Source organism: Nonomuraea sp. NPDC049419, assembly GCF_040676995.1.
Taxonomy (GTDB): Bacteria; Actinomycetota; Actinomycetes; order Streptosporangiales; family Streptosporangiaceae; genus Nonomuraea; species Nonomuraea salmonea.
In genome coordinates this window covers 113994-170044 of sequence record NZ_JBFAQB010000003.1, presented here as the reverse complement: position 1 = coordinate 170044, position 56051 = coordinate 113994, and the positions used below count along the sequence as shown (strand labels likewise).

Sequence of the window (56051 nt, the reverse complement as noted above, 5' to 3'; positions counted from 1 at the left end):
GCATCCACAACGGCGCCAAGATGTTCGCCGTCGATCCGCGCCGCACCGGCACCGCCCAGTGGGCCGACCTCTGGCTCGGGCTCAACGTCGGCACCGACATCCCCCTCGCGCACGCGGTCGCCCGCGAGATCATCCACGCGGGGCTGCACAACGAGGCGTTCATCGAGCGGGCCACCGTGGGCTTCGAGGAGTTCAAGGAGTCCGTCGAGCCCTGGACGCTGTCGGCGGCCGAGCAGGTGACCGGCGTGCCGGCCGCGGCGATCCGCGAGCTGGCCCACGCCTACGCCCGCGCCGACCGCGCCCAGCTCTGCTGGACGCTCGGCATCACCGAGCACCACAACGCGACCGACAACGTCCGGGCGCTGATCAACCTGGCCCTGCTCACCGGCCACGTCGGCCGCTACGGCTCCGGCCTGTCGCCGCTGCGCGGCCAGAACAACGTGCAGGGCGGCGGTGACATGGGCGCCATCCCCAACCGCCTGCCCGGCTTCCAGGACATCCTCGACCCCGGCATCAGGCAGCGCTTCGAGAGCGTCTGGGGCCGCGCCATCCAGCCGCGCTACGGCTACAACCTCACCGAGATGCTGGAGGCGATGGGCGAGGGCAAGCTCACCACCTGCTACATGATCGGCGAGAACCCGGTGCAGTCCGAGGCCGACTCGCTCTCCTGCATCAAGCGCCTGTCCATGCTCGATCACCTGGTCGTCCAGGACATCTTCCTCACCAAGACCGCGCAGATGGCCGACGTGGTGCTGCCGGCCAGCGCCGCCTGGTGCGAGGCCGACGGCACGTTCACCAACAGCGAGCGCCGGGTCCAGCGGGTGCGCAAGGCCCTGGAGCCGCCGGGCGAGGCCCGCGACGACATCTGGATCGTCTGCGAGATCGCCCGCAGGCTCGGCCACGACTGGCACTACGACGGCGCCGAGGAGGTCTGGAACGAGCTGCGCTCACTGTCGCCCCAGCACGCCGGCATGTCCTACCAGCGGCTGGCCGAGTTGCAGGGCATCCAGTGGCCCTGCCCGTCGGAGGACTCCCTGGAGCCGCCCTACCTGCACGGCCGGCTGTGGGAGAGCGACCCGGTCAAGCGGGGCACGCCGGCGCCCTTCGCCGTGCTGCGCCACTCGCCGCCGGTGGACCTGGTGGACGAGGAGTACCCGCTGCGGCTGACGACCGGGCGGCGGCTCGACTCCTACAACACGGGCGTGCAGTCCTCCGGGTTCGCCTCGCCGCTGCGCCGCGGCGAGACGATCGAGCTGTGCCCCGAGGACGCCGAGAGGCTCGGCGTCGTGGCCGGCGAGGAGGTGCGGATCACCTCGCGGCGGGCCTCCGTGGTCGCGCCCGTCCACATCGACCCGGGGCTGAGACCCGGGCTGGTGTTCATGACCTTCCATTTCCCCGACGAGGTCGACACCAACTCCCTGACGATCGAGGCCACGGACCCGATCTCGGGGACGGCGGAGTTCAAAGCGGCCGCGGTCAGGGTCGAGAAGCTCGTCAAGGCCGGGTGACCACATGGATCTGAGATTCCGCGACGCCAAACCCACCGACGAGGAGCGCGCGGCGGTCGACGACCTGCTCGGCCCGCCCGCCTCCGCGTGGACCGGCGGCAGCCGTACCGACGCCGACCTGCGCATGGCCGTCCGCGCCGAGGAGGCGCGCGACCAGCTGCTGCCCGCGCTGCACGCGGTCAACGACCGCGTCGGGTGGATCAGCGAGGGCGCGCTCGACTACATCTGCCGCCGGCTCAACGTGCCGCCGTCCGAGGCGTACGGGGTGGCCACGTTCTACTCGCTGCTCTCCGTCGAGGAGCGGCCCAAGCGGGTGCTGCACGTCTGCACCGACCTGGCCTGCCAGGCCAAGGGCTCCAAGGACGTGTGCGACCGCGTACGCGAGCGCTTCGGCCCGCCCGGCAAGGACTGGCAGGAGAGCCCCTGCCTCGGCCTGTGCGAGCGGGCCCCCGCCGCGCTCGCCCTGGAGGCCGGCGTGCCGCACCGGGCCGAGGTGTACGCCCCCGCCACCCCCGACACGATCACCACCATCACCGGCACCGCACCGGGCACCAACGGCCACGCGCCCGCCGTGCACGTCGCCGGCGAGACCCCCGTCAAGGAGGCCGTGCCGCAGTCCGGCGACCCCGGCCTGGTGCTGCTGCGCCGCATCGGGCAGGTCGATCCGGCCAGCCTCGACGACTACCGGGCGGCCGGCGGCTACACCGCGCTGCGCCGCGCCTTCGAGCTCGGGCCGGCCGGGGTGATCCGCGAAGTGCTGGAGTCGGGCCTGGTCGGCAGGGGCGGCGCCGCCTTCCCCACCGGCCGCAAGTGGGAGGCCACCGCCCGCCAGCCCGACCACCCCCACTACCTCGTGTGCAACGCCGACGAGAGCGAGCCGGGCACGTTCAAGGACCGGGTCGTGATGGAGGGCGACCCGTACGCGCTCATCGAGGCGATGACCGTCGCCGCGTACGCCACCGGCTGCAGCAAGGGCTACCTCTACATCAGGGGCGAGTACCCGAGGGCGACCGCGCGGCTCCAGCACGCCATCGCCACCGCCCGCTCCCGCGGGCTGCTCGGCGACGACATCCTCGGCAAGGGGCTGTCGTTCGACATCGAGCTGCGCAGGGGCGCGGGGGCGTACATCTGCGGCGAGGAGACCGCGATCTTCAACTCCATCGAGGGGCGGCGCGGCGAGCCGCGCAGCAAACCGCCCTTCCCCGTCGAGAAGGGGCTGTTCGGCAAGCCGACCGTGGTCAACAACGTCGAGACGCTGGTCAACGTGCTGCCGGTCCTGGAGCGCGGCGCGCAGGCGTACGCGGCGGCCGAGCCCAAGCTGTTCTGCGTCTCCGGCGCGGTCGAGCGGCCCGGCGTGTACGAGCTGACCTTCGGCGCCACCCTGCGCGAGCTGCTCGACCTGGCCGGCACCACCGGCACCACCAGGGCCGTGCTGCTCGGCGGCGCCGCCGGGGCGTTCGTCACCGACCTCGACATCCCGCTCACCTTCGAGGGCACCAGGAACGCCGGCGCCACCCTCGGCTCCGGCGTGGTGCTCGTCATCGACGACTCCGTCGACCTCAAGGCGCTGCTGCTGCGCATCGCGGAGTTCTTCCGCGACGAGTCCTGCGGGCAGTGCGTGCCGTGCCGGGTCGGCACCGTACGGCAGGAGGAGGCCCTGCACCGCCTCACCCGCCGCGTCGATCCGAACGAGCCGCGCCGGGACGACGACCCCGACCTGGTGCTGCTGCGCGAGGTCGGGCAGACCATGCGCGACGCCTCCATCTGCGGCCTCGGGCAGACCGCCTGGAACGCCGTCGAATCGGCCATCGACCGTCTGGGAGTGTTCAAATGATCCCGCTCCAGCCGCCCCGCCGGCTCATCGACGTCGAGATCGACGGCGAGACCGTACGGGTGCCGGAGGGCTCCACGATCCTCGACGCCTGCCAGGCGGCGGGCAAGGACGTCCCCACCCTCTGCTACGGCGACACGCTCACCCCGAAGAACGCCTGCCGGGTCTGCGTCGTGGAGGTGGAGGGCGCCAGGACGCTGGCGCCCGCCTGCTCCAGGAAGGCCGAGCCGAACATGAAGGTCGGCACCGACACCGAGCGGGCCCGCCAGAGCCGCAAAGTCGTGCTCGAACTGCTCGGCTCGTCGGTCGACCTGTCCACCACGCCGCGCGCCGCCGAATGGACCGAGGAGTACGGCGCCGACCCCGCCAGGTTCGGCGACGAGGCCGCCACGGTCGAGCAGCCCGCCAAGGTGGACAACGACCTCTACGTCCGCGACTACAGCAAATGCATCCTCTGCTACAAGTGCGTGGACGCCTGCGGCGACCAGTGGCAGAACTCCTTCGCCATCTCCGTCGCCGGGCGCGGCTTCGACGCCGAGATCTCCACCGAGTTCGACGCCCCGCTCACCGACTCGGCCTGCGTCTACTGCGGCAACTGCGTCGAGGTCTGCCCCACCGGGGCGCTGTCGTTCAAGACCGAGTACGACATGCGCGCCGACGGCACCTGGGACGAGTCCCGCCAGGCCGAGACCACCACCGTCTGCAGCTACTGCGGCGTCGGCTGCAACCTCACCCTGCATGTCCAGGACAACAAGATCGTCAAGGTGACCTCGCCGCACGACAATCCCGTCACGAAGGGCAACCTCTGCGTCAAGGGACGCTTCGGGTACGGGTATGTCTAGAGTCACCGTCAAGAAGCGCATCCTGCGGGTGAAGGACGCCGCCCGCGTACGCAAGGTCGACGCGCTGGCCGCCGAGGAGCCGCTGGAGATCCGGCTCAACGGCACCCCGCTGACCGTCACCATGCGCACGCCGGGCGACGACTTCGACCTGGCGGCCGGGTTCCTCGTCAGCGAGGGGGCCGTCGGGTCGCCGGGCGACATCTCCACCATCCGCTACTGCGCCGGGGCCACCGTCGAAGGGCAGAACACCTACAACGTCCTCGACGTGCGGCTCGCGCCCGGCGTGCCCGAGCCTGAGCCGCGCAACTTCTACACCACCTCCTCGTGCGGCGTCTGCGGGAAGGCGTCGCTGGAGGCCGTACGCACAGTGGCTCGCTGGAACGCGGGAGATGACCCGGTCGAGCTGGCGCAGTCGACTGTCGCTGCCCTGCCGGACCGGCTGCGCGCCGCCCAGCGGGTCTTCGACAGGACCGGGGGCCTGCACGCGGCCGGCCTGTTCACGGCCGACGGTGAGCCGCTGTGCGTACGCGAGGACGTCGGCCGGCACAACGCCGTCGACAAGCTGCTCGGCTGGGCGCTGCGCGAAGGGCGGCTGCCGCTGCGCGGCACCGTCCTCATGGTGTCGGGGCGGGCGTCGTTCGAGCTGGTGCAGAAGGCCGTCATGGGCGGGATACCGGTGCTCGCCGCGGTCTCGGCGCCGTCCTCGCTCGCCGTCGAGCTGGCCGCCGACGAGGGACTGACGCTCATCGGGTTCCTGCGCGGGAACTCGATGAACGTCTACACGGGTGAACGCCGGCTGAGCGCCCGTGCAAGCGTCACCTCGGGCGCCGGCAACGGCTCTGCCGACGCACGATCACCGAGGTGATGACGGGATGCCGACGGCACGCGCCGGGCCCCCAGCGCGTGCCGTCCGGCATCCCCCTGTCTAATTGCCGCACTCCGTGCGGCCGGCTCGGTCGCCCCTGACGCCGCCGCCTTCCCCAAGGGACCGCACGCCGTGCGGTGGGGAAGTCGCGGGATAGCGCCAGCCCGGTCGTCTCCCCCTGAAGCGTCCCGACTCGGGGGATTTTGACAACCATTTTCATTTTGGCGCATACTGACTCACATGATGTCAGGATTTTCCCGGTCGTGGACTGTCGGCCTGCTGGCCACAGCCGCGCTGCTCACCACCACTGCATGCGGTTCCGGCACGGCGGACACCTCCGCCGGGGCCGAGGCCGGCAAGCCCGAAGTGATCGCCGCCTTCTACCCGCTGCAGTGGCTGAGCGAGCAGGTCGGAGGATCCGACACCCAGGTGAGCGTGCTGACCGCCCCCGGCGTCGAGCCGCACGACCTGGAGCTGGGCATCCAGCAGGTCACCCAGCTGAAGAACGCCGCACTCACCGTCTACATCAAGGGCATCCAGCCCGCCGTGGACGACGCCGTCGATCCTGAGAAGAGTTTCGACGCCGCCACGGCGGTCCAGACGATCCCCGCCGGTGAGCACGCGGAAGAGGAGGAAGGCGAGGAGGCCCACGAGCACGAGGTCGCGTACGACCCGCACATCTGGCTCGACCCCGCCCGCCTGGCCACCGTCGCCACCAAGCTCGGCGAGCGGCTCGCCACCGCCGACCCCGCGCACGCCCAGGGCTACAAGGACCGCGCCGCCAAGACGGCCGCCACGCTGGGCGCCCTCGACCAGGAGTTCGCCAAGGGCCTCGGCACGTGCAGGACCAAGACGATGGTGACGGCGCACGAGGCGTTCGGCTACCTGGCCGACCGCTACCAGCTGAAGCAGGTCGGCATCACGCTCGACCCCGAGACCGAGCCCTCCCCCACCCGCCTGTCGGAGGTCGGCAAGCTGGCCAAGGCAGAGGGCGTCACCACCATCTTCACCGAGTCCCTGGTCAGCCCTAAGGTGGCCGAGGTGCTGGCGAGCCAGGTCGGCGCCAAGACCGCGGTGCTCGACCCGCTGGAGAGCAAGCCCTCGGGCGACTACGTCTCAGCCATGCGCGATAACCTCAAAACCCTACAAACAGCACTGGGGTGTATGTCATGACTGAAACGGCCTTCGCGATGACCGGCGGCCGGGTCACCTTCGATGGCAAGCCCGTCCTTCGAGGGATCGACCTGACCGTCCGTCCCGGGGAGGTCGTGGCCCTGCTCGGCGCCAACGGCTCGGGCAAGTCGACGCTGGTCCGCGCGCTGCTCGGCCTCACGCCGCTGACCGGCGGCACGACCTTGATGTACGGCGCCCCGCCGGCCAGGTTCCGCGACTGGTGGCGCATCGGCTACGTGCCGCAGCGCCTCCAGGTGGGCGGCGGCGTGCCCGCGACCGTCCGCGAGGTGGTCGCCTCCGGCCGCGTTGCCAGGCAGCGCCGGCTGCGCAGGACCAGCGCGGCCGACAGGGCGGCCGTGGCGAGCGCCCTTGAGGCCGTGCGCCTGGCCGACCGGGCCGGCGACCCCGTCCAGTCGCTGTCGGGGGGCCAGCAGCAGCGGGTGCTCATCGCCCGCGCGCTGGCCGGGGAGCCCGACACGTACGTGATGGACGAGCCCACCGCCGGCGTGGACGCCGACACCCAGCAGCTGCTCGCCGACACCCTGGGCGGGCTGGTCCGCGAGGGCAAGACGGTCGTCCTGGTGGCCCACGAGCTGGGCCCGCTGGAGCCGATCATCACGCGCGGCGTGGTGATCCGCGAGGGCCGCGTCGCCCACGACGGGCCGCCGCCCCGGCCCGAGGGCGAGTGCGCGCGGCCGGGACACGAGCACCAGCACCCGCACGCCGCCGAACCCGTCGGCGGCCCGCTGACCGGGTGGCAAGGGGAACCAAGGTGATCTTCGAACTTCTGCAGGAACAGCTCTTCCAGCTCGCGCTCATCGCGGCGCTGCTGGTCGGGCTCTGCGCGCCCGCCGTCGGCACGTTCATCGTGCAGCGCAGGCTGGCGCTGCTCGGCGACGGCGTCGGCCACATCGCGCTGACCGGCGTCGCGCTGGGATTCCTGACCGGCAGCGCGCCCGTGCTCACCGCCGTTCTCGTGTCCATCGCCGGCGCCGTGGCCATCGAGCTGGTCAGGGCGCGCGGGCGCACCAGCGGCGACGTGGCGCTGGCGCTGATGTTCTACGGCGGCATCGCGGGCGGCGTCATGCTCATGGCCATCGCGCCCGGCGGCAGCAACGCCAAGCTCAACTCCTACCTGTTCGGCGCCATCGCCAGCGTCACCGTCGAGGACATCTGGGTCGTCGCCGCGCTCGCCGTGACCGTGCTCGCGGTCGTCCTGATCTTCGGCAGGGAGCTGTTCGTGCTCTGCCAGGACGAGGAGATGGCCAAGGCCAGCGGCCTGCCCGTACGGTTCCTGAGCCTGCTCATCGCCGTCACCGCCGCGCTCACCGTGGTCATCGCCATGCGCGTGGTCGGCCTGCTGCTCGTCAGCGCCCTCATGGTGATCCCCGTGGCCACCAGCCAGCAGCTCACCCGCGGGTTCCGTACCACGATGGGGCTGGCCATGCTGTTCGGGGTGCTCGCCTCCGTGGGCGGCCTGCTCGCCTCCACCTACTCCGCCAAGGTGCCGCCGGGGGCCGCGATCGTGCTTCTTGCGCTCGCCGGCTTCGTCCTGGCGCTCGGGGTCGGTAAATTCGTACGTCGAGGGCGTACCCAGGAGTCGACATTGAGCGAGCGGCCAAAGCTGCGCATCGAGGAGGTCGCATGACGACGAGACGCGATGCCGTGCACGACACCCTGCGCAGGAGCGAAGGGTTCCGCAGCGCGCAGGACGTCTATGCCGAGATGCGCCTGCACGGCGCCAAGATCGGGCTTACCACCGTCTACCGCGCGCTCCAGGCGCTGGCCGACGGCGGCCAGGTCGACGTGCTGCGGACCGACGACGGCGAGTCCGTCTACCGCGCCTGCGCCACCGACACCCACCACCACCATCTGGTGTGCCGCCGCTGCGGGCGCACGGTCGAGGTGGCGGGGCCCGCCGTCGAGCGGTGGGCGGAGATGGTGGGCAGCGAGCACGGCTTCACCGAGATCACGCACACGGTCGAGGTGTTCGGCACCTGCGCTGGCTGCTCGACGGCGGTCAGGTCGAGCTGACCGGCCCCGCGCCTGGCTCCTCGGCCGCCCGCGCCGGCACCGCGTCCGGTTCCCTTACCTCGTCCGCACCCGGCTGCCCGGCCGCTTGGCCCGGTTCCCCAGCCTGCTCGGGTGACGGGGTGCGGCGGGAGCCGTACAAGACACCCAGCACGATCACCGCGCACCCGGCGAGCTGCAGCATCGACGGCCGCTCGCCCAGCGCGAGCGCGCCGATCGCCACCGTCGTCATGGGCTGGATGAGCAGCAGCAGCGCGGTCAGCGCGGCGGGCTGGCGCGGCAGCGAGTACGTGATCAGCGACCACCCCAGCACCTGCGGCCCCAGCGCGAGCAGCAGCAGCCACCAGTGACCCGGCCAGGTGGGCACCAGGTCGGCGCCGCCGAACATGGGGCTCAGCAGCGCCATGACGACGGTGGCCACCACGGTGGCGTGCGCCAGCGGCCCGGCCGCCCGATCGGGCCCGCCGCCCTTCATCAGCAGCAGGAACACGGCGTACGACACGGACGTCGCCAGCCCCGCCAGCACCCCCTTGAGCGGGTCGCTGCCGTAGGCGGCGCTGTCGAACACCCCGGAGATCAGCACGACGCCGGCGAAGACGACCGGTGTCCCGAGCATGAGGCGGGTGGACGGCCGCTCACCGAACAGCCCCCACGCCGCGAACGCCACCAGGAACACCTGCAGGTTGCCCAGCACGGTCGCCAGGCCCGCGCCGACGTAGTCGATCGCGTGGTGCCAGAACAGCAGGTCGAACGCGAACGCCACGCCCGCCGCCCACGCCGCAGGCAACGCCCTGCGCGGCAGGGGACCCAGCCTGCGCCGTTCGCGCCAGGCGAGGAACAGCAGCGGAGGTACGGCGTACGCGCAGCGGAACACCGCCGAGGTGGCGGGCGACACCTCGGACAGCCGGACCAAGGGGGCCGAGGTGGAGATGATGAGCGCTCCGGCGATCGCGATCAGCACGATACGGCGATGTGCGCTCACCGAAACCCCCGAAGTCCCGTATAGGAGATACGCTGCGACCACGCTAGAACCCGGCGCGGACAGGAGTCAACATGCCGTTTGGCCATGACATGGTGCATGCATTGGCCACCGTCGTCGAGCTGGTCAACACCTCGCCTTCCACCGGAGGCGACGAAGGACTGGCCGGCCTGGACGACCTCCAGGCGTTCGTGGAGTCACGCGAGGTCAGCGGCATCGACAAGATCACCGCCCGCGATCTCGGCCAGGTCCGCGTGGTGCGGGAGGCGTTCCACCGCGTCTTCACCGCCCCCGACCAGCCCACGGCCGTACGCACCCTCAACGCCCTGCTCGCCGAGACCCGCATCACGCCCCGCCTCACCGAGCACGACGGCCACCCGCTGCACGTCCACTACTTCGCCGCCGACGCCAGCCTCGCCGAACACGTGGCCGCCGACTGCGGCGTCGCCCTGGCGCACCTGCTGGTCGAGGGCGAGGCCGAACGCCTGCGCACCTGCTCGGCCCCCGACTGCGACCGCGTCTTCGTCGACGAGTCCCGCAACCGCTCCCGCGTCTACTGCGACAGCCGCACCTGCGGCAACCGCATGCACGTAGCCGCCTACCGCGCCCGCCGCCGCGCCTGAGAAGACGTTCGCCCCGGATCTCGCTCCCCCCTCGTTCGCGCACGTCATCTGGGATAGCTGGCCGCGTGCGCACCGTTCACATCGAAGCGAAGCCCGACCACCTTCTGCGCCTCGCACGTCAGAAGGACCCTGTGGGCGCCGTGGCCGAGATGATCTGGAACGCGCTGGACGCCGAGGCCGGTCATGTCAGCGTGGACATCGAGGTCAACGAGCTCAACGGGTGGAATCGGTCAGCGTCACCGACGACGGCCACGGCATGCCCATTGCTTCGTGCGCGGGCTTCTTCGGCGGTCTGGGCGGCTCGTGGAAGACCACGGCCAAGCTCTCACCCCACCTGAAGCGCGGCCTGCACGGACGGAGCGGCCAGGGGAGGCTGCGCGCGTTCGCACTGGGCGAGCAGGTTCGCTGGGTGACCGTCGCGGAGGCCGCCGACGGCCGGATTGAGCGCACGGTCATCACCGGAGCGGTCGACCGGCCCGCCGACTTCGACATCTCCGATGCGGAGCAGGTCGACGGCCCGAGCAGCACCCGAGTCGAGGCCTCAGTCCCTGTGGATTTCGTCAATCTCGCGCCGTCTCCCGGGCGCGACCCAGAGCAAGAGGACCACGCTGCGGCTGCTGAGAGAGATCATCTCGCACGACCCCAGCGGGCTGTACGCGGTGCTGAAACGGCACCTGCAGGAGCTGGGCCGTGTCCCCGGCCCGGGAGGGCTTAGCCCTGTGCTCCGTGAGGACGGCAGGAAAGGCATCATCGACCTGCTGCTCGGACGCGCCCATCGCGGCAGCGTGGGCAGGGAGCACCTCGTCGTGGAGCTCAAGGCGCCAAAAGTCAGGATCGGGCAGACGGAGGTCTCCGCCGCGTGCACGGAGAGGTCGCACCCGAGGCCGCAGTGCGCTAAGGCGACCATTCCTCCGTGCCGCTCGCCTCAGGGTGAGCTGAGGCGGGATCCACCGATGGCGAGGGTCAGACCGGGTTGGGGAGGGCGCCGCCGTAGCGGCGGTCGCGTTTGGCGAAGATTTCGCAGGCTTCCCACAGGTCTCGGCGGTCGAAGTCGGGCCAGAGGCGGTCGAGGAAGACCATCTCGGCGTAGGCCGACTGCCAGAGCAGGAAATTGGAGAAGCGCTGCTCGCCCGATGACCGTACGAACAGATCGACCGGCGGGATCTCCGGCTCGTCGAGGTAGCGGGCGAAGACCTTCTCGTTGACCTTGCCGGGCTTGACGCGGCCGGCGGCGATGTCGGCGGCCAGCTTCAGTGCCGCGTCGACGATCTCGGCCTGCCCGCCGTAATTGACACAGAATTGCAATGTGAGCTTGCGGTTGGCCGTCGTCATCTCCTCGGCGGTCTGCAGCTCGGAGATGACGCTCTTCCACAGCCGGCCGGGGCGGCCGGCCCACCGTACGCGTACGCCCATGGCGTGCAGCTCGTCGCGCCGCCGCCTGATGACGTCGCGGTTGAAGCCCATGAGGAAGCGCACCTCGTCGGGCGAGCGCTTCCAGTTCTCGGTGGAGAACGCGTAGGCGCTCAGGTAGGGGATGCCCAGCTCAAGGGCCCCTTCGATGACGTCGAAGAGCGAGGATTCGCCCGCCTTGTGGCCTTCGGTGCGGGGCAGGCCACGGGCCTTGGCCCAGCGGCCGTTGCCGTCCATGACGATGGCGACGTGCTGGGGCACCAGCTCTCGCGGAATGGGCGGCGGGGTCGCCCCCGACGGGTGCGGGGACGGTGGTCGTACGTTCACGCGGGCTCCCTTTCGACGTGTCGGAGAGAGCGTATTCCGTGTTCGAGGTGCCATTGCAGGTAGGCGGCGACCAGGCCGCTGCACTCGCTGCGATGGCGCGACTCCGAAGCGTCGGCGGTGGCCCAGTCGCCGCGCAGCAGCGCCGTCATGAGCCCGATGGTCTCACCGGCGGGCACCGCGGCGCCGGCCGGCTTGCAGGCTCCGCACACCACGCCACCTGCGACGATGGCGAATGCCCTGATCGCGGGCGCCTGGCATTTGGCGCACGCGTCGAGGGCGGGCGCGTAGCCGGCCACGGCCAGGGAGCGCAGGAAGTAGGCGTCGAGCACCAGCCGGGCCTCGTGGCCGCGGTCGGCGAGGGTGCGCAGCCCGCCCACGAGCAGCAGGAACTGCCGCAGCGCCGGCTCCTTCTCCCCCTGCGTCAGCCGGTCGGCGGTCTCGAGCATCGCGCTGCCGGCGGTGTAGCGGGGGTAGTCGACGGCCAGCGCCTCTCCGTAGGGTCTGATCGTCTCCGCCTGGGTGATGACGTCGAGCGTGCGACCGGTGTGAAGCTGCAGGTCGACGTGCGTGAACGGCTCCAGCCTTGCCCCGAAGCGTGAGGTCGTGCGACGGACCCCCTTCGCCACCGCGCGGATCTTGCCGGTGCGCTTGGCCAGGATGGTGACGATGCGGTCGGCCTCACCGAGCTTCTGAGTGCGCAGAACCACGCCTTCGTCACGGTAGAGACTCACTCGCACATCTTACGGCCGACCTGTATACCGACGGACGAGACGTTACGGTCATGCTCTGGTGACGCGACTTTGCGTCACTCTCACTAGACTTTGACGCCTGTCCCCGCATTACCCGTTGTTCAACCCCCCGCTACCGCCTCGAAAGGGAGTCATGACCCGCGTGGTCCTGCTGGGTGCTTCGCCCGGCCCCGACATCTCTCCGACCGGCCTGAGGCTGGCCGCGCTGCCCGGTAATCCCACCGTCGCCGAGCGCCTGCGCGGCCAGCTCACATCAATGGACCCGCGTTTCGCGACGGTCCAGACGGGCGATGTGGCCGCCGCTCTGCGCGCCGTGGCCGACGTCGCCGAGTCAGCAACGGAGAGCCTGTTCCTCATCCCGGAGAACTCTGTCGTCCACGACGAGCTGATCTACCAGATCACCAAGTCCAAGCGCGGTGCGCTGGCGCTCGTCGCGAAAGAGCCGCGTACGGGGGTGACGGAGGACAACGGCCAGGAGGAGACCGGGCCGGAGGAGCCCGGAACCGAGGACGAAGGTCCCGGAGACCGCATCCCCATCGACGAGGCCGAGCCGGAGATCGGGCTCAACCGCGTCGAAGGGCTGCCGGTGCGGGTGCGCATCGGCAAGTCGCGCGTGGTCTCTGTCGGCACCGCCAACCACGCGGTGACCAGGCCCAACGGCGTGGTGCTCGGCCCGCTGCACATCAGCGCGCGCAACGCGCCGGTGCTCGCCCGCACGTGCCGCGAGCTCGCCGACATGGCCCACCGCTTCGGTGACGACGACGACCTGATGCAGCTCATCGTCTTCGGCCTCGTACGCAACGGCGTGTCGGTCGGCATCCGCGGCCGCCGCGACCTGTTCTACCGCCGGGTCACCACCCAGGAGGAGATCAACGAGGCCGGCGCCGAGATGGCCGGCATGGACGAAGACCGCTCCAGGCTCAACAACGCGGTCAAGGGCGCCGACGGCTTTTTCACCACGTACTTCGTCTCCACCTACTCCCGCTACATCGCCCGCTGGGCCGCCCGGCGCGGCCTGACCCCCAACCAGGTCACGCTGATCTCCATCACCCTCGGCGTGGCGGCCGCCGCCTGTTTCGCGACCGGCGACCGGCCCTGGATGGTGGCGGGCGGCGTGCTGATCTACTTCGCCTTCGTCTTCGACTGCGTCGACGGCCAGGTCGCCCGCTACGCCCGTAAGTTCGGCGTGCTCGGGGCGTGGCTGGACGCCACGTTCGACCGGTTCAAGGAATACGTCGTCTTCGCCGGCCTGGCCATCGGCTGGGTGGTCTCCGGCCACGGCGACGAGATCTGGATCCTCGCGCTCGCGGCGATCGGCCTGCAGTCCGTACGCCACCTGCTCGACTTCTCCTTCGGCGCCGCTCGCCGCCGCAAGCCGCCGTCCCCCCTCCCCTCGATCCCCCTCGACTCCCCCGACGACCGCGAGCTGCGGCAGGCGCTCACCACCCGTAAGGTGGAGCGGAGCCAGGGTGTCCGAGGCATGCTCAAGATGTGGACCAAGGCGGGCAAGTACCGCGCTGTCCACTGGGCGCGTAAGATGATCGTCTTCCCCATCGGCGAGCGTTTCGCGGCCATCGCGATCACCGCCGCCCTCTTCGACGCCCGGATCACCTTCATCACGCTGGTGATCTGGGGTTGCGTCGCCGCCGCCTACACCCTCACCGGACGCCTCATGAGGTCGCTCGTATGATCACCCACCCGCAGGCCATGGCCACCCCCACGCCGGATCCCGACGAGGAGCGCCGCCGCATCCAGACCGCCCGGCTCGTCGCCTATCGGGACGACGGCCCGCTCGCCCACGCCCTGTCCACCCGGATCGGGGCCGGCCTGCCACCCGTGCCCACCACGCTCGTCGCCCTGCTCGCCGTGGTCGCCATCACGGTCGCCGGGCTGCTGGAGCCTGGCCCCATCCTCCTGCTGCCCGTGGCCGTCGTGCTGCTGCTCGTGCTGCCCACGGCGTCGCGCGACCACCTGGGCCGCTTCGACTGGCTCACCCCGCCGCTGGTGCGCGGCGCCGAGTTCTTCACCATCATCGCGATCGGCCTGGCCGCGGACGCGCCGAAGTGGCTGCTGTTCGTGCTGGTCTACGTCGTCGGCTACCACACCTACGACACCGTCTACCGCACCCGGCAGAGCATCTGGCCGCCCGCCTGGGTCTTCCGCGCCGGTCTCGGCTGGGAGCTGCGGCTGGCCATCATCGGTGTCGGTGCGGCGTTCGGCGCGGTGACGCCGGTGCTCGCGGTGCTGACGGCGTACTTGTTCGTGCTGTTCGCCGTCGAGAGCGTGACGAGCTGGGTGCGCCTGGACAAGGCGTCCGCCCAGGCCAGTGCCGACGCTGAGCAGGACCTGGAGGCCTCCCCTGAAGACGCCCTCGAGCAGGCCACGGGAGAGGCGGAGAAGGGCTGACCCGACGCCCGACCGCAGCTCCCGCCGCGGCGTCGCACCCCACGGGTGCGGCGCCGCGGCTTTTTCCTGTCACGCGGGCCTTGCGGCCACTTAGGCTGGGTTGAGGAGCACCTCGGGCCTGGGAGAGGCGGATGGCGTTCTTGCCACGGCTGTTCAGGCGGCACGATCCGCTGGCCGAGCGGGAGGAGGCGCGCCGCCGCGGGATGCGGGACGCGCGCCTGCACCCTCTCGGCGAGTTCACCGACCCGGAGTTCCAGCCCGCGTACGTCTCCGAGGTCAGGGCTCAGGCCCGCGAGGAGGTCACGCTGGTGGACCGGCGGCTGGCGGCCACGCGTACGGCGCTGCTGGAGCGGGCGCTGGGCGAGCGGGAGACGATCCTGCGCGAGCTGGGCAGGACCGGCACCCGGCCGCCGCCGCCCAACGGGCACGCCCTGCCCGCGTCCGACGACCCCGACCCGTTCATCTCGATCGCCGAGGCCAGGGCGCGGCGGGAGGAGGCGCGGCGGCGCGCGGCCGTCGAGGAGTCGGACGCCGCCGTGCAGCGGGCCCGCGCCCGCATCGAGCACCTCACGCAGGAGTGGGAGAGCGCGCTGATCGAGCGGGACCACGAGGTGGAGGCGGTGCACGCCAGGGCCGAGCTGCTGATCGCGGCGTACAAGAGCGGCGTGTTACGCGCCCATCCGCGCAGGGAGGAGATCCCGTCCCTGTGGAAGGGCGAGGTCGTCGCCATGGCAGGGGCCGGGGAGGCGGCGGTGGCGGGGCGCGAGGAGATGGGGCGGATCCTGCGCGAGGTCGAGGAGCGCATCGAGGCCTGGCACGCCGAGGTCCTGCCCCCCGAGCTGGCTCCCCCGCCCGAGACCTCTGAGGACCGCGACTGATGGCGGGGGTGCGGAGAGGGGTGGCCGCGCTCAGCGGGCTGGTGCTGGCGGGTGGGGTGGTGGCGGGGTGCGGGACGGAGCCCCGCGCGGTGTGCGGGGCGATCGTGGACTCCACCACGTACGCCGACCCCGCCACGTCCAGGAACGACGTCACCTCGAAGCTCCCCGCCTTCGCCGGCGGGTGCGACTGGATCGGATTCGCGGCGGTGACCGGCAGCTCGGAGAGCAGCACCTGCCGCCAGGACCCGGTCTCCCTGGCGGCCACGCGGGCGGAGAACCCCAACGACAACCCGGTGGTGGAGGAGCGGGTCAGGCAGCACAGGATGCGGGAGGTGCTGCCGAGGGCGGTGGCGCTGTTCGACTGCCCGGCGGAGGGCGATGGCTCCGACGTGCTGGGCGCCCTCCGTTACCTGGTCAAGCAGCTCGACGCGCGGCGGCAGCCGGACCGGCCGCACCAGGTCATCGTGTTCAGCGACCTGATCGACAACCGGGGCGAGCTGGACGTCAACCGCCTGGACCTGAGTGAGGAAGGCCGCCGGCAGAAGATCAAGGAGTTGCGGGACAGCCGGCTACTGCCCGACATGTCCGGATACTCGGTGGTGGTGCACGGCTTCCTGCGCGCGAAGACGTCCAGCCCCGACCGGTTCCCGCTGCTGGAAGGGTTCTGGCGGGAGTCGTTCGAGGCGGCGGGCGTGACCACGGTCGACCTGCTGTGAGCCCGCGAGAGCGCTCTCCACACGTCAAGCCAGGGGCTTTTCACAAGGCAGTCAGGAACGGCGTGCTGATTGTTGACAGCGGGTAAGCCCAGCGTCCACACTGCGGAGAGAGCGCTCTCTCACGTCCCTCCGCACCCCCATGGGAGCGATGATGACCCGTGTGAACAGGCACAGGCGCCGCTTAGCGGCGGTCGCCGCGGCGCTGGCCGCACTCGGCGGCCTGCTCGTCCAGGTGGCCACCAGCGCGTCGGCCTCCGTCCCCGCCACCCCGTCCGGCTGGTCGCTGGTCTGGGCAGACGACTTCAACGGCCCGGCCAACACCCTCCCCTCCTCCAGCAACTGGATCATCGACACCGGCCACGGCTACCCGGGCGGCCCCGGCAACTGGGGAACGGGCGAGATCCAGCGCTACACCGACAGCACCGCCAACCTCAGCCTCGACGGCTCAGGCAACCTGCGCATCACCCCGCTGCGCAGCTCGTCGGGCGAGTGGACCTCGGCCCGCATCGAGACCAGGCGCGCCGACTTCAAGCCCGCCGACGGCCGCATCCTGCGCATCGAGAGCCGCCTGCAGATGCCGAACGTGACCGGTCAGGCCGCCCTCGGCTACTGGCCGGCGTTCTGGGCGCTCGGAGCGCCGTACCGGGGGAACTACTGGAACTGGCCGGCCATCGGCGAGTTCGACATCATGGAGAACGTCAACGGGCTCAACTCCGTGTGGGGAGTGCTCCACTGCGGCGTCAACCCCGGCGGCCCGTGCGAGGAGACCAACGGCCTGAGCGCCAGCCGCGCCTGCCCCGGCTCGACCTGCCAGTCGGCCTTCCACACCTTCCGCTTCGAGTGGGACCGCAGCGTCTCGCCCAACCAGCTCCGCTGGTACGTGGACGGCCAGCTGTTCCACAGCCTGAGCCAGTCCAGGTTCGACGCGACCACGTGGAACAACATGACCGGCCACGCCGGCTACTTCCTGCTGCTCAACGTGGCGATGGGCGGCGCGTTCCCGAACGCGCTCGGCGGCCAGACGCCGACCGCGGCCACCGTGCCGGGCCGGCCGATGGTGGTCGACTACGTGGCGGTCTGGCAGAGCGGTGGCGGCGGCACCGACCCGACCGACCCGCCGACCGACCCGCCCGGCGACGTCGACGCCCGCTCGACCATCCAGGCCGAGCGCTACTCGGCCCAGTCGGGCACCATCGTGGAGACCACCACCGACTCGGGCGGCGGCCAGAACGTCGGCGCCATCGCCAACGGCGACTGGCTGCGCTACGACGGCGTGACGTTCGGCTCGACGCCCGCCACCCAGTTCAAGGCCAGGGTGGCGTCGGGCGCGGCGGCGGGGGTGAGCGGGCTCGTCCAGGTCAGGCTGGACAGCCCCACGGCGCCGCCCATCGGTGACTTCGCCCTGGCCAACACCGGCGGCTGGCAGAGTTGGCGGACGATCCCCGCCAACATCTCGGGGGTGACGGGCACGCACACGGTGTACCTGACCTTCTCCTCCGGGCAGCCGGCCGACTTCGTCAACGTCAACTGGTTCACGTTCTCGACCTCCTGACCGCAGCCGCTGGGGCCCGGGAAGGGCCCCAGCGGCCGTCAGGCGGTGCGTCGGCGGGCGATGATCCGTTCTGCCCAGCTCGCCGCCTCCGGGTCCCGCAGCCCCTCCACGACGCCGCCCAGGTACGCCGTGGCCAGGCTGTCGAAGCCGCTGTCGAGCCGGCGTAACCGCCCGTCCCGCCGCCGCTCGGCCCCTTGCAGGTATTGGGCGATGCTCTCGGCGTAACTCGCGTCCCGCTGGTAGGCGGCCTGCGCGGCGGCGCACGCCTCGGCCTCGGCGTCGCGCTTGGCCCGCAGCTCCCACAGCCGCCGGTCGTTGGGGTTGTGCATGCGGCGGCCGAGGTCGGCGGCGATGAGCGCGGTGGCCACCAGCAGGGCCAGCAGCAGGATCATGGTGGGCAGCTGCCCGACGCCCTCCGAAGCAGGCCCGATCGGCTCGCCGTCCACGACCAGCGGCCGGACGAGCGCGTCGCGGCGCAGCACGGCGACGGCGACGATGAGGCCGAGCCACACGAGCGCGGCGAGGATGAGCAGCCAGCGGCCCTTGGCCGGGCTTCCGTGTTCCTGCCAGGAGCGGAACGCGCGGCCGTACATGTGCGGGGCCACCAGCATGATCAGGGCGGCGCCCGCGGCGAGCAGCGCGGTCATCGCGACGCTGTCGCCCCAGCTCAGGATGACCTGGTAGAGGATCGGCACCTCGACGATCAGCAGGAGCAGCAGCAGGAGCGCGGCGGGCAGCCAGCGGCGGACGACCGGCCAGCGGCTGCCGGAGATCGCGATCGAGCTGGGCCGGCCGTCGCCGGGGCGGCGGCTGGGCTGCTCCAGCTCGGCGACCTGGCGCCGGGTCTCGTCCAGGGCCTGCCTGGCCTCGCCGAAGGTCCGCTGCGACTCCGCGAGGCGGATCTTCTGCCCCTCGAACTCGGCCCGCGCCCGCTGGATCTCCTGCTCCGTGCGCTCCTCGATGGCGGCCAGCTCGGCCAGCCGCTCGTCCTCCAGCTCGTGGAAGCGCGGCACGCTGCCGGTCTGCAGGGTGAGCGTGTCGATCTGGCCGTCGGCGGCGTGGGCGCGGCCCAGCTCGCGCTCGGCGCGGCGGCGCTGCGCCCAGTCGGGCATGCGGTAGAGGTCGCCGTCGTACGCCACGGCGGGCGCGATGCGGGTGACCTCGTCGCCGGGCTGGTCGGGCACGCGGGAACCGGCGCGGCGGTTGCGGCGGATGGGACGCATCGGTCCTCCCCAGCGGGCACGAGGGGTGCTGACTTCGATGCTAAATCCCGGGCCCTCCGATGCCGTCGCTGATGGGCGAAATGGGGGAACAATGAGCCGCGTGAGCGAATTGCCGATCATCGACGTGTCCCCGCTCGTCACCGGAGGCCCCGCCAAGGAAGCCGGCAAGCAAGCGGGCAACGAAGCAGGCAACGAAGCAGGCAAGGAGGCCGTGGCCGAGGCGATCGGCGCGGCCTGCCGCGACAGCGGGTTCTTCTACATCCGCGGTCACGGCGTGCCCGCCGAGCTGATCGACCGGCTCGACGCCGCCGCCAGGCGCTTCTTCGCGCTGCCCGACGAGGTCAAGAACGAGATCGCGATGGAGCGCGGCGGCCGGGCCTGGCGCGGATTCTTCCCGGTCGGCGGCGAGCTGACCTCGGGCCGGCCCGACCTGAAGGAGGGCGTCTACTTCGGCGCCGAGGAGCCGCCAGGGCCGCGCCCGCTGCACGGCCCCAACCTGTTCCCCGCCCAGGTGCCCGAGCTGCGCGCGGCGGTGCTGGACTATTTGGACAGGATGACGGAGGTCGGACAGGCGGTCATGGCGGGCGTCGCGCTCAGCCTGGGGCTGGACGAGGGCTACTTCCGTACGGGCTACACGGCCGACCCGACCATCCTGTTCCGGATCTTCCACTACCCGCCCGGCCCGCCGGACGACCCCGACACGTGGGGCGTCGGCGAGCACACCGACTACGGCCTGCTCACCCTCCTCCTCCAGGACGCCAACGGCGGCCTCCAGGTGCACACGCGATCGGGCTGGGTGGAGGCGCCGCCGCTGGAGGGCACGTTCGTCTGCAACATCGGCGACATGCTCGACAAGCTCACCGGCGGCCGCTACCGCTCGACGCCGCACCGCGTGCGCAACCGCAGCGGCAACGAGCGGCTCAGCTTCCCGTTCTTCTTCGACCCCGGCTGGGACAGCGAGGTGCCGCCCCTGCCGTACGCGCCGGGCCGCCGCTGGGACGGCCAGGTCGACTTCACCGGCACGTACGGCGAGTACCTGCTGGCGAAGGTGTCGAAGGTCTTCCCCGAGCTGTTCGAGCGGCAGACCTAGGCCGACTCGCGCACGACGAGCCGGGCGGGCAGCACGACCGAGGTGGTGTGGCGGCCCTCCAGCCGCGACAGCAGCAGCCGGGCCAGCGCCAGGGCCTGGTCGGCGACCGGCACGCGGACGGTGGTGAGCGCGGGCGTGGTGGCCGAGGCGGCGTCGATGTCGTCGAAGCCCACCACCGCCACGTCGTCGGGCACCCGCCGTCCCGCCTCGCGCAGCGCCCGCATGGCGCCGATGGCGAGCTGGTCGGTGGCGGCGAAGACGGCGTCGAGCGCGGGGGCGTCGGCGAGCAGCCGCCGCATCGCGCCGGCGCCCGCGGACCTGGTGAGGTCGTCGGCGGGCGCCAGGTACGGCTGCAGGCCCGCCCGCTGCAGCGCCGCCCGGTGCCCTGCCAGCCGGTCCTGGACGGTCACCAGGTCCATCGGCCCGCACACCATGCCGACGCGCCGCCGTCCCCGCTCCAGCAGGTGCTCGGTGGCCGCCGCCGCGCCGCCCGCGTTGTCCACGTCCACGTACGGCACCAGCGACGCGATCTCCGGCTTGCCCAGCAGCACGACCGGCACCCCGGTGCGGGACAGCCGCTCGGCCAGCGCGTCGGCCCGGTCGGGCGGCAGCAGCACGACGCCGTCGGCCAGCCGCGCCTCCACGTGGGCGACGATGCGCCGGTGGCTTTCTGCGGTGTCGGCGAGCATGAGCGTGATCTGCTTGCCGGCGCCTTCGAGCAGGCTGGTGACGTATTGGACGACGGCGGCGGTCAGCGCGTCGCCGCCGCCCTGCCTGGGCACCGACAGCACGAGCGCGACCGCGTTGGTCCTGCGGGTGACGAGGCTGCGGGCGGCCAGGTTGGGCACGTAGCCGAGCTCGTTGACGGCCCGCATGACGGCGGTCCTGACCTCGGGGCTCACCGACGACTCGCCGTTGACGACGCGGGAGACGGTGGCCCGGGAGACGCCGGCGCGGGCGGCCACGGTCTCCAGGGTGGGGCGCTTGGGCGGGGTCTCGGCCAGGCCGTTGCGGCGTACGACGTCGCGGTACCACAGGGCGCTGTCCTTGAGCCGCCGCCGCTGGGTGGCGAAGTCGACGTGCACGAGGCCGAACTTGCGCTGGTAGCCGTCCACCCATTCGAGGTTGTCGAGCAGCGTCCAGGCGAGGTAGCCGCGTACGTTGGCGCCCGCGTCGAGCGCGGCGCGCAGGGCGCGCAGGTGCTCCTCGATGAAGCTGATGCGATCGACGTCGTGGATGCCGTCGCCGGTCACCACGTCGACGAAGTCGGCGCCGTTCTCGGTGATCATGAGTTCGAGCCCGGGGTACTCGCGGGTGAGCCGGCCCAGCAGCTGCGACAGGCAGCCGGGCACGATGGGCCAGCCCATGGCGGTCACGGCGGTGGGCACCGTGCAGAACAGCACGCCCTCGCTGCCCGGGTAGGCGGTGTCGGCGGGCTCGCTGGGCTGGGCCTGCACGACGAGCGGCGCGTAGTAGTTGACGCCGAGCAGGTCGATGGGCTGCCCGATGACCTCCAGGTCGCCGTCGTGGACGTGGCCGAGGCCGCCGTGCCGCTCGATGACCGGCAGCAGCTCCTCCGGGTACGCCCCGCGCAGCACGGGCTCCAGGAACTGCCGGTTGACCAGCGTGTCGATCCTGGCGACGGCCGCCGCGTCCTCCTCCGACGCCCGCCGTCCGGGATCGCTCACCTGGGCGGGCGTCATGACGGGCGAGATGTTGAGCACGATGCCCACCTCGGCGGCGCCCGCCTCGCGCAGCGCCCGCACGGCCAGGCCGTGGCCGAGCAGCATGTGGTGGGCGGCGGCGAACGCCTCGGCGGCCGAGGTGCGGCCGGGCGCGTGGATGCCGGCGCCGTAGCCGAGGAAGGCGGCCACCCACGGCTCGTTCAGCGTGAACCAGGTGCGCACCCGATCGCCCAGCCGCTGGTGCACGGCGGCGGCGTAGTCGGCGAAGCGCAGCGCCGTGTCACGCGACGGCCAGCCGCCGCGATCCTCCAGCGCCTGCGGCAGATCCCAGTGATAGAGCGTCGCGTACGGCTTGATGCCGGCGCCGACCAGCTCGTCCACCAGCCGGTCGTAGAAGTCCAGCCCGGCCGCGTTGGGCTTGCCGCCGCCGTCGGGGAAGATCCGCGGCCAGCTCATCGAGAACCGGTAGGAGCCGAGACCCAGCTCCCGCATCAACCGGACGTCCTCCGGATAGCGGTGGTAGTGGTCGCACGTCTCCACCCGGTCCACGGAGAAGGTGTCCCAGATCGACGGGCCGCGGCCGTCGATGTTCGTGGCCCCCTCGATCTGGAAGGCCGAAGTCGACACTCCCCACTCGAAGCCCTCGGGGAAACTTGCGGTGCTCATTTCTGCGGATACCTTCCAATCAACGACCAGCCGGCCCAGTCTCCCGCGCCCCCTCGTCGCGCGCCAGCCTGGCCAGGAGGTATACAGAGCGCGTGGAACTGGACCGGCTCGATCGTGACATCATCGCGGCGCTCGTGGACGACGCCCGCCAGACCTACGCCGAGATCGGCCACCGGGTCGGGCTGAGCGCCTCGGCGGTCAAGCGCAGGGTCGACCGGTTGCGGCAGGCGGGGGCGATCACCGGGTTCAGCGCGCGGGTGGCGCCGCAGGCGCTGGGCTGGACGACGGAGGCGTACGTCGAGCTGTTCTGCCAGGGCAAGACCAAGCCGTCGGACATCGCGCTGGCGGTGGCGAAGTTCCCTGAAGTGGTGGCGGCGGCCACGATCACCGGCGAGGCCGACGCGCTGCTGCACATCAGGGCCACCGACGTGCGGCACGTGGAGCGGGTGATCGAGCGCATCGCGGCGGAGACGTTCGTGGTGCGGACCAAGAGCGCGATCGTGCTGTCGCGGCTCATCGACACACCGCCGGGCGCCTCGGTGCCCGAGGCACGCAACGAATCCCCCTTGATGGGCTGATACAAGCAACGGATCTGCGCGAACGCGCAATGTCAAGCCCTTGGCCGCCCGAATCGGCGTTCTTAGGCTGTCCTCATCTCCGCATCGTGGAGTTTTCCCTGCTTAGAGAGCCGATGGAGGGCTGCATGCCCAAACACTTCCTCATGTGCCGTCCGGACTATTTCGCGGTCGAGTACGCCATCAACCCGTGGATGCATCCCGAGGCGGGCGCCGACCGTGACATCGCGGTCCGGCAGTGGGAGGGCCTGAAGTCGGCGTACGAGGAGCTCGGGCACGAGGTGAGCCTGATCGAGCCGATCGACGGCCTGCCCGACATGGTCTTCGCCGCGAACGGCGCGCTGGTCGCGGGCGGCCGCGTCTACGGCGCCCGCTTCGCCTACCCGCAGCGCGCCGCGGAGGGACCCGCCTACCTGCGCTGGTTCGCCGAGCGCGGCTACCCGGTGATGGAGCCGGCGCACGTCAACGAGGGCGAGGGCGACTTCCTCACCCTCGACGAGGTCATCCTGGCCGGCACCGGCTTCCGCACGGACGTGGTGGCCCACCAGGAGGCGCAGGAGTACCTCGGCCGCCCCGTCGTCTCGCTGACGCTGGTGGACCCGCGCTTCTACCACCTGGACACGGCGCTGTTCCCGCTCGACGGGCACAACGTGGCCTACTTCCCCGAGGCGTTCTCGCCCGGGAGCCTCGCGGTGCTGCGCCGCATGTTCCCCGACGCGGTGCTCGCGACCGCCCAGGACGCCGAGGTGCTCGGCCTCAACGCGGTCAGCGACGGCACGAACGTGGTCATCAACGCCGAGGCGGCCGACCTGCAGTTGGAACTCAAGCGGCGCGGGTACGAGGTGATCCCCGTCGACCTGTCGGAGCTGCGCAAGGCGGGTGGCGGCCCCAAGTGCTGCACACTGGAGATCAGGGGGGACAACTGACATGATCACCAGCGCAGAGCTGATCGAGATAAGCGAGCGCCGCAGCGCGCACAACTATCATCCACTGCCCGTCGTCATCCACGAGGCCGACGGCGCGTGGGTCACCGACGTCGAGGGCAAGCGTTACCTCGACTGCCTGTCCGGCTACTCGTCGCTGAACTTCGGCCACCGCCACCCGAAGATCATCGAGGCGGCGCGTGAGCAGCTCGAGCGGCTCACGCTGACCAGCCGCGCCTTCTACCACGACCAGTTCGCGCAGTTCTGCGCCGGGCTCGGCGACCTGACGGGCAAGGACATGGTCCTGCCCATGAACACCGGCGCCGAGGCCGTCGAGACCGCGATCAAGGTGGCCCGCAAGTGGGGTTACGAGGTCAAGGGCGTCGAGCCCGACCAGGCCAACATCATCGTCATGGACGGCAACTTCCACGGCCGTACGACGACGATCATCAGCTTCTCCACCGATCCCGACGCGCACGACGGCTTCGGCCCGTACACGCCGGGCTTCCGCATCGTCCCGTACGGCTCCGCCGAGGCGGTCCGCGAGGCCATGGACGCGGCGACGGTGGCCGTGCTGGTCGAGCCGATCCAGGGCGAGGCCGGGGTGCTGGTGCCGCCGGACGGCTACCTGACCGAGCTGCGGGAGCTGTGCTCGGCCGAGGGCGTGCTGCTGATCGCCGACGAGATCCAGTCGGGGCTCGGGCGCACCGGCCACACGTTCGCCTGCGACCACGAGGGCGTCGTGCCCGACATCTACGTCATGGGCAAGGCGCTCGGCGGCGGCGTGGTCCCGGTGTCGGCCATCGCGGCCGACCGCGACGTGCTCGGCGTCATCCATCCGGGCCAGCACGGCTCCACGTTCGGCGGCAACCCGCTGGCCTGCGCGGTCGCCAACGCCGTGATCGAGATACTCAACACCGGCGAGTTCCAGGCCAGGGCCGCCAAGCTCGGCGAGCTGATGCTCGGCCGGCTGCGCGAGCTGGTGGGCCACGGCGCGGTGATCGAGGTGCGCGGGCGCGGGCTGTGGGCGGGCGTGGACATCCACCCCGACGTCGGCACCGGGCGCGAGGTGTCGAAGGCGCTGCTGAAGCGCGGCGTGCTGGCCAAGGACACCCACGGCTCCACGATCCGCCTGGCCCCGCCCATCGTGGTCTCGGAGGACGACCTCCACTGGGCGCTCGACCAGCTCGTGGACGCCGTCTACGAGCTCCAGAGCAGGTGACGCGGGGGCCGGAGGCCACGCCTCCGGCCCTCACGCGCGCTCAGGAGGCGCGCCACACCTGCATGCCGTCGGGGGCGTCGTCCCGGACGAAGCCCGCCTCCTTCAGCTCGGCCGCCAGCACCGCCCCGGCCGGCCGGTGGGCGGTGCTCACCACCTCGTCCTCGCTGAGGAGCAGGTCGCCCTGCCTGACCCGGTAGAGGAAGCGCGAGGTGACGCGGTCACCGGTGACGTCGAGCACCTGCCCGGCCACCTCGTACGTGTGCCGCCCCACGGTGTAGGACCCCATGACTCCCGGCTCTGCCTCCGGCCTGGGCAGGTCGCGGTCACGCCAGTTGAACACCAGCCGCCCGTCCGTCTCCAGGTGCCCGGCCAGCACCCGCCACAGCTCGGGCCGCTCGGCGGCGGTGAAGCTCTGCAGCACCGAGATCATCACGACCGCCTGGGCGGGCTCGTCCACCTTCACGTCCAGCCCGCCGCACGGCAGCACGGTCACCCGGCGCAGCAGTTCGGGGTCGTGGGCCAGCCGGTTGACCAGCACCGACCGCATGCCGGGCGACGGCTCCACGGCGTAGATCTCACCCGGCGTGGCACGGGCGATGACCTCGGTGATCAGTCCGGTGCCCGCGCCGATCTCGATGACGCCACGCCGCACTCCGTCGAGCAGCGGGGGCAGCGACTCACGGATCGCCGGCACGTGGCCGTCCTCGTGGAAGAGGTCGTAGAAGGGCACGGCAGGGGCATAGGGATCGTCAAGCATGCGGACGAGCTTAGATTCAGCGCAGCTCGGTGGCGTCGATGGGTGCGATGACCTCGCCGGTGGAGCCGTACCAGGTGACCGTGTTCGGCAGGTCGAGCGTGGCCAGCGCGTTCTGGAACCAGGGGCCCTTGGTGATGCGCCAGCGGAACGGCGGGCGCGGGACGCCGGCCAGGCGCGCCAGCAGGCTGCCGACCAGGGTGGCGACGGAGAACTGGGTGAAGACGTTGGCCCAGCGCAGCATCCGGCTGAGCGGGTTGCGGATGGGCGAGCAGACGAGCTGGAAGACCTGCCCGCGGTCGGCCTTGGCGAGGTAGGAGTAGTGGACGTCGCCCGACAGGATGTAGGCCGGCTTGCCGAGCGCGATGAGCAGCCTGGCGAGGTCCTCGAACGAGCGGCGGAAGGCCGCCCAGTGCTCCAGGTCGATGGCCTGCCTGAACGTCTCCGACCAGCGGCGGACGAACGGCCCCCACTTGCCGTCGGCCAGGGCCTCGTTCCAGTTTTGGACGCCGTGGACGCCCTCGGGCAGCAGGAACGGGATCGACGAGCCGATGATGAGCCGCTCGGCGGGCTTGCGCACCTCCTCCTCCAGCCAGGCCCACTCCTCGGCGTCGAGCATGCGACGGTCGCCGGGGGTGAGCTGCCTGGCGCACCGGGTGTCGACCATGATCAGCCGGGCGGTGCCGAGGTCGCGGGCGTAGCTCCAGCGGTTGCTGCTCGGCTCGGCGTCGGCCTTCTCGGCGAACGCGTCGAGCGCCGCTCCCCCGTCGCCGGCCATCAGCTTGGCCAGCAGTGGGTCCTCGGCGCGCTCGGCCGGTGAGAGGTTGCCGAGGTGCTGGTAGACCCAGTAGGCGCCGAGGCCGGCGACGACCCGGCGCTGCCACCACGGCGTCGTGGCCATCTGCTCGCGCCAGGGCTGGGAGGTGTTCCAGTCGTCGCGCAGGTCGTGGTCGTCGAAGATCATCGCCGTCGGCACGGTGGACAGCAGCCAGCGGATCTCGGTCTCGGTCCACGCCTGGCGGTAGAGCTCGGCGTACTCCTCGAAGTCGGCGATCTCCCCCTGGGGCTCGGTGTCGCCCCTGCGGGAGCGGATGAAGGCCAGCATGTCGGGCGACGGGCTGTCGGCGTAGACCTGGTCGCCGAGGAGCAGCAGCAGGTCGGGCCACTCGTCGTCGTCGGCCTGGGCGAGGTGCTCACCGTAGGCGCGCAGCACGTCGTCACCGTGCGTACGTACGTGGAAGGCGTCGTGGGGCACGCTGGTGCGGCACGAGCCGAACGCCAGCCGCCGCACCCCGTCGGCGGGCAGCAGCCGGATGCGGCTCGGCGGGCGACCCGCCGGCGGCCATACCTGCTCCCCGTCGCAACTGACCGTGTACGACGCGATATCCTGGGACAACTCAACGAGATCCACGATCGCGTAGTGGTGACCGTGCACGGTGAAGGTAGGCGACCGGTAAGTCCTGCCGTCCGCCTCGACGGCGACCGTGCAGGGTTCGGCGGTCTCCACCCAGATCGAGGCGCTGACGGAGTCGACGTATCTGAGCATCGGCCCCACCACGAGTGCGGTCATGTCACCCCCCGATTCGACGTTTCGGCACACTCTGCGCTTGTAAGCCTGCCAGAGTGGCACGACCGCGGCATCCCGATCACCGGCCTGGATTTCATCGACAACTAGGCAAGGTCAAACCACCCGCTCTAGGATGATCGTAACAACAACGCCCAAAGGGAATGGCAATGGCGCCTTTTCCGCAATAGGGCGTACATAACAGGAGGAATTTCTTCCATGAGCATCATGGTGCCGTCAACGACGCCGGCCCTGATCACCCCGGGCCGTCAAGCCCTCGACTCCGCCCTGCACCAGCTCGACCAGGCCGCCGCGCACCTCGGCCTGGACAACGGGCTCCGCACGATGCTGGCCACGCCCCGCCGCTCGCTGACCGTCTCGGTCCCGGTGCGGCGCGAGGACGGCAGCCTGGACGTCGTCCAGGGCTTCCGGGTCCAGCACAACGTCTCGCGCGGGCCCGCCAAGGGCGGCATCCGCTTTCATCCGGCGACCGACATCCACGAGGTCACCGCACTCGCCATGTGGATGACGTGGAAGTGCGCACTGGTCGGCATCCCGTACGGCGGCGCCAAAGGCGGCGTGGCCGTGGACCCGACCGGGCTCACCACCCGCGAGCTGGAGCGGCTCACCCGCCGCTACGTCAACGAGATCCTGCCGCTGATCGGCCCGGAGAAGGACATCCCGGCCCCCGACGTCGGCACCGACGAGCAGACCATGGCCTGGATCATGGACACCTACAGCGTCAACGCGGGCTACTCGGTGCCAGGGGTGGTCACCGGCAAGCCCATGACCCTGGGCGGCTCGCTCGGCCGCGGCGGCGCGACCTCGCGCGGCGTGCAGATCGCGGCGCTGGCCGCGCTCGGCCGCCCGCCCGAGGGCGTGACCGTGGCCGTGCAGGGCTTCGGCAAGGTGGGCGCGCTCGCCGCCCAATACCTCGCCGACGCCGGCTGCAAGGTCGTGGCGGTCTCCGACATCACCGGCGCCGTCCACGACGGGCGCGGGCTCGACGTCGCCGCGCTGCGCGCGTGGGTCGCCGAGAGCGGCGGCGTGCGCGGGTACGCCCAGGCCGACGCGATGGCCCACGACGACCTGTTCGAGCTGGACGTGGACGTGCTCGTCCCGGCCGCGCTCGAAGGCGTCATCACCGAGGCCAACGCGTCGCGCGTCCGCGCCCGCCTGGTCGTGGAGGGCGCCAACGGGCCCACCACGCCCGAGGCCGACGAGATACTCGCGGCCAACGGCACCACGGTCGTGCCGGACATCCTCGCCAACGCCGGCGGGGTGATCGTGTCGTACCTGGAGTGGGTGCAGAACCTGCAGGCGTGCTCGTGGAGCTCGGGCGAGATCGAGCTCAAGCTGCGCGAGCTGATGCTGAACGCCTTCGACGAGGTGAAGGCGCTGGCCGCCGAGCGCGGGCTGACGCTCAGGCAGGCGGCGCACGTCATCGGCGTGAGCCGGGTGGCCGAGGCGCACCGGATGCGCGGCCTCTACCCGTGAGCGCGCGACTTTGGTAGCAGGAGGCCCGCCCAAGGTTCGATGCCGGGGCGGGCCTCGTGTTGCGAGCCTTGACGCATGAGAGGAATCGTCAACATCGTCGGCGTGATCGCCATCATCCAAGGGCTCGCCGGGTTCGCCGGGCGGATGTGGTTCGACAGCAACTGGGGCTTCCTGCATCGGCTCGTGGACCTGCCGCTGCCGGGCTATCTGGGAGTGGCGGCGGCCGGCGTGGCGGCGATCATCTGGGCCGACTCCGCCAAGAAGCGCGAGGGGAGCTGACGCCCTCAGGCGGCCGGGAGGCCGGGGCGGTCAGGGGGCGGCGGCGTTCTGCGGCCTCAGGCGCGCCGGCGGCCCGCCTGCCTGCTCAGGCCTTCAGCTCGGCGTGGTCGAGGGCGGCGACCAGGCTCTCCAGATCCCGCATGAGCTGCTCGGTGCGCTCGGCGCCGAACGCCAGCGCGATCAGCCCCTGCTGCTCGGCCACGGCGCCGTCGATGCGGGCCAGCAGCTCGGCCCCCCGCCCTGAGACGAACACCGCCACCCGCCGCCGGTCGCCCTTGGCCGGGCCGCGATAGACCAGCGCGCGGTCGATGAGCCGGTCGACGGCCTTGGTCAGCGTGGGGTGCGGCATCAGCACCGCCTCGGCCAGCTCGCCCATCGACTCGCCCCGCCCGTCGGCCAGCGCCCGCATGATGCGCCACTGCTCGACGGTGACCCCCTCGCCGGCGAGCACCGCCGCGAGCCCCCGGTTGACGCTGCGCTCCGCACGGCTCAGCAAGTAGGCGAGTGAGGACCCGAGCCCATGAGTGGTCATCGAAGTGGTCCTTTCGTCGGGGGGTTGTAGAGGAGGATACTCGTCGGCGTGGCGGCGACGGTCGATCCTCTCGAAGCGCGGCTCCTCCCCTCCGACGCGATCAGGATCGCGCTGGTCGTCCCCGTGTCGGGGGTGCTCGGCCTGATGGGGCCCTGCGCGATCAACTGCGCGGTGCTGGCCGCCGAGGAGATCAACGGCAGGGGCGGCATGCTGGGCCGGCCGGTCGAGCTGGTGCTCATCGACGGCGGGCGGCCCGCGCCGCAGGTCGCGGACGAGGTGGCCGCTCTCGTGCGGTCCGGCACGATCTCCGCCGTGGCCGGGGCGCACGCCAGCGACGTGCGGGTGGCGGTGGTGGCGGCGATCGCGGGGCGGGTGCCGTTCGTGTACGCGCCTCCGTACGAGGGCGGCGGCCGCGCGCCAGGCGTCTACTTCCTGGGCGAGACCCCCGACAGGCAGCTCGTCCCCGGCATCGATCGGCTGACCGCCTCCCACGCCCGCCGCTGGTACCTGCTGGGCAACGACTACATCTGGCCGCGCCTGGTGCACGCCAGGGCGCGCGGGCGGCTGCGCGCGGCGGGCGCCACGGTGGTGGGCGAGAGCCTCGTCGCGTACGGACAGGCCGTGCACTGGCTGGACCGGGTGGCGGGCGCCCGGCCTGACGCGATCCTGCTGACGCTGATCGGCAGCGACCTGGTGGCCTTCAACCGGGCGTACGCGGCGGCGGGGCTGAGCGCGGTGCGGCTGTGCGGGGCGCTGGAGGAGCACGGCCTGCTGGGCATCGGCGGCGATGTCACGGGCGGCCTGTACGCCTCGATGGGCTACTTCCGCAACCTGCCCACGGAGGCCGGTCAGGGCTTCGCCGAGCGCTACGCGGCCCGGTTCGGCGCGGACGCGCCGCTGCTCAACGCGCACGGCCACGGCTGCTACGAGGCGGTGGCGATGCTGGCGGCGCTGTGCGCGCGGGCCGGCTCGCTGGCGGTGCCCGCGCTGGACGCGGTGGCCGACGGCACCACGATCACCAGCGCGCGGGGCACGCTGACGCTGCTCGACCACCAGGTGCGCCACCCCGTCCACCTGGGCAGGGCCGACGGCCTTGATTTCTTTCTGGAGAAATCTTTTCAGTAGAAAGCTTTGGCTCTAAGGTGCCAATCGCCCCCTTAGCAGCTAGGAGCCGTACATGAGCACAGTCGAGCAGTTCGGCTACCGCCAGGAACTCCAGCGGTCCCTGGGCTTCGCCGATCTGATGATCTATGGCCTGATCTTCATGGTGCCGATCGCGCCCTTCGGCATCTTCGGCAACGTCTTCTCCATCTCGCACGGCATGGTGGCGCTGGCGTACGTCGTCGGGCTCGTGGCGATGGCGTTCACCGCGCTGTCGTACGCGCAGATGGCCAGGGCGTTCCCGATGGCAGGCTCGGTCTACACCTACGCCGGGCGCGGCATCGCGGCCCCCGTCGGCTTCTTCGCCGGCTGGGCGATCCTGCTGGACTACGTGCTCGTGCCCTCGCTGCTCTATCTGGTGGCGAGCACGGCGATGAACTCGTTCGTCCCGGCCGTCCCCGTCTGGGCGTGGCTGGTGGCGTTCGTGCTGCTCAACACCGTCGTCAACTACCTGGGCATCCAGATGACGGCCAGGATCACCCGGATCATGCTGGTCGCCGAGCTGGCCGTGCTCGCGATCTTCCTGGTGGTCGGCGGCGTCGCGCTGGCCCAGGGCAAGGCGCAGGCGGGCGCGCTCACCCCGCTCTTCGACCCCTCCTCCTTCACCTGGACCGTCGTGTTCGCGGCGGCGTCGGTGGCGGTGCTGTCGTTCCTCGGCTTCGACGGCATCTCGACGCTCGCCGAGGAGAACCGCGAGGACGCGCGCAGGCTCGGCCGTTCCATGGTCGCCGCGCTGGGCGTGGCCGCGGTGCTGTTCGTGGTGCAGACGTGGGTGGCCGCGCTGCTCACCCCGAACAGGGAGCAGCTGATCGCCGAAGGCGACCTCACCGGCAACGCCTTCTACGACACGGCCGCCTTCGCCGGCGGGCCGTGGCTGTCCGTGCTCACCGCCGTCGCCACCGCCATCGCCTGGGGCTTCGCCAACTCTCTGGTCGCGCAGGCCGCCACCTCGCGGCTGCTGTTCGCGATGGCCCGCGACCGGCAGCTGCCCGCGTTCCTGGCGAAGGTGCATCCCAAGCACAGGGTGCCGGTCAACGCGACGTTCGCGGTGGCCGCCGTGTCGGTCACGCTCGGCGTCTTCATGAGCCTGCGCGACAATGGCATCGGGGAGCTGGCCTCCCTGGTCAACTTCGGTGCGATGAGCGCGTTCCTGCTGCTCCACGTCGCTGTGGTCGTCCACTACATGATTAAGAAGCGCAGCCGGAACATCTGGGCGCACCTCATCGCGCCCGCGATCGGCTTCGCGGTGCTGGTGGCCGTCGTCATCAACCAGAACGTCGCCGCGCAGTGGGTCGGCGGCGTCTGGCTCGCGATCGGCCTGGTCGTCATCGGCGTCTCCTACGTGGTGGGACGCCGGCCCGAACTTCCCACGGAGGTCAAGTGAACGTCGTCTCCTACCACCCCGCGCCGGAAGAGCTGAGCTACACCTTCGGGGGGCGCGCGGCCGTCGGCAAGGTACGGCCGGGCACGATCCTGGAGATCTACACCGAGGACTGCTTCGGCGGCCGGGTGCGTACCGTGGACGACCTGCCGTCCCAGGTGTGCGAGTTCCCCTACCTCAACCCCGTGACAGGCCCCTTCCACGTCGAGGGCGCCGAGCCGGGCGACACGCTGGCGCTGCACTTCATCTCGATCACCCCGGCCAGGGACTGGGCGGTCTCCACCACGTTCCCGCACTTCGGCGCGCTGACCGCGACCCACACCACGGCCATGCTGCACCCGCCGCTGGAGGAGCGGGTCTGGCGCTACGACATCGACCTGGAGCGGAACGTGGCCGTCTACCACGCCCGCAACAGCGACTTCAGCGTGGACCTGCCGCTCGACCCCATGCACGGCACGGTCGGCGTGGCGCCGGGCGCGAACGAGGTCCGCATGTCGATCACCCCCGACGCCCACGGCGGCAACATGGACACCCCCGAGCTGCGCGCGGGCGTCACCGTCTACCTCGGCGTCAACGTGGAGGGCGGGCTGTTCTCCGTCGGCGACGGCCACGGCCTGCAGGGGCACGGCGAGGTGTGCGGCACCGCCGTGGAGTCGGCCATGAACACCGTGGTCGCGGTCGAGCTGATCAAGGGCGTGTCCACGCCGTGGCCGCGGCTGGAGGACGACGGGCACCTGATGTCCACCGGCTCGGCCCGGCCGCTGGAGGACGCCTACCGCATCAGCCAGCACGACCTCGTCACCTGGACCTCCGAGCTGACCGGGCTCGACACGCTCGACGCCTACCAGCTCGTCAGCCAGGCCGGGCAGGCGCCGGTCGGGAACGTCTGCGACACCAACTACACGATGGTCGCCAAACTGCCCAAGGCGTACCTCGGCCGGGCCTCCGTCTACGAGGACGTGCACGCCCGGCTGCGGGCCCTGGGTTCCGCGTACACAAGTTAGGGTAAACATTGATGTCGCAGGTCAGGGCACTGATCATCTTCCCCATAGGGTGTGAGGGTGCTCAGGTTGGTGCTGTCCCTGGTCCTGCTCGATCCAGCCGCCGTCACCGAGGTGTCCCAACGCGACGTTCCCGCTTCCAGCGTCCTCACCCCCGACGGTGACCGCCTGGGCTACGCGCCGGTCCCGCGCCCCTACACGGGGGCGCGGCGGCTGACGGGGGTGCTGCTCGGCCGCGACCCCGTCGCCAAGACCGACGTGTTGTGCGGGGGGACGGTGATCGGCTCGCGCAGCCGCAGCCTGGTGCTGACGGCGGCGCACTGCCTCTACCGCGGCGGGCGGCTGCTCGAACACCTCGCGTTCCTGCCGGGCTTCGATCGGGGGCGGCCGAAGCTGGGCGTCTGGCCGGTCGTGCGCACGTGGGTGCCGGCCAGGTGGCGCTCGCGGCCGTACTCGCCGGACCTGCTGCCGTACGACGTGGGGCTGGTCGGCGTCGCCCGCCGCAAGCGCCCGCTGGAGGCCGTCACCGGGCGCGGGCTGAAGGCGATGCCCACCGCGCGCGGCACCGAGCTGCGCGGCCTCGAACTGCTCGGCTACCCGGCGGGCAAAGGCTACCCGGGCACGGTGCTGTACCGGTGCGTCGGCGACACCGTCGAGGCCGTGCGCAAGGGCCCAGGGCTGATGGTGACCCACAACTGCCACGCCACCGCGGGCGGCAGCGGCGGCCCCGCGCTGTACGGCGGCGCGATCGCGGGCGTGGTGTCGTCATCGAGCCCGCTGCGCGACGCCGAGGGCTACACCGTGCTGGCCCGGCTGGGCGGCAAGGTGTTCGGCCGCATGTTCGCCAGGGCCGACGAGACGATGCTCGCGCGCCCCACTGATTAGCCGGCGTGCTCGACGATCCGCTCGCAGAGGGCGTGGGTGGCCAGCGCGTCGCCCGCGTCGATGCGGCGCTCCTCGCGTACGGCGGCCAGGAACTCCAGGCAGATCTGCTCGATGCCGCGCTGCCTGGCCACCGGCACCCAGTCGGGCCTGCGGACGAGCCGCTCGCCGCCCTCGTAGTCGATCACGTCGCCCAGGTTGACCACCCGCCGCTTGGTGCCGTCGCCCATGACCTCGCAGGTCTCCTCGCTGGCGCCGCTCATCCTGTTCATGACGCCGATGGCGGTGAAGCCGTCGCCGGACAGCTCGAGCACGATGTGCTCGATGAGCCCGTCGTGGACGCGGGTCCTGATCGTGGTGTCGGTGACCTGGCCGGGCGCGAGGAACCTGAGCGTGTCGGCCACGTGGATGAAGTCGTCGAAGATCGCCCGGCGCGGGGTGTCGGGATGGTTGAGCCGGTTCTTCTCCATCAGCACCAGGCGGCGCGGATGGGCGACCAGCTCGGCGTAGCCGGGGGCGTGACGCCGGTTGAAGCCCACCATGAGCGACCTGTCCTCGTCCCTGGCCAGCCGGACCAGGCGCTCCGCGTCGGCCAGCGTGTAGGCGATGGGCTTGTCCACGTAGACGTGGACCCCGGCGGCGAGCAGCGGCTCGACGATCTCCGGGTGCGCCTCGGTGGCCGCGTGCACGAACGCCGCCCGCACCCCCGCCTTGATCACCTCGTCCACGCCGGTGTAGCGGGCGGCGATGCGGTAGGCGTCGCCGAGCCGGTCGAGGCGGGCCTGGTTGCGGGTGCACAGGTGCAGGTCGAGTGCGGGCTGCGCGGCGAGCACGGGCAGGTAGGCCTTCTCCGCGATGTCGCCCAGCCCGATCATGGCAATCTTCACGCGTCGAGCGTAGCCTTGAGCGCCTCGTCGATCGGGGTAGGCGCGACGCCGAACGTCCGCTGGAAGGCCGACGAGTCCATCACGAACGGCTCGATGAACTGGTAGCGGACGTGCGCCAGCTCGCCGATCATGTACGAGAACGGCCCTGCCGCCCTGATCACCGGCCACGGGATCTGGAACATGCGCGGCGCGGGCCGGCCCAGCAGCGCGGCCATGCGCTCGCCCACTTGCCGGAAGGTCAGCGGCTCCCCGCTCGGCACGTGCCAGGGGCGGCCCCAGGCCCGCTCGTCCGCGCCGGCCGTGATCAGCGCCTCCGCCACGTCCGGCAGGTACGACCACGTGTGCGGCACGTCGGCCGGCCACACCAGCGGGATCGTCTTGCCCGCGCGCAGCGGCTTGAGGAACCGGTCGCCCAGGTAGGACTGGTCGGTGGCGCCGGGCCCGAAGAAGTCGGACGCGCGGACCTCGGTGGCCCTGATGCGGCCCGCCTCGTGCGCGGCCAGCGCGTCCTGCCACATCTTGGTCCGCACCCGGAACTTGGGGTCGGTGGAGGCGAGCGGCAGGTCCTCGGTCATGGGGCCGGTGACGGGCCCGTACGGGTAGAGGTTGCCGAGCAGCACGTAGACGGCGCCGGTGGCCTCGGCGGCGGCCAGGAACGCGGCGGCCATCGGCGGCCAGTCGGCCGGCCAGCGGTCATAGCGGGGGTTGACGCAGTTGTAGAGGACGTCGGCGCCCTCGGTGAGCTCGGTGAGCCTGGCCTTGTCGGCCACGTCGGCGGCCACCTTGACCGCCCCGTCGGGGCCGCGGCCCGAGCGGGTCACGACCACGACCTCGTGGCCGCGCGAGAGGAGCTTCCTCGCCAGGTGTGCACCGACCTGGCCGGAGCCCACGACGACGTGCTTGCCCATGATCAGACCTCGTTCCAGATGAGGCGGAGAACCGCGTTGACGACGAAGAGCGCGAAGAAGACGAACGCCGAGGTGACCAGGCCCGAGGCGTAGAGCGCCAGGGCGCCGCCGCCGAACCAGAGGATCTCCAGCGCGGCGCGGGCCAGGCCGGTCAGCGGATAGACGGCGTTCTCGCCACCGCCGGCCCCGAACACCGCCCACGCGGCGATGAACAGCGCCGGGCCGACGAGCCCGGCCAGGAGCTTCACGCCCCAGTTCGGGCTCAGGGTGAAGCCCCAGTAACCGACGGAGACCAGCACCCCCAGCTCCAGGAGGAACATCAGGAGCGCGTTGGCGTTCTTAGCGAGGGACAACATCGGGGGGCCTCCAAGGGCGGCGTTCTCTTACGAGAGCAATGCTCTCTCAAAAGAGCGCTTATCGTCAAGAGCAGTGCTCTCGTTTTTTGGCACCGCTCTGATAATCTGCTCGGCATGACCGCCAGCCGCACCGCAAGAGAACGCGTCAGGGCCGAGCTGACCAGGGAGATCACCGACATCGCACGGCGCAGGCTCGCCACCGAGGGAGCCGGCGGCCTGTCCCTGCGGGCCGTCGCCCGCGAGATGGGCATGGTGTCGTCGGCCATCTACCGCTATTTCCCGAGCCGCGATGACCTGCTCACCGCGCTGATCATCGACGGCTACGACGCGCTCGGCGAGGCCGTCGAGACCGGCGAGGCCGAGGTGTCCCGCGACGACCACCTCGGCCGGTGGCTGGCGGTCTGCCGCGCCGTCCGCGGCTGGGCCCTGGCCCACCCCCACGAGTTCGCGCTCATCTACGGCTCCCCCGTGCCCGGCTACCAGGCGCCGCAGGCCACGATCGAGGCCCGCGTACGCGACGTCGTCGTGCTGGGCCGCCTCGTGTCCGACGCCTGGCGGGCCGGCGCGATCCGGCCGCCCTCCGACGGGGCGCCACAAGAGCCGGCGCAGGAACTTGCGGGGGACGCCGCGACCATCCGCGAGCTGATGCCCGAGGTGCCCGACGCCGTGGTCTGGCGCGCGGTCACCGCGTGGAGCACGTTGTACGGCTGGGTCACGTTCGAGGTGTTCGGCCAGTTCGACAACACCATCGAGCACCGGGAGTCCGCCTTCGAGCACACCATGCGGCTGACGGCGGGCACCTTGGGACTTGCTTAGTGAGACTTACTAAGTTTTACTGAATACATGGCTCGCAGGACACAGGAACTCGGCCGCTTCACGGACGTGGCGCTGCTGGTGCTCATCAGCCTCGCGGAGGGGCAGAAACACGGCTACCGGATGATCGGCGACATCGAGGAGTTCTCCGGCACCTCACTGGAGCCGGGCACGCTCTACGGCGCGCTGATGCGGCTGGAGGAGCGCGGCTGGATCGAGCCGGTCGCCTCGGCCGAGCGGCGCAAGCCGTACCGGATCACGCCAGGCGGCCGGGCCGCGCTCGGCGAGCAGCTCGCCACGCTGCGCCGCATCGAGCGGGCCGGCAGCACGCGCGTGGCGCTGAGGCCGGCATGACTCCTGCCCGCCCGCGTCCCCCGAGGCGGGGACGCTCCTCTTCGACGACCACGACCGGCGGAGGCGGCGTTCCTCCGCGCGCGGAAACGGGGGCCGGTGTGCTGCGGTGGCTGGCTGAGGCGGCGTTGCGTCTCTATCCGAAGGCGTGGCGGGAGCGGTACGGCGACGAGGTGGGCGACCTGGTCGCCGCCCGGCCGGTACGCCCGCGCACGGTGGCGGATCTGCTGGCCGGAGCGGCCGACGCCTGGCTGCACCACCGGCGCATCCCCGGCGCGGGCCCGTTGCGCGTGCCGCTCGCGGTGTCGCTGGTCACGGGCGGCTTCCTGCTGTGGTTCCTGTGGCGGCCCGGCCTCGGCGACCTGTCCGGCGTGTGGGCGCGGGCGGCGGCCGCCGGCCCGATCGCCGACCAGCTACGCGGCACGGCGACGTCGGTCTTCGTCGCGGCGGGCGTGACGGCGCTGCTGTCGCTCTGGCAGCTCGGCTCCGCCGTCCGCGTCCACTCCTTCCACGATCAGGCGGCCAGGGCCACCGCGCGGCGGATGCTGCGGACGGCGGCCCTGCTGGCCGTCCCCGTCGCGCTGGTGGTCGTCCTCCTGCTCGGACAGTCTCTCGGGCCGCTGGGGACGGCGATGACGGGCGGGTTCTTCGTGCCGAACCTCATGGCGCTGGTGCTGCCGCTGCCGCTGATCGCCTCGGCCGTTCCGGCGTTCGGGCCCGCCGTGCTCGCCGCAGGCCGGTCGCTTGCCGTCGCCGCGCTGATGAACGGCCTCGCCTGGCTCGCCGTGGCCGTGCTGCTCGTGCTGGGCCAGGCGTCGCCGGCGTTCGTGACGCCGGTGGCGGCGGGCGCGCTGATCGGCGTCTCCATGACCGCTCTGGTGGCGGGCCATACGCTCGCCAGGGGCAGGACGGGCGCCGTGGACATCCCCTCGCTCAGCGGGACGACGGTTTGAGCAGCGGGACGAGCACCTCGTCCACGATCTGCACCACGAGACCGTCGGGGAACGGCAGGCCCTCGAACAGGAAGTGGTGGCGCAGCAGGGCGTGACCGGCGTCGATGCGGCGCGGCGTGACGTCGGACGGGTCCACCTCGCCGCGCTCGATCGCCCGCTGCACCACCTCCTCCATCAGCCGCCGGCCCCTGCCCTGCGTGTTGCGCCGCATCGAGCCCAGCGGCGACTCGCCGCGCAGCGCCTCGCCGAGCAGCCCGCGCATCGCCTCGCCCGCCGGGCCCGACAGGGCGTTGGAGGTGGTGGTCAGCAGAGCCACCAGGTCGTCGCGCAGGTTTCCTGTGTCGGGCGCGGAGCCGGGCGACGGCAGCACCCGATAGACCGCGTCCATCACCAGCTCGATGCGGCTGGGCCAGCGCCGGTAGAGCGAGGCCTTGCTGGCCCGCGCCCGCTCCGCGACCCCCTCCATGGTCAGCCCGGCGTAACCGACCTCGGACAGCTCGTCGAGCGTGGCCTGGAAGATCGCGGCGCTCAGGGCCTCACCCCGGCGGCGCGGCTGTTTGCGGTGGTCGGTCACCATGGCAGGCATTCTAGGGAGCGGCCGTGACGGTGCCGGTGTCGCCGTTGACGGTGACCAGCAGGCCGTTCTTCAACACCGACGTGCCGCGTCCCGTGCCCATGACGGCCGGGATGCCGTACTCCCTGGCGACGATGGCGGCGTGCGAGGCGGCGCCGCCGGTGTCCACGACGACCGCCGCCGCGCGCTGGAACAGCGGCGTCCACGACGGGTTCGTATACGGGCAGACCAGCACGTCGCCTGGCTCCAGCCGGCCGAACTCGGCGACGTTCGCGATCACCTTGACCGGCCCGGTGGCCGTGCCGCCGCCCGCCGCCGCGCCGGTCAGCAGCGCGGGGCCGGGGTCGGTGACGGGGTGGACGGCCGCCGGGTCGATGAGCCTGCCCCCGGACAGCTCCTCCCGCTTGGCCGCCCGCCGCCTGGCCACGTCGCGCAGCCGGGCGGCGGCCGGGTCGTCGGTGCCGCGCAGCGACTCCAGCTCCTCCAGCCGCAGGTGGAAGACGTCATCGGCGCGGTCGAGCAGGTGCGCTCGCGCCAGCCTGCGGCCCATCTCCACCAGCGCCCTGCGCATGACCGGCGCCGGCATCATGAACGAGAAGTGGCTGTCCTCGCGGAAGACCATGCCCGCGCGGGCCGCCGCCACCCGGCGGGCCAGCCACCGGGGTCTCACGGGTGGCCCCGCCTGCTTCTCCCGTTCCTTGGGCGGCGCCGCCGCCAGCACCCGCACCAGGTCGAGCACCACCTCGGGGGCGTCGGCCCAGGTGGGCGGCGTGATGAGGATGGGGCTCGCGGTCTCGCGGTGGCCGTACTCGGCCATGAAGTCCGCCAGCTCCGCAGCGAACTCCGGGGCGAACTCCGGGGCGAACTCGGCGGGCGGCCGCTCCGCCTCCAGCGCCCCCGTACGGCGGGCCGTCTCGGCCAGGCGCTCCAGCGCCCGGTTGGCGTCGGAGGTGCGGGTGGGCGCGCCCAGCAACAGCTCGCCGAACATCTTCCTGCGGCCGAGCAGCGTCAGCCCCAGCATCAGCCGCAGCAGCGCGAGCCCGACGCCAGGCAGGTAGTCGATCCGCAGGTCGGCCACCGGCCCCACCAGCTCCATCGCCTGCCTGGGCACCCGCCGCAACTCCTCCCACGGCAGCTCTTCGAGGTCGAGGGCGCGCAGCTTCTCGACGTCCTTCAGGTACGCCTGGAAGCGGGGGTCCTCGGTCCAGCGGGCGGGGTCGTATCTCCTGGCCTTGCGCAGCGCGCGGAACGGCGCCGTCAGCACCTTCCGCTCGAAGCCCGGCTTGACGGGAACGATCCGGTAGACGACGCCGTCCTCCTCCTTGAGTGCCTCGTGGATGAGGTTGCGGACGCCGTACGCGGCGAACACGTTGCTCATCTGCCCCGCCGGGCCGTTGGGCACCCAGGAGGACATGTCCATCGGGTACGGGCGCTCGGGCAGGTACTCCATGAGGATCTCGGCGGTCCTGCGCTGGATCCCGTCGAGCGGCCCCACCGGAGGCGGCGGCAGCGCGGTCATGGGCCGGGCCTGGAGCAGGTGCAGCCGACCCCCCACATGAGCCCACTCGATGTCCTGCGGCCGCCCGAACACCTCGGCCACCCGCCTCCCGAGCGTGGCCAGCTCCCGCAGCACCTCATCGGACAGCAACCCAGGGGTGCCCGGAACCGGCCCCCGCCCGGCCCAGGCACCCAGCCCATCGCCCTGCCCATCGCCCTGCCCACCGGCCCCCGCCGAGCTCTCGTGGACGACGCCGCCGCCTTCTGCGCTGCGGACCACGACCTCCCCGCGGCCCGGCCTGAAGTCCACGACCTCGCCCGACGGCCGGAGCACGTAGTGGTCAGGGGTGACCAGCCCCGACACGACCGCCTCCCCCAGCCCCCGACCCGCGTCGACGACCAGTTGCGTGCGGTCGCCGGTGACCGGGTTCGCCGTGAACATCACCCCGGCCGTCTCCGCCTCCACCATGCGCTGCACGACGACCGCGATCCGCACCTCGGAGTCGTCCAGGCGCAGGCGGGCCCGGTAGGCGACGGCGCGGTCGGTCCAGAGGGAGGCCCAGCAGCGGCGTACCGCGTCGAGCAGCGCCTGCTCTCCGGCCACATTGAGGAAGGTGTCCTGCTGGCCGGCGAACGCCGCCCCCGGCAGGTCCTCGGCGGTCGCGCTCGACCGCACGGCCACCGGCCCGCCGCCGAGCCGCGCGTACGCATCGGTGATGGCCTCCCGCAGCTCGTCGGGGGGTTCGACGGTGGCGAAGTGCTCGCGGGTGTCGCGTCCGCGGGCGACCAGCTCGTACGCGTGCGTCGTGATCACGAATCCGTCGGGCACCGGAAGGCCGTGCCTGACGAGCTCGCCCAGGTTGGCGCCCTTGCCCCCGGCCATGGCCAGGTCGGCGCGCCCGAAGGCGTTCAGGGGTGCGACCAGTTTCACTGTCTCTCCTCGACGTAGGCGGTGGTGCGGAGCGGGCGCGCCGGCAGGGCCAGGGCCAGGAAGAACGCGACGACGAGCAGCGGCGCCATGGCCGCGAACACCGGCGGCACCGCGGCGGCGAACGTCTCGCGCATCCCTTCCGGCAGCGTGGCCGGGTTGCTCCCCGAGATGCCCGACCGCAGGGTGATCAGGGCGCCGACCAGCGCGACTCCGGCGGAGGCGCCGATCTGGCGCAGGAACGTGACCGACGAGGTGGCGGTGCCCAGGTCCTCGTACGGGACGGCGTTCTGGGCGGCCGTCACCATCACCTGCATGACGAGCCCCACTCCCAGCCCGGTCAGCGCCATCGCCGCCACGAGCCCGGCCGGTGAGGCGCCGGCCAGCCCGATCAGCCCGAGCCCGGCCGCGGCGACGATCGTGCCCGCGACGGGGTAGGGCTTGTAGACGCCGGTCCTGGTGATGAGGCGGCCGGAGACGATGGTGGTGAGCAGCACGCCGGCCATGAGCGCGGTCACCATCAGCCCGGCGCGGGTGGCGCTCGTGTGCAGCGCGATCTGCGCGTACGCGGGAAGGTACGACGTCGCGCCGAACAACGCGAACCCGACGACGAAGCTGATCGCCACCGGCACCGCGAACGCCCGGTCCCTGAACAGCCTCAGCGGCAGGATCGGGTCGGTCGCGTAGCGGGCGCTGAGCAGCCAGCCGGCCACGCCGGCCGCCGCCAGCCCCAGGTAGGCGGGGTTGCCGCTCTCCCCCAGCAGGACGACGCCCACGACGGCCACGCCCAGCGTGACGGCCCCCGCCACGTCGAGCGGCGCCCGGCCGACGGGCCTCGGCAGCTTCAGCGTGGCGGTCAGCACGATCAGCGCGAGCAGCCCCAGGGGCGGGTAGATGACGAAGATCCACCGCCAGCTCAGCCGGTCGATGAAGAACCCGCCGATCAGCGGGCCGCCCACGGCCGCGACCACGTACGCGGCGCCGATGAGCCCCAGGTAGCGTCCCCGCTCGCGCGGGCTCACCACCTCCCCGATGATCGCCTGCGCCCCGATCATCAACCCGCCACCGCCGATGCCCTGAACCGCCCGGAAGGCGATGAACTGCGGCATCGACGTGGCCAGCGCGCACAGCACGGCCCCGGCGACGAAGATCACGATGGCCGCCTGCATGACCGGCTTGCGCCCGTAGCGATCGCCGAGCTTTCCGTAGACCGGCATGACGACGGTCGCTGCCACGAGGTAGGCGCTGACCACGGCCGACATCTGATCGAGCCCGCCCAGCCCGGCCGCCACGGCGGGCAACGCCGGCGCCATGATCGTCTGATCGAGCGCGCCGAGCAGCATGCACAGCATCAGCCCCGACAGCACGAGCCCCATGGCCGCTCCTTTAGAGAACGTCTCGTTCTCTAACGAGCATAGAATCCACCCCAAAGAAACGCAACGTTCACTATCTGGTCATTTCCCAGGGCAGGAAAAAGCCCGAGCCCTCACCGCCGTGAGGGCTCGGGCTTTCGCAGGTCAGCGGGAGGCGCGGTTCACCGCGGAGATGATGGCCTTGAGCGAGGCCGTCGTGACGTTGGTGTCGATGCCGACGCCCCACAGGACCTGACCGTTCACCTCGCACTCCAGGTAGGAGGCGGCCTTGGCGTCGCTGCCGGCGGTCATCGCGTGCTCGACGTAGTCGAGGACGCGCACCTGGATGCCGACGCCGGCGATGGCGTCGATGAAGGCCGAGATGGGGCCGTTGCCGGTGCCGTCGATCTCGCGGATCTCCCCGTCGAGCCGCACGTCGGCGCTGATGCGGTCTTTGTCGTCGACCGTGGACTGGTGGCGGTGGGCCATGAGGCTGAGCCGCCCCCAGCGGTTGGCGGGGTTGGGCAGGTATTCGTCGCGGAAGATCTCGTACATCGCGGCCGGGCTGATCTCGCCGCCCTCGCTGTCGGTGCGCGCCTGCACGACCTTGGAGAACTCGATCTGCAGCCGCCGCGGCAGGTCGAGCTGGTGGTCGGCCTTCATGATGTACGCGACGCCGCCCTTGCCCGACTGGCTGTTGACCCGGATGACGGCCTCGTAGGAACGCCCGATGTCCTTGGGGTCGATCGGCAGGTAGGGGACGGCCCAGGTGAACTCGTCGACCGGCACGCCGGCCGCCGCCGCGTCGCGCTCGAGGTGCTCGAAGCCCTTCTTGATGGCGTCCTGGTGGGAGCCGGAGAAGGCGGTGTAGACCAGCTCGCCGCCCCACGGGTGGCGCGGGTGCACGGGCAGCTGGTTGCAGTATTCGGTGATGCGACGGATCTCGTCGATGTCACTGAAGTCGATCTCGGGGTCGACGCCCTGGGAGAACAGGTTCATGCCGAGCGTGACCAGGCAGACGTTGCCGGTGCGCTCGCCGTTGCCGAACAGGCAGCCCTCGATGCGGTCGGCGCCCGCCATGTAGCCCAGCTCGGCGGCGGCCACGGCGCTGCCGCGGTCGTTGTGCGGGTGCAGCGACAGCACGATCGAGTCGCGGTGCTTGAGGTTGCGGTGCATCCACTCGATCTGGTCGGCGTAGACGTTGGGGGTGGCCATCTCGACGGTGGCGGGCAGGTTGATGATGACCTTGCGGTCGGGGGTGGGCTGCCACACCTCGTTGACGGCGTCGCACACCTCGACGGCGTATTCGAGCTCGGTGCCGGTGAACGACTCGGGCGAGTATTGGAAGCGGACGTCGACGTCGGTGGCGTCGGCGAGCTTCTTCACCAGCTTGGCGCCCTCGACCGCGATGGCGGTGATGCCGTCTTTGTCCTGGCCGAACACGACGCGGCGCTGGAGGGTGGAGGTCGAGTTGTACAAGTGGACGATGGCCTGCTTGGCGCCCTCGATCGACTCGAAGGTGCGCTCGATCAGCTCGGGCCTGGCCTGCGTCAGCACCTGGATGACCACGTCGTCGGGGATGCGGCCCTCGTCGATGATCGTGCGGATGAAGTCGAAGTCGGTCTGCGACGCCGCCGGGAAGCCGACCTCGATCTCCTTGTAGCCCATGCGTACGAGCAGCTCGAACATCTGGAGCTTGCGGTGGGAGTCCATCGGGTCGATCAGGGCCTGGTTGCCGTCGCGCAGGTCGACCGCGCACCAGCGAGGCGCCTTGGTGATGACCTGGTCGGGCCAGGTGCGATCGGTCAGCCGGATGGGCTCGAACGGCTGATAACGATGGACGGGCATGCGGCTGGGCTGCTGAGCGGTCATGAGTCGGTGCTCCTCGTCGGTCTTCGGAAGGAAAGCGGCCGACGCGCACGACTGGCTCCGCGGCGAGGGAGCCGGCCTCTACAGGCCCCCGCCGCGGCAGCTAAGAAGCAGCCCGCGCAGCATGCCATGCACGCTACCAGACGTCTCGCCACAGGCCGCGCAGGTTCTCACATCGTGAGAACGTCAGTCCGCCACGAGCACGCTGAGGCAGGTCACGCAGCCTTCCAGCCGCTCAAATTCCGAAATATCCACTTTCATCACCATATAGCCGCGCTGCTCCAGCACCGTCCCGGTCTTGGGAGCCGAGGCGGACAGCAGCACCCGGTTCCCGCCCAGCGGCACCACGTGCGCGCCCGCCTCCTCCTCGGGCACGAGCAGGCCCGGCAGGTCCACGTGGCGCGGATCGCCGATGAGCGTCCCGTCGGGCAGCGCGGTCACGGCCGACTTCAGGTGCAGCACGCCCTTGAGCTCGACGGGCACGACCGTCCGCTCGGGCAGCAGGGCCGCGAGCTGCGCGATGCCCTCGTCATTGGTGCGGGCCGACCTGCCGACGTACACGGTGGAGCCGACGTGCAGCACGTCGCCCCCGTCGAGAGTGGCCGGCGGCGCGATGCGCACGGACGGCAGGCCCAGGCCGCGCACCACCTCCGCCACCGACTCCACCTCGGGCCGCCGCTCCTCGGCGCCCGGCCGGGTCAGCACCGCGAGGCGGCCCGACACCACCACCGCGTCCTCCACGAACGGCGCGTCGGGCAGGTCGTCGGCGCGCGGGGCGTACACCGGCCGCCAGCCCGCCTCGGCCAGCGCGGCGACGTAGGCGTCGTGCTGGACGGCGGCCCGCTCGGGATCGACCGGCTCGCGCGCGAGATGGGTGACGATGCCCTCGGCGACGCGGGGACCGGGCTTCCTTACCAGCGCAATGCCTGACATAGGCCGTGTTCTATCACGCGCTGACTAGAGTCTTGGGCATGGGTGACGACGAGATTCTGACCAGGATCAGCGCCCTGGTCGACGAGGAGCACGAGCTGCGCGACAGGCTCACGGCCGGCCAGGTGACCACCGACGAGGAGCAGGCGCGCATCAAGGAGCTGGAGACGGCGCTCGACCAGTGCTGGGACCTGCTCAGGCAGCGCAGGGCCAGGCGCGGCGCGGGCGAGGACCCCGACGGCGCCGCCGCCAGGCCGGCCCGCGAGGTGGAGAACTACCGGCAATAAATCGTTCGCCCCGGGGCGGGGTCGTGCGTTCTCCTGGTTCCATGCACATCCAGCCGATCGACCCGGAGCAGCCGGGCGGCCTCATCGAGGGACTGCACGAGGCGTACGTGACGGCCGAGGCGGCGAGCGGCGACGACCGCGGCCCTCAGCCGCCCCTGCCCTGGTTCTCCCATCTGATCAGGAGGGGCGGGGCGGGTCAGCGTTACGAGGCGTGGGCGGCGACCGACGGCGGCAAGGTGGCGGGCGGTTACGGGCTGGAGCTGTACGAGACCGACAACCGGCACATCGGCTGGCTCTTCCCGCTCGCCGTACGTCCCGAGTCGCAGGGCCGCGGCCTCGGCACCGCCCTGTTCGCGCACGCGCTCGACCGGATGCGCGCGAACGGCAGGACGCTGCTGCTGACCGAGACGATCACCACCGGCAGGGCCGCCCGCTTCGCCGCCGCACGCGGCATGACGGTGACGATGAACGAGGCCCGCCGCACGCTCGACCTGCGCGCCGCCGACTGGGACGCGCTGCGCCGCATGCGTCCCGAGGCGCCCGGCTACCACCTGGAGCAGTGGGTCGGCCCTGCCGGGCCCGAGCTGCTGCCCGACCTGGCCGCGCTGATGGACGGCATGAACGACGCCCCGCGCGACCCCGGCGTCGAGGACCAGGTCTACTCCGTCGAGCGGCTGCGGCAGCGCGAGGAGTCCATCCCGCTGACCGGCCGCACCTGCTACACCACGATCGCCCGGCGCACGTCCGACGGCGCCCCCGCCGGCTACACCCGCATCCTGCTCGACAGCGCCCGCGACAACGGCTGGGGCCACCAGGCCGACACCACCGTGCTGCGCGAGCACCGCGGCCACCGGCTCGGACTGCTGCTCAAGGTCGCCAACCTGCTGTGGCTGCGCGAGCACGAGCCGCACCTCGACCGGATCATCACCTGGAACGCCGTCTCCAACGCCCACATGCTGGCCATCAACGAGGCCATGGGGTTCGAGCTGTTCGACGAGTGGCATGAGTGGCGGCTGCCCTTGTGAAGATCGCATAAGCATGGCCCGGCCGCCGCGCCGGGGCTAACCTGACGCATTATGACCTTGGAGTCGCTGAGGAACGGAGATCCGCGGCAGGTGGGGCCGTACACCCTGCTGGGCCGGCTCGGCGAGGGCGGCATGGGGGTCGTCTACCTCGGCGAGGGCCCCGGTGGCCGGGTCGCGGTCAAGGTCATCCACGCCAGGATGGACGCCGACGCCGGCTTCCGCCGCAGGTTCGCCCGCGAGGTGGCCGCCGCGCAGCGGGTCGCCAGGTTCTGTACGGCGCCCGTGCTCGACGCCGACGTCAGCGGCGACGTGGCCTACCTCGTCACCGAATACGTCGAGGGCCCCAGCCTGGGCGCGGCCGTGCAGGAGTCGGGGCCGCTCAAGGGGTCGGCGCTCGACGGGCTCGCCGCCGCGATGGCGATGGCCCTGCGCGCCATCCACGGGGCCGGGGTCGTGCACCGCGACCTCAAGCCGTCGAACGTGCTGCTGTCGCAGGTGGGGCCCAAGGTGATCGACTTCGGCATCGCGCATCTCGTGGACTCCGAGATGAGCAGCGCCATCGTGGGGACGCCGTCGTACATGTCGCCCGAGCAGGTGTCGGGCGTCACCGTCGGGCCCGCGTCGGACATCTTCTCCTGGGGCTGCACGGTCGCGTACGCGGCGAGCGGCGTCTCGCCGTTCGGCACCGGATCCGTTCCCGACGTGCTGATGCGCGTCATCAACGACCCGCCCGAGCTGTCCGGGCTGCCTGGGCCGCTGCACGACCTGGTGGTCGCCGCCCTGTCCAAGAACCCCGCCGAGCGCCCCACCGCGCAGGACCTCATGGACCGGCTGAGCACCGGCCCGGGGAGTGCGGCGCTGCCGGAGCTGCCCGGCTCCAGTGTGCCGGTCGCCGAGCCGCCCCAGGAGACCGGCAGGTGGGTGCGCGAGGACGAGGGAGCGCTCACGGCGGCGTCGGGGCAGCGGAAGTGGGTGCTGGCGGCGGCCGTCGCGGTCGTGGCGGTGGCCGGGTTCTCGGTGGCGATGGCGGTCAGGGGATCGGGCGATCCAGGTGCCGACGGGAGGGCGTCCGCCACGGGAGCGAGCCGGACGACGGGCGCGTCCGTGAGCGCGACGGGCGGCACGGGGAAGAGCACGGGAAAGAGCACGCCGGGAAGCGGTGGCGGCCGGGCGGGGAACCCGTTGCGGGCCGGTGGGGCCGTGGCCTTCTACTCGCCGAAGGAGCCGTTCGCGAGCGAGCAGGCCGACCGCTGGCGCAAGGACCGCCCGAAGGACGCCGCGCTGATGGAGCGGCTGGCCGCGGTCCCCCACGCCATCCGGCTCGCCGATCCTGAGGTCAGGCCGAAGGTGGCGGCGGCGATCACGGCGTCCGGGCGGGCGGGCGCGGTGCCGGTGTTCATGGTCGACAAGCTGCCGGGCAGCGACTGCCGGCCGCCCGCCGACGGCGCGCTGAAGGGCTACCAGGAGTGGATCGAGGGGATCGCCAGGACGATCGGCCCGTCCAAGGCGGTGGTGATCCTCGAACCCGGCAGCCTGGTCCGCATCCCCGGCGCGAAGAACTGCGACCCCGGCGGCTCCCCCGAGCCGCGTTACCAGGCGCTGCGCGCCGCCGTGGCCACGCTCAAGTCGAACCCGGGCACGGCCGTCTACCTGGACGGCGCCCAGGCGCACTGGCCGGGCACCGAGCTCATGGCCGAGCGGCTCATCGGGGCGGGCGTCGAGCGGGCCGACGGCTTCTTCCTCAACACCGCCGCCTTCACCGCCACCGAGCCGACCGTCGCGTACGGCAAGGAACTGTCCGCCTGCATCGGCGTCCGCGTGAAGTCGGGCGGCTCGGGCTGCTCGAAGGCCGCGCAGGCCGACCCGGCGGCGATGCCGCACTTCGTGGTGGACACCAGCAGGAACGGCCAGGGGACCTGGGTGCCGGACGAGCACTACAAGGACCCGCAGACGTGGTGCAACCCGCCGGGCCGCGGCGTGGGCCCCCGCCCGACCACGGAGACGGGCGAGGAACTGGTGGACGCGTACCTGTGGATCTCCAGGCCGGGCGTCTCCGGCGGCCGGTGCAGGCGCGGCACGGACGGCGAGAAGGACCCGGAGCGCGGCGTCGTGTCACCGCCGTCCGGCGCGTGGTGGGACGTGCTGGGCCTGGAGATGGCCAAGAACGCGAACCCGCCCCTCCGCTGACGCCCCGGCCCGGCCCGCCGCCACCCACACCTTCGCAAGACCCCGGCCCGTGTTGCGGGCCGGTTAAGCGCAGGTAAGAAGTCATGTTAAGCGGACGTTAGATCTGGCCCCGCCCATCTTGTCCGAACAACCTTCCGCCGTAAGGCTCTGGCCAGCACCCACTCCCCCCAGAGCCCTCCAGGAGGTTCTTCGTGAGCAAGGCACGCGTGCCGTGGAAGGCCGTGCTCGGCGGATCCGTCGGCAATCTCGTCGAGTGGTACGACTGGTTCGTCTACAGCAGCTTCGCCGTCTACTTCGCGGCGTCCTTCTTCCCCGAGGGCGACACCACGGCCAAGCTGCTCAACACGGCCGCCATCTTCGCCGTCGGCTTCTTCATGCGCCCGCTGGGCGGCTGGCTGCTCGGCCGCTACGCCGACAGGAAGGGCCGTAAGGCGGCGCTCACGCTCACCGTCACACTCATGTCGGCCAGCGCCCTGCTGATCGCGGTCGCCCCCACGTACGACTCGGTCGGCTACGTCGGCGCGCTGGTGCTGGTGGTGGCCCGCCTGCTGCAGGGCCTGTCGGTGGGCGGCGAGTACGCGGCCAGCGCCACGTACCTGACCGAGGCCACCCCGAAGGGCCGGCGCGGCATGGCGTCGAGCTTCCAGTACGTCTCGATGACCGCGGGCCAGCTCGTCGGCCTCGGCCTGCAGATCATCCTGCAGAACACGATGTCCAAGGAGGCGCTCGACTCCTACGGCTGGCGGATCCCGTTCCTGGTGGGCGCGGTGGCCGCGGCGGTGGTGTTCTGGCTGCGGCGCAACCTGCTGGAGACGGAGGCGTACGACGAGGAGGAGCGCGAGGCGGCGCCCGCCCGGCGGGGCACGATCGCGCAGCTGCTGGCCCACAAGAAGGAGGCGCTGCTGGTCATCGCGCTGACGATGGGCGGCACGGTGGCGTACTACACGTACACGACGTACCTCACGAAGTACCTGTCGAACACGGCGGGCCTGCCGAAGGAGACGGCGACGCTGGTGAGCTTCTGCGCGCTGTTCGTCTTCATGTGCCTGCAGCCGCTCGCGGGGTCGCTGTCGGACCGGATCGGGCGCAGGCCGCTGCTGATCACGTTCGGGATCGGGTCGATGGTCGGGACGGTGCCGCTGATGACGGCGCTGGGGCAGGTGAGCGGGTTCGGCGGCGGGCTGGTGCTGTCGCTGATCGGCCTGATCATCATCACGGGCTACACCTCGATCAACGCGGTGGTGAAGGCCGAGCTGTTCCCGACGCACGTGCGCGCCCTGGGCGTCGCGCTCCCGTACGCGATCGCGAACGCCCTGTTCGGCGGCACCGCCGAGTACGTCGCGCTGTGGTTCAAGGACGCCGGCGTCGAGTCGGGCTTCTACTGGTACGTCTCCGGCTGCGCCGCCGTGTCCCTCGTCGTCTACCTGTTCATGCGCGAGACCAGGGACGCCGCGCTGTCCCGCAGCGAGGCGGCGGCCGAGTCGGTGCCCGCCCGCGTCTAACCTGGCCACATGCGGGTTCTCCTGGTGGAGGACGACGATCGGCTCGCCTCCGCGCTCACCACGGCGCTCGCCCGGCACGGCCATCAGGTCACCAGGGCGGGGCTGGCCGTCGACGCCCTCCGCCTGGCGGGGGGCGTCGACTTCGTGCTGCTCGACCTGGGCCTGCCCGACATGGACGGGCTCGACGTGCTGCGCAGGCTGCGGCGGGTCTCGGCGGTGCCGCTGATCGTGGTGACGGCCCGTACGGAGGAGCGGGAGGTGCTGCGCGGCCTGCGGTCGGGGGCCGACGACTTCCTGGTCAAGCCGTTCCGTACGGTGGAGCTGATGGCCCGCATGGAGGCGGTGATGCGGCGGGGCACCCGCCCGCGCCCGCCGCGCGACGAGGTGGTGCGGGTCGGCGACGTCCGCATCGACCTGGAGGGCCGCCAGGTCACGGTGGCCGGTGCGCCGGTGACGCTGACGCGGCGCGAGTTCGACCTGCTGGCGATGCTGGCCCGCGAGCCGGGCGTGGTGCGGGGCCGCGAGGAGATCCTGGACGAGGTCTGGGGCGATCCGCTGCTGTCGGCGTCCCGCTCGCTCGACGTGCACGTGGCCAACCTGCGCGCGAAGACGGGCCGGCCCGGCCTGGTGGAGACGTTGCGCGGCACGGGTTACCGGCTGGGCTCGACGGCGTGAACGCCCGGCTGGTCGGCACGTTCACGACGCTGATCGTGTTCCTGGTGGCGGCGCTGGCGGTGCCGCTGGGCCTGGCGTACGCCTCCCACCGGACCAACCGGCTGCTGCTCGACCGCCGCGCCGACGCCACGCGCTTCGCGGAGCTGGCCGACCAGGCGGCTCGCGAGGACGACTACACGGCCCTGATCGCCGAGGTCGACCGCTACGCCGCCCTCTATGGCGCCGCCGTCCGCGTCCGCGACAGGGACGGCACGGCCCTGCTCACGGCGGGCGACTTCACCGTGGACGACGGCGAGGCGCTGCGGCTCGCGCTGTCCGGCCGTACGACGGAGGACCTGCCGACGATCAGCCCGTTCGGCCCCGGCACGGTGCTGCTGGCCGAGCCGGCCGGCCGCGACGCGCAGCTGTCGGGCGTGGTGCTGCTCCAGACGCCCACGGATCAGGCGCGCGGCGACGTGACGCTGGTGTGGGGCGCGCTGGCCCTGGGCACGCTGGCGTCGGTCTCGTACGCGGTGCTGGCGGCCAGGCGGCTGGCCCGCTGGATCCTGCGCCCGGTCACCGAGCTCGACCGCACCACGCAGGCGATCGCCCAGGGGCGGCTGGACGCGCGGGCGCATCCCGGCGTCGGCCCTTCCGAGCTGCGGCGGCTGGAGGAGCGGTTCAACGCGATGGCCGACGCGGTGGCGGGCGCGATGGAGCGGCAGCGGGCGTTCGTGGCCGACGCCTCGCACGAGCTGCGCACCCCGCTGACGGTGCTCGGGCTGCGGCTGGAGAACCTGGAGCCGCACCTGCGCCACGAGGGCACCGCGGAGTACGCCGAGGCGATGGCGGAGCTGGACCGGCTGTCGCTGCTGGTGGAGGACCTGCTGGCGCTGGCCAAGGTGGAGGCGGGCGCGGGGGTGGGCGGCAAGGACGTCGAGCTGGGGCCGCGCCTGGCGACGTGGCGCGAGGTGTACGCGGCCAAGGGCGTGCGGCTGGTGACCGAGGTCTCCGGCGAGGTCGTTCCCGAGGCGGCGGCCAGGATCGCGGACATCGCGCTCGACAACGCCCAGAAGTTCGTGCCCGCGGGCGGCACGGTCACCGTCGCCCTGGACGGCGGGGTGCTGCGCGTCGCGGACGACGGCCCTGGGCTCGGGGAGGAGGAGCGGGCGGAGGCGCTCGGCCGCTTCTGGCGCTCGGGCTCCCACGCGAACGTGCCGGGCAGCGGGCTCGGGCTGGCCATCGCGGCCGAGCTGGCCAGGGCCTGCGGCGCCACCCTGCACCTGCTGCCCGCCGACCCCCACGGCCTGATCGTGGAGCTCCGCCTGGCTCAGCCGTAGCGCAAGCGCTGCACCCGGGTCACCCGTAGCGCAAGCGCTGCACCTGGCTCAGCCGTAGCGCAAGCGCTGCACCTGGCTCAGCCGTAGACCGAGCGGTAGTAGCGTGCGGCGCCCGGGTGCAGGCTCACGACGCCGGTGCCGATGGCGTAGCGCTTGTCCAGCCGCCCGCCGGGCGCCGACGGCGCCTGGAGCCGGTCGCGGGCCAGGAAGAGCGTCTCGGTGATCGTGTACGCGGTGTCCTCGGGCAGCGAGGTCCGGCACATCAGGTAGCTAGGGGTGCCCACGGTCGGCACCGCCCTGACGGCCCCGTACGCGCCGGCGGGCACGGACGCGTGCTCGTAGACGGGCCCGTAGCGGCGCCGCAGCTCCGGCACCAGCGGCTCCAGCGGCACCAGGCGGATGTCGGGCAGCGCCTCAAGGGCGGGCGTGGGCACCCCTCCCGACCAGAAGAACGCCTCGACCCGCCCGTCGCGCAGCGCCTTGATCGACGGGTCGAGCCCGAGCCTGGAGACGCGGGGCGGGGTCTCCAGCCCGGCGACGGCCAGCACGCGGGCGGCGGTGACGGCGGTGCCGGAGCCGTCGAGCCCGATGGACACGGCCCGCCCGGCGAGCTGCCCCGGCCCGGTGATCGCGGAGTCCTTGGCGACGACCAGGTGCACGTAGTTCATGTACATCCGGGCCAGGGCGGAGACGGGCTGCCGGCGTACGCGGACGGCGTCGTCGGCGCTGTCGGCCAGCGCGAACCCCACGTCGGCCCGCCCGTCGGTCATCATCGTGAGGTTCTCCACGCTGGCGGCGGTGCGCAGCACCCTGACCCGCCGCCCGTCACGCCGCAACTCCTCGGCGAGCCGGTCGCCGAGCGCGCCGTAGGGACCGCCCGCGAGGCCCGTGGCCAGCCGCAACTCCGGCAGGTCCGCGCCGCCGCCCGAGCAGCCGGCGGCGAGCAGGGCCAGGCCGAGGAAGGAGCGGCGGGAAACGGGCATGATTCACGCTATCCGGTGGCGGAGAATGGACGCGTGACGATCGCACGCCTGCGCATCTCCCCAGAGCTGACGATGTTCCTGCCCGCGAGCCGCCGCCAGGAGTGGCAGGAGGTCACCCCCGACGGCACCGCCACGCTCGGCCACCACGTCGAGTCGCTGGGCGTGCCGCTGACGGAGGTGGGGCCGATGCTGGCGGGCGGCCGGGGCGTCCCGCCATCCCACCTGCTCGCGCCGGGCGACGAGGTGGAGGTGCACCCGGTGCCGCGCCCCCAGCCGCTGCCAGGCGAGCCGAAGTTCCTGCTCGACGTGCATCTCGGCACGCTGGCCCGGCGGCTGCGGCTGCTCGGCGTCGACACCGCCTACCACAACGACATGGACGACCCGGCGCTCGTGGTGCAGGCCAACGAGGAGCGGCGGGTGCTGCTCACCCAGGACCGCGGCCTGCTGCGCCGCCGCGCGCTGTGGCTGGGCGCGTACGTCCGCGGCTTGGCCCCCTCCGACCAGCTGCGCGACCTGCTGGAGCGCTTCGCGCCGCCGCTGCGCCCGTGGACCCGCTGCACCGCCTGCAACGGCGTGCTGCGGCCGGTGACGAAGGACGAGGTGGAGCCGCTGCTGGAGGCGGGCACCCGGCGCTCCTACGACGCCTACGGCCGCTGCGGCTCGTGCGGCCAGGTCTACTGGCACGGCGCGCACAGCGGCCACCTGGAGGAGATCGTCCGCATGGCCACCGCCTGGTCCGCGTGAGCCGGGCGACGATGGAGGGTCGCATGGAGTTCCGCATCATGGGGCCGCTCGCGGTGCTCGACGCCGAGGGCCGCGACCGCACCCCGACCGTGCCCAAGCACCGCGACCTGCTCGCCCTGTTCCTGCTGCACGCGGGCCATCCGCTGACGGTCGAGCGGCTGCGCAGGCTGTTATGGGCGAGCGAGGGCGGCGACAGGTCCGACTCCCTGGTCCGCGGCTACGTGGGCGAGCTGCGGCGGCTGGTCGGCAAAGACGTGATCACGACCGTGTCCGGCTCCTACGTGCTGGCGCTGGGCGACGGCCTGCTCGACGTCGACAGGTTCCGGCTGCTGGTCGACAGGGGCGCGAACGAGGAGGCGCTGGCGCTGTGGCGCGGCGAGGCGCTGGAGGACGTCGACCCCGAGGGCGCGCGGTGGGCAGAGACGCGCCGGCTGCGCGAGGAGCTGGACGAGCTGCGGCTGCTCGCGCTGGAGCGCCGGGTGCAGGCCGACCTCGAGGCCGGGCGGCACCGCGAGCTGCTGGCCGAGCTGAAGCAGCTGACCCGGCTCCACCCGACGTGGCAGCGCTTCCGCGGCCAGTACATGCTGGCCCTCTACCGCAGCGGGCGGCGGGTCGAGGCGCTGGCGGCGTACGCGGTGCTGCGCGACAGGCTCGACGGCGGCCACGCCATCGAGCCCGACCCCGAGCTGCAGCTGCTCTACCACCGCATGCTGCACGACGACGTCTCCCTGCACGTGTCGGCGGGCCCGCCGGTGCTGCTGCCGCCCGACGTCAGCGGCTTCACCGGCCGTGCAGGACTGCTGGAGCGGGTGATCGGCGAGCAGGTGGTGGTGCACGGGCAGGCCGGCGCGGGCAAGTCGGCGCTGGCCGTGCACGCGGCCTGGCTGCGCCGCGCGGACTTCTCCGACGGCATCCTGTACGCCGACCTGCGCGAGACCACGGCACCGGCCGCCGTCCTCGAGGACTTCCTGCGCTGGCTGGGCTGCCCGGCCCAGGCCATCCCGGCTTCGCTGGAGCAGCGGGCCCGGCTGTTCCGCACGTACGCCGCCAACCGGTCGATGCTGGTGCTGCTCGACAACGCGGCGGACGAGGCCCAGGTGCGCCCGCTGCTGTCGGCCTGCCCGACGGTCGTGACCAGCCGGTCCCCGCTCGGCGGCCTGACCGGGGCGCGGCGGCTGTCGGTCGGGGTGCTCGACGAGAAGGAGGCGCTGGAGCTGCTGATCGCGGGCTCCGGCAGGGACGCGGGCGACGAGTCCTGGCCGCGGCTGGCGCGGCTGTGCGGCGGGCTGCCGCTCGCGCTGCGCATCGCGGCCTCCCGGCTGGCGGCCCGCCCCGAGTGGACGGTCGGCTACCTCGTGCGGCTGCTGGAGGACGAGCAGGGGCGGCTCGACCGGCTGCACGCGGGCGACCAGACCGTGCGCAGCGTGCTCGCGATCGGCTTCGACGGCCTGCCCGAGCCCGCCAAGCTGACGCTGCGCGGCCTCGGCGCCCTGTCCGCGCCCGACGTCGCCGACTGGGTGACCGAGCTGCTCGGCGGGCAGGCGGAGGCACTGGTGGACGCGGGGCTGCTGGAGACGTACGGGGTC

General features: G+C 72.0%; 53 protein-coding genes (2 of these 53 cut by a window edge). 36 read left to right on the top strand and 17 right to left on the bottom strand.

Annotated elements, in window-relative coordinates; translation table 11 throughout:
• The 8 genes from AB0K12_RS10905 to AB0K12_RS10870 all read left to right on the top strand — a co-directional run.
• Positions 1–1508: the 3' portion of a molybdopterin-dependent oxidoreductase gene (locus tag AB0K12_RS10905; RefSeq protein ID WP_364558209.1), read on the top strand. The gene continues 394 nt to the left of window position 1, outside the view; only the last 1508 of its 1902 coding nucleotides appear in the window; its start codon lies off the left edge, out of view; it ends in the stop codon at positions 1506–1508.
• Between the two features lie 4 nt (positions 1509–1512).
• A complete protein-coding gene (locus tag AB0K12_RS10900) occupies positions 1513–3342 on the top strand; it encodes an NAD(P)H-dependent oxidoreductase subunit E (RefSeq protein ID WP_364558207.1) in 1830 nt (609 codons plus the stop codon).
• Positions 3339–4181: a 2Fe-2S iron-sulfur cluster-binding protein gene (locus AB0K12_RS10895; protein WP_345399306.1), complete on the top strand. Its 843-nt coding sequence runs from the start codon at positions 3339–3341 to the stop codon at positions 4179–4181. The genes AB0K12_RS10900 and AB0K12_RS10895 overlap by 4 nt, the downstream gene beginning before the upstream one ends.
• On the top strand, positions 4174–5046 hold the full coding sequence (gene fdhD, locus AB0K12_RS10890) for a formate dehydrogenase accessory sulfurtransferase FdhD (RefSeq protein ID WP_364558204.1): 873 nt from the start codon (positions 4174–4176) through the stop codon (positions 5044–5046). The genes AB0K12_RS10895 and fdhD overlap by 8 nt, the downstream gene beginning before the upstream one ends.
• Positions 5047–5286: 240 nt before the next feature.
• On the top strand, positions 5287–6219 hold the full coding sequence (locus AB0K12_RS10885; RefSeq protein WP_364558202.1) for a metal ABC transporter substrate-binding protein: 933 nt from the start codon (positions 5287–5289) through the stop codon (positions 6217–6219).
• Positions 6216–6995: a metal ABC transporter ATP-binding protein gene (locus AB0K12_RS10880; protein WP_364558199.1), complete on the top strand. Its 780-nt coding sequence runs from the start codon at positions 6216–6218 to the stop codon at positions 6993–6995. Before AB0K12_RS10885 ends, AB0K12_RS10880 begins: the two co-directional genes overlap by 4 nt.
• Complete coding sequence (locus tag AB0K12_RS10875) at positions 6995–7867, top strand: metal ABC transporter permease (RefSeq protein WP_364559815.1); 873 nt, start codon at positions 6995–6997, stop codon at positions 7865–7867. Before AB0K12_RS10880 ends, AB0K12_RS10875 begins: the two co-directional genes overlap by 1 nt.
• Entirely contained in the window at positions 7864–8253 is a 390-nt protein-coding gene (locus AB0K12_RS10870; RefSeq protein ID WP_345399302.1) for a transcriptional repressor, read from the top strand. Before AB0K12_RS10875 ends, AB0K12_RS10870 begins: the two co-directional genes overlap by 4 nt.
• Here AB0K12_RS10870 and AB0K12_RS10865 read toward each other — a convergent pair.
• Positions 8240–9211 carry a DMT family transporter gene (locus AB0K12_RS10865; protein WP_364558196.1) on the bottom strand — a complete coding sequence of 324 codons (972 nt, stop codon included), beginning with the start codon at positions 9209–9211 and terminating at the stop codon, positions 8240–8242. The genes AB0K12_RS10870 and AB0K12_RS10865 overlap by 14 nt on opposite strands.
• A gap of 92 nt (positions 9212–9303) precedes the next feature.
• Here AB0K12_RS10865 and AB0K12_RS10860 point away from each other — a divergent pair, with 92 nt between their 5' ends.
• Together AB0K12_RS10860 and AB0K12_RS10855 are read left to right on the top strand one after the other, a co-directional pair.
• Positions 9304–9852: a CGNR zinc finger domain-containing protein gene (locus AB0K12_RS10860; protein ID WP_364558193.1), complete on the top strand. Its 549-nt coding sequence runs from the start codon at positions 9304–9306 to the stop codon at positions 9850–9852.
• 220 nt (positions 9853–10072) lie between these two features.
• Entirely contained in the window at positions 10073–10567 is a 495-nt protein-coding gene (locus tag AB0K12_RS10855; RefSeq protein WP_364558190.1) for a hypothetical protein, read from the top strand.
• A gap of 248 nt (positions 10568–10815) precedes the next feature.
• Here the strand turns inward: AB0K12_RS10855 and AB0K12_RS10850 are convergent, their stop codons facing one another.
• Together AB0K12_RS10850 and recO are read right to left on the bottom strand one after the other, a co-directional pair.
• A complete protein-coding gene (locus tag AB0K12_RS10850) occupies positions 10816–11643 on the bottom strand; it encodes an isoprenyl transferase (RefSeq protein WP_364558187.1) in 828 nt (275 codons plus the stop codon).
• On the bottom strand, positions 11586–12320 hold the full coding sequence (gene recO, locus AB0K12_RS10845; protein WP_364558184.1) for a DNA repair protein RecO: 735 nt from the start codon (positions 12318–12320) through the stop codon (positions 11586–11588). The genes AB0K12_RS10850 and recO overlap by 58 nt, the downstream gene beginning before the upstream one ends.
• A 151-nt stretch (positions 12321–12471) precedes the next feature.
• Between recO and AB0K12_RS10840 the strand changes: the two genes are divergently transcribed.
• From AB0K12_RS10840 to AB0K12_RS10820, 5 genes are all read left to right on the top strand, one after another.
• A complete protein-coding gene (locus AB0K12_RS10840) occupies positions 12472–14028 on the top strand; it encodes a CDP-alcohol phosphatidyltransferase family protein (protein WP_364558181.1) in 1557 nt (518 codons plus the stop codon).
• Complete coding sequence (locus tag AB0K12_RS10835; RefSeq protein ID WP_364558178.1) at positions 14025–14744, top strand: DUF5941 domain-containing protein; 720 nt, start codon at positions 14025–14027, stop codon at positions 14742–14744. The genes AB0K12_RS10840 and AB0K12_RS10835 overlap by 4 nt, the downstream gene beginning before the upstream one ends.
• A 131-nt stretch (positions 14745–14875) precedes the next feature.
• A complete protein-coding gene (locus AB0K12_RS10830) occupies positions 14876–15622 on the top strand; it encodes a hypothetical protein (protein ID WP_364558176.1) in 747 nt (248 codons plus the stop codon).
• On the top strand, positions 15622–16338 hold the full coding sequence (locus tag AB0K12_RS10825; protein WP_364558173.1) for a vWA domain-containing protein: 717 nt from the start codon (positions 15622–15624) through the stop codon (positions 16336–16338). The genes AB0K12_RS10830 and AB0K12_RS10825 overlap by 1 nt, the downstream gene beginning before the upstream one ends.
• A gap of 151 nt (positions 16339–16489) precedes the next feature.
• The gene (locus AB0K12_RS10820) at positions 16490–17890 is read left to right on the top strand and encodes a glycoside hydrolase family 16 protein (RefSeq protein WP_364559813.1); all 1401 of its coding nucleotides are present in this window, start codon (positions 16490–16492) and stop codon (positions 17888–17890) included.
• Positions 17891–17928: 38 nt separating this feature from the next.
• Here the strand turns inward: AB0K12_RS10820 and AB0K12_RS10815 are convergent, their stop codons facing one another.
• Complete coding sequence (locus tag AB0K12_RS10815) at positions 17929–19113, bottom strand: hypothetical protein (RefSeq protein WP_364558171.1); 1185 nt, start codon at positions 19111–19113, stop codon at positions 17929–17931.
• Positions 19114–19213: 100 nt separating this feature from the next.
• Between AB0K12_RS10815 and AB0K12_RS10810 the strand changes: the two genes are divergently transcribed.
• Positions 19214–20203, top strand: a complete 990-nt coding sequence (locus AB0K12_RS10810) for a 2-oxoglutarate and iron-dependent oxygenase domain-containing protein (RefSeq protein WP_364558169.1) — start codon at positions 19214–19216, stop codon at positions 20201–20203.
• Here AB0K12_RS10810 and AB0K12_RS10805 read toward each other — a convergent pair.
• Positions 20200–22554 carry a GH1 family beta-glucosidase gene (locus AB0K12_RS10805; protein WP_364558166.1) on the bottom strand — a complete coding sequence of 785 codons (2355 nt, stop codon included), beginning with the start codon at positions 22552–22554 and terminating at the stop codon, positions 20200–20202. The two genes, AB0K12_RS10810 and AB0K12_RS10805, sit on opposite strands and share 4 nt — an antisense overlap.
• 92 nt (positions 22555–22646) lie before the next feature.
• On the opposite strand from AB0K12_RS10805, the gene AB0K12_RS10800 reads away from it, so the two are divergent.
• The 3 genes from AB0K12_RS10800 to rocD all read left to right on the top strand — a co-directional run bounded on the left by AB0K12_RS10800 (position 22647) and on the right by rocD (position 25274).
• Positions 22647–23132: an Lrp/AsnC family transcriptional regulator gene (locus tag AB0K12_RS10800; RefSeq protein ID WP_345399260.1), complete on the top strand. Its 486-nt coding sequence runs from the start codon at positions 22647–22649 to the stop codon at positions 23130–23132.
• Between the two features lie 125 nt (positions 23133–23257).
• Positions 23258–24055 (top strand): dimethylargininase, encoded by a 798-nt coding sequence (ddaH, locus tag AB0K12_RS10795; RefSeq protein ID WP_364558162.1) that lies wholly within the window; start codon positions 23258–23260, stop codon positions 24053–24055.
• A 1-nt stretch (position 24056) separates the two neighbouring features.
• Entirely contained in the window at positions 24057–25274 is a 1218-nt protein-coding gene (gene rocD / locus AB0K12_RS10790) for an ornithine--oxo-acid transaminase (RefSeq protein WP_364558159.1), read from the top strand.
• A 40-nt stretch (positions 25275–25314) separates the two neighbouring features.
• On the opposite strand, the gene AB0K12_RS10785 is transcribed toward rocD, so the two are convergent.
• Together AB0K12_RS10785 and AB0K12_RS10780 are read right to left on the bottom strand one after the other, a co-directional pair.
• Complete coding sequence (locus tag AB0K12_RS10785) at positions 25315–26031, bottom strand: class I SAM-dependent methyltransferase (RefSeq protein WP_364558156.1); 717 nt, start codon at positions 26029–26031, stop codon at positions 25315–25317.
• 16 nt (positions 26032–26047) lie between these two features.
• Positions 26048–27598, bottom strand: a complete 1551-nt coding sequence (locus AB0K12_RS10780) for an alkaline phosphatase D family protein (protein ID WP_364558153.1) — start codon at positions 27596–27598, stop codon at positions 26048–26050.
• Positions 27599–27811: 213 nt separating this feature from the next.
• Here AB0K12_RS10780 and AB0K12_RS10775 point away from each other — a divergent pair, with 213 nt between their 5' ends.
• Together AB0K12_RS10775 and AB0K12_RS10770 are read left to right on the top strand one after the other, a co-directional pair.
• Positions 27812–29089: a Glu/Leu/Phe/Val dehydrogenase gene (locus tag AB0K12_RS10775; RefSeq protein WP_364558150.1), complete on the top strand. Its 1278-nt coding sequence runs from the start codon at positions 27812–27814 to the stop codon at positions 29087–29089.
• A gap of 75 nt (positions 29090–29164) precedes the next feature.
• Complete coding sequence (locus AB0K12_RS10770) at positions 29165–29368, top strand: hypothetical protein (RefSeq protein ID WP_364558148.1); 204 nt, start codon at positions 29165–29167, stop codon at positions 29366–29368.
• A gap of 85 nt (positions 29369–29453) precedes the next feature.
• Here the strand turns inward: AB0K12_RS10770 and AB0K12_RS10765 are convergent, their stop codons facing one another.
• A complete protein-coding gene (locus tag AB0K12_RS10765; protein WP_364558145.1) occupies positions 29454–29900 on the bottom strand; it encodes a MarR family transcriptional regulator in 447 nt (148 codons plus the stop codon).
• A 48-nt stretch (positions 29901–29948) separates the two neighbouring features.
• Here AB0K12_RS10765 and AB0K12_RS10760 point away from each other — a divergent pair, with 48 nt between their 5' ends.
• Genes AB0K12_RS10760 through AB0K12_RS10745 form a run of 4 tightly spaced genes read left to right on the top strand, consistent with a single transcriptional unit; the run spans position 29949 to position 34328 of the window.
• Entirely contained in the window at positions 29949–31025 is a 1077-nt protein-coding gene (locus tag AB0K12_RS10760; protein WP_364558142.1) for a substrate-binding domain-containing protein, read from the top strand.
• 52 nt (positions 31026–31077) lie between these two features.
• Entirely contained in the window at positions 31078–32445 is a 1368-nt protein-coding gene (locus AB0K12_RS10755) for an APC family permease (RefSeq protein ID WP_364558139.1), read from the top strand.
• A complete protein-coding gene (locus AB0K12_RS10750; RefSeq protein ID WP_364558137.1) occupies positions 32442–33446 on the top strand; it encodes an acetamidase/formamidase family protein in 1005 nt (334 codons plus the stop codon). The genes AB0K12_RS10755 and AB0K12_RS10750 overlap by 4 nt, the downstream gene beginning before the upstream one ends.
• Before the next feature lie 57 nt (positions 33447–33503).
• The gene (locus AB0K12_RS10745) at positions 33504–34328 is read left to right on the top strand and encodes a trypsin-like serine protease (protein WP_364558135.1); all 825 of its coding nucleotides are present in this window, start codon (positions 33504–33506) and stop codon (positions 34326–34328) included.
• Here the strand turns inward: AB0K12_RS10745 and AB0K12_RS10740 are convergent.
• Genes AB0K12_RS10740 through AB0K12_RS10730 form a run of 3 tightly spaced genes read right to left on the bottom strand, consistent with a single transcriptional unit; the run spans position 34325 to position 36476 of the window.
• Positions 34325–35212, bottom strand: coding sequence for a Gfo/Idh/MocA family oxidoreductase (locus AB0K12_RS10740; protein WP_364558132.1), 888 nt, complete (start codon positions 35210–35212; stop codon positions 34325–34327). The two genes, AB0K12_RS10745 and AB0K12_RS10740, sit on opposite strands and share 4 nt — an antisense overlap.
• Positions 35209–36120, bottom strand: a complete 912-nt coding sequence (locus AB0K12_RS10735) for an NAD-dependent epimerase/dehydratase family protein (protein WP_364558129.1) — start codon at positions 36118–36120, stop codon at positions 35209–35211. Before AB0K12_RS10735 ends, AB0K12_RS10740 begins: the two co-directional genes overlap by 4 nt.
• A 2-nt stretch (positions 36121–36122) precedes the next feature.
• Positions 36123–36476, bottom strand: a complete 354-nt coding sequence (locus AB0K12_RS10730; RefSeq protein ID WP_364558126.1) for a YrdB family protein — start codon at positions 36474–36476, stop codon at positions 36123–36125.
• A gap of 114 nt (positions 36477–36590) precedes the next feature.
• On the opposite strand from AB0K12_RS10730, the gene AB0K12_RS10725 reads away from it, so the two are divergent.
• The 3 genes from AB0K12_RS10725 (at position 36591) to AB0K12_RS10715 (ending at position 38593) form a co-directional block, all read left to right on the top strand.
• Complete coding sequence (locus AB0K12_RS10725; protein ID WP_364558123.1) at positions 36591–37292, top strand: TetR/AcrR family transcriptional regulator; 702 nt, start codon at positions 36591–36593, stop codon at positions 37290–37292.
• Between the two features lie 27 nt (positions 37293–37319).
• The gene (locus AB0K12_RS10720) at positions 37320–37643 is read left to right on the top strand and encodes a helix-turn-helix transcriptional regulator (protein ID WP_364558120.1); all 324 of its coding nucleotides are present in this window, start codon (positions 37320–37322) and stop codon (positions 37641–37643) included.
• Positions 37644–37741: 98 nt separating this feature from the next.
• A complete protein-coding gene (locus AB0K12_RS10715) occupies positions 37742–38593 on the top strand; it encodes a hypothetical protein (protein WP_364558117.1) in 852 nt (283 codons plus the stop codon).
• Here the strand turns inward: AB0K12_RS10715 and AB0K12_RS10710 are convergent.
• From AB0K12_RS10710 to ddaH (AB0K12_RS10690), 5 genes are all read right to left on the bottom strand, one after another.
• Complete coding sequence (locus AB0K12_RS10710) at positions 38574–39170, bottom strand: TetR/AcrR family transcriptional regulator (protein ID WP_364558114.1); 597 nt, start codon at positions 39168–39170, stop codon at positions 38574–38576. The genes AB0K12_RS10715 and AB0K12_RS10710 overlap by 20 nt on opposite strands.
• 10 nt (positions 39171–39180) lie before the next feature.
• A complete protein-coding gene (locus AB0K12_RS10705) occupies positions 39181–41595 on the bottom strand; it encodes a PEP/pyruvate-binding domain-containing protein (protein WP_364558111.1) in 2415 nt (804 codons plus the stop codon).
• Positions 41592–42968 carry an MDR family MFS transporter gene (locus AB0K12_RS10700; RefSeq protein WP_364558108.1) on the bottom strand — a complete coding sequence of 459 codons (1377 nt, stop codon included), beginning with the start codon at positions 42966–42968 and terminating at the stop codon, positions 41592–41594. The genes AB0K12_RS10705 and AB0K12_RS10700 overlap by 4 nt, the downstream gene beginning before the upstream one ends.
• A 141-nt stretch (positions 42969–43109) precedes the next feature.
• Complete coding sequence (leuA, locus tag AB0K12_RS10695; RefSeq protein WP_364558106.1) at positions 43110–44816, bottom strand: 2-isopropylmalate synthase; 1707 nt, start codon at positions 44814–44816, stop codon at positions 43110–43112.
• Between the two features lie 183 nt (positions 44817–44999).
• On the bottom strand, positions 45000–45746 hold the full coding sequence (gene ddaH, locus AB0K12_RS10690) for a dimethylargininase (RefSeq protein ID WP_364558104.1): 747 nt from the start codon (positions 45744–45746) through the stop codon (positions 45000–45002).
• A gap of 38 nt (positions 45747–45784) precedes the next feature.
• Here ddaH (AB0K12_RS10690) and AB0K12_RS10685 point away from each other — a divergent pair, with 38 nt between their 5' ends.
• From AB0K12_RS10685 to AB0K12_RS10660, 6 genes are all read left to right on the top strand, one after another.
• Positions 45785–46030: a DUF2630 family protein gene (locus AB0K12_RS10685; protein WP_364558101.1), complete on the top strand. Its 246-nt coding sequence runs from the start codon at positions 45785–45787 to the stop codon at positions 46028–46030.
• A 41-nt stretch (positions 46031–46071) separates the two neighbouring features.
• Complete coding sequence (locus AB0K12_RS10680) at positions 46072–47055, top strand: GNAT family N-acetyltransferase (protein WP_364558098.1); 984 nt, start codon at positions 46072–46074, stop codon at positions 47053–47055.
• Positions 47056–47106: 51 nt separating this feature from the next.
• Positions 47107–49242, top strand: coding sequence for a glycoside hydrolase family 6 protein (locus AB0K12_RS10675; RefSeq protein ID WP_364558095.1), 2136 nt, complete (start codon positions 47107–47109; stop codon positions 49240–49242).
• Positions 49243–49433: 191 nt separating this feature from the next.
• A complete protein-coding gene (locus AB0K12_RS10670) occupies positions 49434–50744 on the top strand; it encodes an MFS transporter (protein WP_364558093.1) in 1311 nt (436 codons plus the stop codon).
• A 9-nt stretch (positions 50745–50753) separates the two neighbouring features.
• Complete coding sequence (locus tag AB0K12_RS10665; RefSeq protein ID WP_364558090.1) at positions 50754–51419, top strand: response regulator transcription factor; 666 nt, start codon at positions 50754–50756, stop codon at positions 51417–51419.
• Positions 51416–52738, top strand: coding sequence for a HAMP domain-containing sensor histidine kinase (locus tag AB0K12_RS10660; RefSeq protein WP_364558087.1), 1323 nt, complete (start codon positions 51416–51418; stop codon positions 52736–52738). Before AB0K12_RS10665 ends, AB0K12_RS10660 begins: the two co-directional genes overlap by 4 nt.
• A 77-nt stretch (positions 52739–52815) precedes the next feature.
• Here the strand turns inward: AB0K12_RS10660 and AB0K12_RS10655 are convergent, their stop codons facing one another.
• Positions 52816–53721: a TAXI family TRAP transporter solute-binding subunit gene (locus tag AB0K12_RS10655; RefSeq protein WP_364558084.1), complete on the bottom strand. Its 906-nt coding sequence runs from the start codon at positions 53719–53721 to the stop codon at positions 52816–52818.
• Between the two features lie 33 nt (positions 53722–53754).
• On the opposite strand from AB0K12_RS10655, the gene AB0K12_RS10650 reads away from it, so the two are divergent.
• Both AB0K12_RS10650 and AB0K12_RS10645 read left to right on the top strand, forming a co-directional pair.
• Positions 53755–54465, top strand: a complete 711-nt coding sequence (locus AB0K12_RS10650) for a Mut7-C RNAse domain-containing protein (protein WP_364558081.1) — start codon at positions 53755–53757, stop codon at positions 54463–54465.
• Positions 54466–54488: 23 nt separating this feature from the next.
• On the top strand, positions 54489–56051 hold the 5' portion of the coding sequence (locus AB0K12_RS10645) for a BTAD domain-containing putative transcriptional regulator (protein ID WP_364558078.1). It continues 1020 nt past the right edge of the window; 1563 of the gene's 2583 nt are visible here — the first part of the coding sequence; it begins with the start codon at positions 54489–54491; its stop codon lies off the right edge, out of view.

Coding starts and splice junctions, on each gene's coding strand:
- AB0K12_RS10900 (WP_364558207.1), top strand. CDS start 1,513: ATGGATCTGAGATTCCGCGACGCCAAACCCACCGACGAGGAGCGCGCG.
- AB0K12_RS10895 (WP_345399306.1), top strand. CDS start 3,339: ATGATCCCGCTCCAGCCGCCCCGCCGGCTCATCGACGTCGAGATCGAC.
- fdhD (WP_364558204.1), top strand. CDS start 4,174: ATGTCTAGAGTCACCGTCAAGAAGCGCATCCTGCGGGTGAAGGACGCC.
- AB0K12_RS10885 (WP_364558202.1), top strand. CDS start 5,287: ATGATGTCAGGATTTTCCCGGTCGTGGACTGTCGGCCTGCTGGCCACA.
- AB0K12_RS10880 (WP_364558199.1), top strand. CDS start 6,216: ATGACTGAAACGGCCTTCGCGATGACCGGCGGCCGGGTCACCTTCGAT.
- AB0K12_RS10870 (WP_345399302.1), top strand. CDS start 7,864: ATGACGACGAGACGCGATGCCGTGCACGACACCCTGCGCAGGAGCGAA.
- AB0K12_RS10860 (WP_364558193.1), top strand. CDS start 9,304: ATGCCGTTTGGCCATGACATGGTGCATGCATTGGCCACCGTCGTCGAG.
- AB0K12_RS10850 (WP_364558187.1), bottom strand. CDS start 11,643: ATGGCACCTCGAACACGGAATACGCTCTCTCCGACACGTCGAAAGGGA.
- AB0K12_RS10840 (WP_364558181.1), top strand. CDS start 12,472: ATGACCCGCGTGGTCCTGCTGGGTGCTTCGCCCGGCCCCGACATCTCT.
- AB0K12_RS10835 (WP_364558178.1), top strand. CDS start 14,025: ATGATCACCCACCCGCAGGCCATGGCCACCCCCACGCCGGATCCCGAC.
- AB0K12_RS10830 (WP_364558176.1), top strand. CDS start 14,876: ATGGCGTTCTTGCCACGGCTGTTCAGGCGGCACGATCCGCTGGCCGAG.
- AB0K12_RS10825 (WP_364558173.1), top strand. CDS start 15,622: ATGGCGGGGGTGCGGAGAGGGGTGGCCGCGCTCAGCGGGCTGGTGCTG.
- AB0K12_RS10820 (WP_364559813.1), top strand. CDS start 16,490: ATGACCCGTGTGAACAGGCACAGGCGCCGCTTAGCGGCGGTCGCCGCG.
- AB0K12_RS10815 (WP_364558171.1), bottom strand. CDS start 19,113: ATGCGTCCCATCCGCCGCAACCGCCGCGCCGGTTCCCGCGTGCCCGAC.
- AB0K12_RS10805 (WP_364558166.1), bottom strand. CDS start 22,554: ATGAGCACCGCAAGTTTCCCCGAGGGCTTCGAGTGGGGAGTGTCGACT.
- ddaH (WP_364558162.1), top strand. CDS start 23,258: ATGCCCAAACACTTCCTCATGTGCCGTCCGGACTATTTCGCGGTCGAG.
- rocD (WP_364558159.1), top strand. CDS start 24,057: ATGATCACCAGCGCAGAGCTGATCGAGATAAGCGAGCGCCGCAGCGCG.
- AB0K12_RS10785 (WP_364558156.1), bottom strand. CDS start 26,031: ATGCTTGACGATCCCTATGCCCCTGCCGTGCCCTTCTACGACCTCTTC.
- AB0K12_RS10780 (WP_364558153.1), bottom strand. CDS start 27,598: ATGACCGCACTCGTGGTGGGGCCGATGCTCAGATACGTCGACTCCGTC.
- AB0K12_RS10775 (WP_364558150.1), top strand. CDS start 27,812: ATGAGCATCATGGTGCCGTCAACGACGCCGGCCCTGATCACCCCGGGC.
- AB0K12_RS10770 (WP_364558148.1), top strand. CDS start 29,165: ATGAGAGGAATCGTCAACATCGTCGGCGTGATCGCCATCATCCAAGGG.
- AB0K12_RS10765 (WP_364558145.1), bottom strand. CDS start 29,900: ATGACCACTCATGGGCTCGGGTCCTCACTCGCCTACTTGCTGAGCCGT.
- AB0K12_RS10755 (WP_364558139.1), top strand. CDS start 31,078: ATGAGCACAGTCGAGCAGTTCGGCTACCGCCAGGAACTCCAGCGGTCC.
- AB0K12_RS10735 (WP_364558129.1), bottom strand. CDS start 36,120: ATGGGCAAGCACGTCGTCGTGGGCTCCGGCCAGGTCGGTGCACACCTG.
- AB0K12_RS10730 (WP_364558126.1), bottom strand. CDS start 36,476: ATGTTGTCCCTCGCTAAGAACGCCAACGCGCTCCTGATGTTCCTCCTG.
- AB0K12_RS10725 (WP_364558123.1), top strand. CDS start 36,591: ATGACCGCCAGCCGCACCGCAAGAGAACGCGTCAGGGCCGAGCTGACC.
- AB0K12_RS10720 (WP_364558120.1), top strand. CDS start 37,320: ATGGCTCGCAGGACACAGGAACTCGGCCGCTTCACGGACGTGGCGCTG.
- AB0K12_RS10710 (WP_364558114.1), bottom strand. CDS start 39,170: ATGGTGACCGACCACCGCAAACAGCCGCGCCGCCGGGGTGAGGCCCTG.
- AB0K12_RS10700 (WP_364558108.1), bottom strand. CDS start 42,968: ATGGGGCTCGTGCTGTCGGGGCTGATGCTGTGCATGCTGCTCGGCGCG.
- leuA (WP_364558106.1), bottom strand. CDS start 44,816: ATGACCGCTCAGCAGCCCAGCCGCATGCCCGTCCATCGTTATCAGCCG.
- ddaH (WP_364558104.1), bottom strand. CDS start 45,746: ATGTCAGGCATTGCGCTGGTAAGGAAGCCCGGTCCCCGCGTCGCCGAG.
- AB0K12_RS10685 (WP_364558101.1), top strand. CDS start 45,785: ATGGGTGACGACGAGATTCTGACCAGGATCAGCGCCCTGGTCGACGAG.
- AB0K12_RS10680 (WP_364558098.1), top strand. CDS start 46,072: ATGCACATCCAGCCGATCGACCCGGAGCAGCCGGGCGGCCTCATCGAG.
- AB0K12_RS10675 (WP_364558095.1), top strand. CDS start 47,107: ATGACCTTGGAGTCGCTGAGGAACGGAGATCCGCGGCAGGTGGGGCCG.
- AB0K12_RS10665 (WP_364558090.1), top strand. CDS start 50,754: ATGCGGGTTCTCCTGGTGGAGGACGACGATCGGCTCGCCTCCGCGCTC.
- AB0K12_RS10655 (WP_364558084.1), bottom strand. CDS start 53,721: ATGCCCGTTTCCCGCCGCTCCTTCCTCGGCCTGGCCCTGCTCGCCGCC.